Source organism: Streptomyces sp. NPDC001401 (assembly GCF_042895385.1).
Taxonomy (GTDB): Bacteria; Actinomycetota; Actinomycetes; order Streptomycetales; family Streptomycetaceae; genus Streptomyces.
The window spans coordinates 1-44,762 of record NZ_JBIAWI010000038.1 but is presented as its reverse complement, the minus strand read 5'-3'; the positions used below and the strand labels follow the sequence as shown (position 1 = coordinate 44,762).

The window sequence follows — 44,762 nt, the reverse complement described above, 5'->3', positions numbered from 1 at the left end:
GGCCCTGTTCTCATGCATCCACCCGGCCAAGATCACCCGACCAGGCACCTTGTTCGACCAGAACCGTCCTCATGATCGATAGGAATACGGCTTCTCAGTCCAGGTCTGATCTGGCACGGGAAGAGTTCGGCCTCCGTGCTCCCGACGATGGCGAGGCATGGCGGGGTGCGAGATCAGGCTTGCCCGGGGAGATTACTGGTTGCAGTTGGGCAGTGGGTCGGTCTCGCTGTAAATCGCCGTGTCCTTCATGAAGCCGAGCTGGCCGTTGTCCGCGACCGTCATCTCCCAGCGTGTGGGATGCGGCCCGCCCACCCAGGCCTGGTCGTCCTCCTTGCAGTAGAAGTAGCTCGGGTTGGAATACATGTAGCCGACGATGGTGTTCGGGTCCGGGTAGAGGTGGTTGTTGCCGACCGTGCCGTATACCGGTGCCCCGGAGACGTTGTTGCACCACCAGTAGGTGTTGCTGTACCAACACGAACTGGCGGCTGCCGCCGAGGGTGCGGTCGCCACCGCGATGCCTGCGGTGAGCGCCGTGGCCGCCAGCAGCGTGCCGATCTTCCGGGCTTTCGTGCCCCTGCCTGCCTGATTTTCCGTGCGCATGTGCTCCCCCTGAGTTTCCACCGGATGACTCGGTCCAGACGAGTCTGCAGCCGGCGGCGGACCCCAGCCACTCCTTTCGACCACGCTCGAAAAGGTCAGGTCCAGTGCGGGTACCGCATGACGACGGCATACCGCACACCGCCGCCAACACGTCATCCCGCCGCAGAACACCACGAGTTGAAGACCAGCATCCTCGGGCGGTGCAGGGGGAACTGGTACCCGAGGGCGGCACTCCACCACTGCGGTTACAGGCTGACGCGGCTGTTTCCGCGGGCCCGGACCAGGAAATGCCTACACACGATCTTGCTGCGGTGCGCGGTCGCAGCCCCAACACCATTTGGCCCCGAACTGTGGGCTATTCAAAGCGTGTTGCACTCAGCGGGCGCTGTCCGCGCCGTCCTCTTCGCCAAGGCCGTCGAGCTGCGCTTCCATCCGCTCGGCTTCCTGATCACGTCCTTGTTGTCGGTACAGGTCGCGTGCTTCCCGCCACACCGCAAGGGCCTGGTCGTAGTGGCCCAGGGCGGCGTGGGAATGACCGAGCCGGTCGAGCGTGTCGGCGGCCTCGTAGGGATTGTCGAGGTCCCGGTACAGGCTGAGGGCCTGGCGGTAGTGCTGGATGGCATCGTGGTGGCGGCCGCTGTGGTGGTCGATGTAGCCGAGGCTGTCCAGGGTTTGCGCTTGGCCGTTCACGTCCTGGTGGTGCTCGTAGAGGGTGAGGGCGGCCCGGCAGTGCTCGCGGGCGGTGTCGTGGTCTTCGCCGAGGCGTGCGGCATACCAGCCCACGGCGTTGAGCGCGTTGGCTTCGGCGATCGGTTGATCGAGGCCGCGGTAGAGGTCCAGTGCGCGTCTGGCGTGCTCCAGGGCCCGCCGGCCGTCCGGGTGGATCGATGCGAGCGTGTAGTGCGCCTGGGCCTGAAGGGCGCGGTCGTTTTGTTGCTCGCTCAGGGTGAGAGCCTGGTTCAGGGCTGCGATCGCTTCCTGATCGTGCCCGAGCACGACGTGGGCGCGGCCGAGGAGGCGATGGGTGAGGATCTGGGCGCCGGCATCGGGCAGTTGGCCCGCGGAGTCGACCGCGATTTGCCATACGGCAAGTTGGTCGTGGCGGTGTCCTCGCCGGTAGTGGAAGTTGTACAGCGTCCAGGCCAGCTGCCAGGCGGTGTCGTGCAAAGCGTGGGTGGCGGCCGTGCCCTGGGCGGCGAGCAGATTTTGGTGCTCGGTGTCGAACCAGTCCATCGCCGCCGGGATGTCGGGCAGCGGATGGGGGTGGCAGGCGGGTACCGGCGGGGCGAGCTCGATGGGGTCGCGGTGGGAATCCAGGAGCCGGTCGGCGGTGTACGCGGTGTGGGTGTAGAAATCGAGCACCCGCCGCAGCGCCGCCTCGCGTGTGCCGGCGGCCAGGTCGTGGGCGGTGGCGGCGTAACGGCGGATCAGGTCGTGCATCCGGTAGCGGCCGGCGGCATCCTGACCGAGGAGCGACGCCTGTTCCAGCCTGCGCAGCACGGTCCTGGTCCGGGTTCGGCCGCGGCCGGTGAGGCTGGCGGCGGCAGCCAGGCCGATGTCGGGTCCGGGTGCGATCGCCAGCAGTGCGAACACCTCGGCCTCTTCGTCACTCAACGCTCGGTGGGACAGCGAGAGCACCGCGGGCAGGCTCGCGGCAGGGTCGGCGTCGTCGAGTACGTCGAGTGCGCCGTCGCGCAGTTCGCCGACGAGGTCGGCCAGCAACAGGTGCGGGTGGGTGTGGGCGCGGCCGGCGATGATGCTCAGCGCCAGCGGGAACCCGCCGCACAGGCCGACCAGTTCGTCCACCGCGGCTGGTTCGGCGTCGACGCGTGCGGCGCCGAGCCGGGCTACGAGCAGACTGCGGGCCTCGGCGTCGGTGAGTGTGTCCACCGCCAGGTGGTGGGCGCCGTGGCCGGTGATCAGGCCCGGCAGCCGGTTACGGCTGGTGACCGCCACGATGCAGGTGTCGCCACCCGGCAGCAGAGGGGTGACTTGCGCGGTGTCGGCGGCGTTGTCGAGCACCAGCAGCATCCGCTTGTCCGCCACCAGACTGCGGAACAACGCCGCCTGCGCGTGCGGGGCGTCGGGGATGCGGCCGGGCTCGACGCCCAGCGCGTCGAGGAATCCACGTACCGCCACGGCCGGGTCCATCGGGTCGCTGTCCGGGCTGAAACCCCGTAGGTCGACGAAGAGTTGCCCGTCGGGGAACCGGTCGGCGTTGCGGTGAGCCCAGTGCAACGCAAGCCATGACTTGCCGACCCCGCCGGCGCCGGCGATCGCGGAAATGACCACGGTGCTCGCCGCGCCCGAACCGGACCGCAGTGCGGCGTCCAGCCGGTCCAGTTCGTCGTGGCGGCCCACGAACGGTGCGGGTGGGGCAGGCAGTTGGCGCGGCACCGGGACCGCCGAGTGCTCCGCCGTGCCTGCCGCCGCAGCCAGCAGCTTGTCCAGCTCGCTCGGCTGCAACTCAAGTGCCGCGGCCAGTTGGCGCACCGACGCAAGCTGCGGATTACGGCGTCTGCCGGTCTCCATGCCGCGGATCGTGCTGACCGACACACCCGAACGCTCGGCCAGAGCCTCCTGCGTCAGCCCCGCGCGTAACCGGAACCGCCGGATCGCCGAGGCGAAGTGATCTTCCACAGAACCCTTCCTACCAGGGCGATCGGCCACAGGTGACCCGTTCGGCGTGATATACGTGCGGTCAATATGCTTCGCCGGGCTCTGTGTATGTGTAGATGGTGGTGTACTCCTCCACCGGCACGGCCATGGCCGCGGCGTATTCGGCGCGCTGCTGCCGGTCGGCTTCGGTGATCTGCGGATGGACCGGGTCACTCTCGGGTGCGTGCCACAGCTGGATCAGATGGCGCTCGCCGTGGTCGCCGATGCCGGGTTCGGGATCGTCGGTGTGGCAGTACAGGCGCATCCGCACCCAGTCGTCACCGGCGGCCGGCAGCTGGAGGGCGGCCTCGTCGTCCGGCCACGCATCCAGGATGTCGCCGGGCTCGAGGGTCGCCAGGCACAGGCCCGCGGTCTCGGTGCGCAGGCTGAGCTCCTCCGCAGGCTCCCAGCCGCCGCTGGTTTCCGGTGCCGGCGGGCGGTCGTGGATCTGAATGGTCAGCCGCACGGGGCCGGTGTCGGTGGTGGTCAAAACGATGGCGCCGGCCGGTGTGGCGGGGCCGCAGCGCCAGCCGTAGGGCATCTGGGCCGGGTAGTCGTCGTGCTCGGTGAAGCCGATGAGGTAGCCGTTTTCGCCCACCTCGAGGGTGAACGCGGCTTCGTGGACCAGCATGGATATCTCCTCCTCCGGCAGGGTGCCGCGCTCAGGCGATCACGTAGAACGGGTCATGGTCCATGGCGTGGAACTGGCCCTCTGCAGCACCTTCAGGACGGACGGGAGAGCTGCCGTCCTTCATCTTCAGCACAGGGCGCCACGTGGTCATTGCGGTACCTCCGTCACGCCGGCAGACGCATGGATGTTGGCCGGCGGGACGGCTCCCGGGCAGCCGAAGCAGAAGGGCATCGGATCGGACTCTCTTGCAAGGCAGTCTCCGGTCCGAGCTTCACCGAAAAGGTCTCACTGACTCACGAGGCACACACCATTTTCGCTCACCGGTCACCGACCCCGCCGTTTGCATTCACAACCAGAATGGCCGGTTCGGCCGTGTTTGGCTGTGGGGTTGCTTTGTTTGAATGGGACGGCAATGCACGAAAGAGGGCCGGATGGCCTGACGGGGGAGGCGTTGTGCATTTCGCTTCGGCAAAAGCCTGTCTCTGCGCTGCGACTGTGGTCGCGGCGATGGTGCTGGCAGCGGGCTGCGGGGACTCCGACGTGTCACTGGGGAGCCGGCCCAAGGACGAGGACTCGGGCCGGGATCTCGCCAGGGCGGTGGCGGATCACGCCGACTGCGGCAGCTTCGAGGACTACCGACTGGACGCCAAGGACAACTGGGTGTTCACCTGCCAGAAGTCCGACCGCTTGTTCGGCATCCGCGCGGATGTCAGCCCGTCCAACAGGGCTGACCTGATCAAGAAACTGCGCACCGAAAAGCAGCCGTACAAGGCCGGACACGCCTTTCTCGTCTACGAATTCCAGAAATCTCCGGGGCGCGCGAATCCAGCAGCAGACCTGAAGAATTTTCCGGGCACGCTGTCCCTTCCGGATTCCTGAACCCGCACCGCCTCAAGGCGGACATCGAGATCGACCCCACCATGACTGATCCGCGTGATCGTCATGCCCAATTGTCATGCCCTCGACACGTCGTCGCCACAGATCCTGACCAGCTGAAAGGAACAGCAGTGAGATCACGCATGCGTTTAGGCGTTGCCATCATCTCCGCAGCACTGATGTTCGCCTCCGCCCCACCGGCCCTGGCCACCGGCGCGGGTGGCACCGGTGACACCGACCCGGCGGCCGCCGCCCGCATCGTCCGTCAGATAGAGCGCGTTGCGCCGGACGTGGTGGGCAGCACCCGCATCCCCGTCCAGCGAGCGGCCGGGCGGATCACGGCACACGGAACGTCCGTCTCCATCGGGGTCCCGGTCGACGACGCGGGACAGGTCCAGCTGAGCCGCCGCGGCACCGGACCGGAGCGCCGGCTCTCCGTCGCGCTACCCCTGCGCGGTGCACCACGTCCGGCCACCGTCGCCCGGAACGGCACCGCGACGTACCCGAACACCGCGAAGGCGACCGACCTCGCCGTCGAATCCTTCGACCGCAGCGTCCGCATCACCACGGTTCTGCGCGGCAACAGCGCGCCCTCCGAGTTCGCCTACCCCGTCGACGTGCCGGCCGGTGGCCGGCTGGCACTCACCAAGGGCGGCGGCATCCTCGTCCTCGACGCCCGCGGCTTGCCGCGCGGCGGCTTCAGCGCGCCCTGGGCCAAGGACGCCACGGGACGCAGCGTGCCCACGCACTACGAGGTTCGCGGCGACACGGTCGTCCAGGTCGTCCCGCACGACCGGTCCACCTCCTATCCCGTGGTCGCCGACCCCTGGCTGTGGATCGACCTGATCGACCATGCGGACTGGCAGTGGAGCAGCGACTTCAGCGGCTGGACGCTGATGGTCACACCCACCGGCTGGGCGCGCGCGAACGCGGGTGGCTACCTCGTCGGCGTCGCCGGCTGGGACGAGCTGTACGACAAGTACAAGGACCACGGTCTGGACACGAACCTGGGCAGCATGCGCAACCAGTACATCTGTCACCAGCAGTTCGTCGCGATCTACTCCCCGAACAAGCCCACCTGGAACCTGGACGAGTGGCGCCCCGACGTCGGCTACTGGGAGACGGTCAACCAGAAGTGCAACCCGGGCGGCGGCCCCGGCGAGTGGTGACCGCCTCCTCCGGCGGATGACGTACTGACCGTCCAACCGTCCTGCCCCGCGGCCCGCGGCTGCCGCGGGGCAGTCGTACACCCGCTGAGCAGACTTCAGGCTGCGGGGCGCGGGGCTGTCAGCCGGGCCGAGGGACTGGGAGGAGCGTGCCGAGGCCCGGCTCCGCAGTCCGTGCAGCGGGCCGGCCCTGTGCGGGGGTAATCGGCGGGCCGGTGCGCGGGGCGTCCGGTTTCTGACCTGCGATCTTCTTGTTGAGGTTCGTGGTGCTGTAGACGAGGGTGGCCAGATGGCTGAAGGAGGCGGCGCCCTTGTTGGCGGGGTTGCCCACCGCGGCGCTGTTGCCGACCCAGGCTGCAACCCTGGCCGGGCGGGTAGGGCACGGCCAGGGAAAAGGCGGTTGCTGTGCGGAACAACCTCGTCCGTCCCTCCGTACTATCTGTGCCGTGATACGGCCCGCATATGAGTACCACGCATGTGGGCCACTCCCCCGGCTCGCCGCGGCCGCCGCAGATCCTTTCGGCCGTGACGTCAAGGAAAGGACAGCATCATGTCCGAGAACGCGACCGCCTCCACGGAACTGACCTCGCAGTACGCCGCTCAGGTCACCAGCGACCTCGAGCACAACTTCAAGGAGCAGGAACGCGTCAGCGCAGAAATCGCCGCACTGCAGCAGCAGTTGGCCACCTTGCAGCACGACCACACCGTGCTGGTGAACATGCAGCAGGCACTCGGCATCACCCCACCGTCCGCCGAGCCTGCCGCCGCGCCTGCGCAGGCCACCGTGCCGGCTCCCCGCAAGAAAGCCGCCACACGCACGAGCCCCACCGCGCAGACCAAGAAGACCACCGCTGCACCCGGCCGCGAACGAGCCCGCAAGCCGGCCAAGAAGACCGAGGCCGCAGCCCCGACAGCGGTGCAGCCCTCGCTGGTCGAACTGATCCGTCAACACCTCGCCGAGCAGAGCGAACCCCGCTCCACGGCCGAGATCGCCGCCGCCCTCGAGCAGGCCCACCCCGAGCGCGGCATCAAGAACACCGTCGTACGCACCACCGTGGAAAACCTCGTCGCCAGGGGCCAGGCCCAGCGCACCAGGCAGGGACGCTCCGTTTACTACACGACCCCCGACACAGCCCAGCCCACGCCGCCCTCCCCGACCGAGTCACAACAGCAGGAGGCCCAACTCGAGGAAGCGCAGTAGCCGTTCGGGCTCCTCGCGGCGGCGACGTGTGCAAAGCCCATGGCTGCACAAGGGTGGGTCCATCGCGCCCCTCCTCCGCGAGGAGTTCTGATGCCGTTCGACGGATGCGGTGCCTTGAGCTCGGCAAGGATCGGGGCGGTGGGAGCGCCGTGATGTGGATGGTCAGCCGATGCGATCGGCCTCGTCTTCGCGCCCTTGAACCCTCCGACGGCGGGGCGCACTCGTACTGTTCCAGCAGCCCGGCCACCGACGGCATTCCGCGGCCTCGGCCGGAGCGATGACCAGATCCACTGCTCCAGCGCTGCCGCCGTCCCTGCGCCTGACGAGCCGTGTCCTTCTTCCACAGCTTGACCTCATGCTCGTCACGCTCGACAGCCCGGCGGGCGGGAAACTGCCAGGACCAGCCATGCCGGTGCAGCAACGGCCACACCACCGCCATCGAGCAGTCGATGCCGAACTTCCAGGCGATCAGCGTCTGACCCGGGCCCGGGTCCAACGCTGATCTTCCCAGCCGTGCTCGCCAGGCCCCAGAGCCAACTCCTTTTCCAGCTCGGCGAACTGGCCGTCGGACAGCTTGGGCAACAGCTTCGCAGGCCCGGTGGAGGCGAGGACCTGGCCGCAAGCGCCTGCCCTCGCTGCCGTCCCGATAGCGATCTCGGGATCGTCGGCTTGGCGTCTCCCGCTTCGGCAGGCCCTGCACGTGCCCGGAACTGTGGCTTCCACCACGGCGAATGTGGTCTTGTCCTGATGAGATCACCAGATGCTCGGTTTCCTCCTCCGTCTCCTGCCATTCTGGGTCCGCGAGCCCCTGCTCATCGCGGTCGGGTCCGTTCTCGGCGTACGCATCATGTATCTCGCCGTCCGCGATCACGATCGGGTCGCGGCCGGTCTCGGCGTGGTGTTCCTCGTGTTCACCGCAATACGCGTCTACGCGGTGGTCCGGGCTCTGCGCGCACGCCGGAACCCGAGTCCGGCAGCCTCGGCAGACCGGGCGGCGGTCGATGCTGCCGTCCAGGCCCAGGCCGGAACCGGGCCGCGTCCCGGCCCGGACACTCCGGAGAAGGAGCCCAACGCATGGGGCCAGGCCGTCGCGGCCGTGGCCGTGATCGGGGCACTCGCGGCCGCGTTGTGGGTGGCCCCACGTGTGATGCCGTCCGACGACAGCACCCCGCAGCCCGCCTCGTGTTCGGGCGGGGCACACGAGAAGCTGCCGAAGGCCTACAAGCAGACGCCCCAGCCTGTGACCGGTGAAGAGCTGTGCAAGGCGCTCAACCGGCCAGACCTGGCCAAGCTCCTTGGAACGCCTGGAGAGACCGCGACCACTGCTTCCGGCACCAGCAACACCGCTCCTCTGACTGACGGGAAGGTCGCCCAACCGGAGGCCGAGGTCACGTTCGACACGTACACCGTGAATGTCTCGGCCACTTACAACGAGCTGTCGACCGACCAGTACGTGAAGCTGATGAAGTTCGGGAATGAGAGGGACATCAAGACACTTACGGCTCTCGGTCGGCCCGCGGTCTTCTCCTCGGATCACACCATGAAGTTCGAGATCAATCTCGGAAGCGGCGGATCCGGCGGACCGGTCGAGCAAGGTCCCCTGGCCAGGACACTGTCCGTGGCCCTGGACCGTAATGACCGGGGCGGCTACTACGAAATCACCGTATGGAGCACGTCCGGAGCCCTCCCGGACGACAGCGTTCTCCTCGACATCGCCGAGAAGGTTCTTCCGACCATCCCCGAACGGCCTGTCCGATAAGACGCCGACAACAAAATCGTGCGACTTGCCCGACGAGGGGTACTGGTGCATGCGGACGATGAGCAGGATCTGATTCAGGGGTGACTGGCTCGAGAATGAGCCGTCGTGGGCGATCGGGCTCTGCCAAAGGAGGTGGGTGCAGCTCCAGCTACGGGAGGTCCGTGGATCAAGCCGTGAGTTGGTAGTTGTGCTGGTCGGGGGTGGGGGGAGACGTTCGTGCTTCCGGGCGAGGTGGAAGGTCCAGTACTCGTCGAAGTCGTCGTTGTCGCTCAGGACGCGGAGTTTGAGGACGGCTTCGTGCCGGCCAGGCCCCAGCGGGCGCCGGTGATGTCGGGTGGTCACCGATCAGGTGGCGGCTTGCGCCGTCGATCGCGCCGGTGGCGATCGGCCGGCCCGCCGCCGGGGCGATGTCGTAGCCGAGCCGGTCGAAGTGGCCGGTGAGGTAGCCGTTGCAGGCGTCGACGGCCGCGCGTTTCGTCGGCGCGGCGACCGCAAGACGAACCCGTTCGTGCCCGGCCGGCCCCTACTCCTTCGTTGCCGCATCGCGTATGGACAGATTCGACTACGTCCGGGGGGCTCGGGAACGACGACCGGCAGCGGAGGCGTCACGGAGGTCTTCGAGGGCGACGAGGCGATCATTACCGTCCCCTTCTCCGGACTGCGCCACGTGGCCTTCGCCCCTCCGCTCGCCTACGGCAAGCGCCGAGCCATCACGGAACTGCACTATGACGCCGCGACCAAGGTGCTGCTGGAATTCTCCCAGCGGTGGTGGGAGTTCACCGAGGCGCAGTGGAAGCAGGCGCTGAACTCCATCGAGGACAACCTCTACGACGCATACAAGGCAGGCCGGGTGCACGACGGCAGACACCTTGGCGCGCACAAGTCCGTGAAGGACCTGGGGGTGACCGTCCCGAACGGACTCAAGAAATGCTTCACCGCCTTCCGCCCCATCGGCACCGACCCCGAAGCGGCTCACATCCGTGGCGGCGGCAGCGTGAGCGACAACGCCAACCGCTTCATGTACTTCGCGCACGCGCACCCCATGGAGGGCAGCGACGGAGGCATCATGCCCGCCTCCTACAGCTGGTCCGACGACGCTCTCAAGTGGAAGGCCCTTGCCGACGACGAGCGGTACCTGCGCACGCTCGCCGGAGCGCAGTGTGTCTTTGGGCGCCGGTGCGAGGTCTCTTTCACCAACAAGTGCCAGACCCAGTCGTGGATGCGCGACCACTACCCCTACGGAGAGGCTTCCGTGCTCCTCCCCGGCCAGCACACGGAACTGTTCCCCGACATCCCCACATCCGAGGGGCCGTTGCATTTCGCTGGAGACCACATGTCCATCAAGCCCGCCTGGATCGAAGGCGCAGTCGAATCCGCCGTCCGGACCGCGCTGAAGGTCCACACGAGCTGACAGCCGCAACCAGATGAGCGAGCTGATCGAACAGGCCGGTGGCCACTCTTCCTCCAGCGTCTCCAAGAAGACCACCCTGGTCGTTGCTGGCGACGGCGCCAGATCCAAGCGAACCAAGGCCGAAACCCTCGGCATCCGCCTGTCGCCCCCGGACGAATTCGCCGCCCCGGTCGCCTGCTTCGTCGACGGACCGCTCGGTGTGCCGCAGCTCACCACGACACAGGCGACGGGCCGGGAACACCCCGGAACGGTTGACCGTTCACCTATACGTGGCTGCGGAGGGGACAGTGTCCCCGGGCCTCACCTATAGCCCATGGGGACGATCGTCCGGCTGAAGCCCCATGGAGCCTTCCGCCGAGAGGCGACCGCCCTCCGCGCGCCACCGCTTACGGCCCCGGCTGGTCTCCCCCGTCCAGCCGGGGCTCTCTCGCGTCCACGCCCGGCGCGATCCCGTCAGGGACGCCCGTTGGCGAACTCCCCCTCAACGCCCGCTCGTGTCAGCCGAGGTGGAGGAAGCTCAGGGCGGAACCCGGAGGTGCAGCCGCCCGTGCGGCACATCGTCGACCCCAGTTTCACCTGCGTGACCGCCGCAGAGATCGCACCCGGCGTGCACTTCGGATCCTCCAGCGGCCCCACACGCTCACGGCAGTAATGGCAGGAGCCCGCGGCCGGCTGCTGCTGCACCGTGTAGTGCCTTTGCGGACCAGCCCCCACCGCGTTCGGGCAGCCCCGCACCGGCCGGCGCGAACGTGCCCGACGCTCCCCCACCGGGCTCTGAGCCCCGGACGACTTCGGAGGGCGGCTGCGCCGGAAGGGGGCGGTGGAAGCCCGGACTTGTCGCCATGACACGCCTGCGACGCGTCCGCTCAGCAACGCGGCACGGGGCCAGGCCGGCACGGGGCCGTGCCTTGCCCCGGTGTGTCAGTTCTCGAGGTGCCAGTGCTGGTTCGCACCGCCCGTGCAACTCCACAGCTGAGCTTTCGTCCCGTTCGCGGTCCCCTGGCCGTTGGCGTCCAGGCAGAGTCCCGACTGCGCTGCTGTGATCGTGCCGTCGGGATTGATGTTCCATTGCTGGTCCTGCTGCCCGGTGCAGTCCCAGATCGCCGCCGGGGTGCCGTTGCCCGCGGACTGGCCGACGCCCAGGCACTTGTTGCCGTAGACGACCAGCTGCTTTCCGGTGCTGTAGGTCCACCGTTGGTTGGAGCCGCCGTTGCAGTCCCACAGTTGTGCCTGCGTGCCGTTGGCCGTCGTGGAGTTGTTGATGTCGAGGCAGCGTCCCGACTGCCGGCCGACGATCTCCTGGTTGCCGGAGGGCGGTGGCGGCGGCTGGTTGGAGCCGAACTGTGTGAAGAACTGCCACACCGCTGCCGATGTCCAGGTGCGCCAGCCGTCACCGGTGGAACCGTCGATGGGACCGGGGTCGTGGCCCGCTCCGTCGAACGCGGCCCAGACGACGGGGTATCCGGACCTGCACCCGGAGTAGGTGGTGATGATGTGCGTCAGGCTTCCGTAGGTCGGCTCGGGCGGGTTCTGCGCGGTGCAGCCGTTCGTCCGGACGAAGGTGTCGCGCAGTTCCCGTCCCGACGAGATGGGCAGCACGTTGTCCCTGATGCCGTGCAGACCCATATAGGCGATGGGCTGGTTGCCGCCGTTGCACCCGCTGAGGTTCGCGCCGGAGTAGACCGCGACCGCGCGGAAGACCGTCGCCCGGGAGCAGGCGAGGGCGTAGGACATCGCACCGCCGTAGCTGAAGCCGGCGGAGAACAACTGGGCGGTGTCGACGCACAGACCTGCTTCGATCTGGCTGACCATGGCGTCGACGAAGGCCACGTCCTGGCCGCCGGGGTTGGCCCAGCCGTTGCCGTTGCCCTGGGGGGCGACGAAGATCGTGCCGTTGTTCGCATTGTCCGCCAGGCGCCGTAGGCCGTAGTAGGACCAGTTGTACCCGTCCGTTCCGCCCGAGTCGACGTCGTTGGCCGTGCCGCCCCGCCAGTGGAAACCGAAGATCAGCCGGTAGGGGTGGTTGCTGTCGTAGCCGGCGGGGACCCGCAGGATGTAACTGCGCGTCTGGCCGCCGCTCTGGATCGTGTGGGTGCCACTGGTCAGGGCCGGGGCCTTGCCGCAGCCGGCGGTCGCCCGGAGGGCGGCGGTGGTCGTGGTCGACGCGGGCGTCCCGAGGCCGCTGCCGAACGAGGAGCCCGCAGCCGACAGGACGAGAAGTAACGCAGCCGCGATGGACGTCAAGAGTGGTGTGCGTTTCATGCACTCCTTCTTCCGTGGTGGGGGGGTTGGACAAGGCGCGTCGGTCGCCGGGGCGGCTCACACGCCGGTGATGGTCCATGCGTTGTTGGTGCTGGAGTTCGGCGTCCACAGCACCGCGGTCGAGCCCACCGCGGTGCTGCCGCTGCCGTCGAGCGCGGTGCCGGTGCCACGGTTGACGATCTGGTAGCGGTCGCCGCCGAGGCCGACCAGCGACCACTGCTGGTTGTTGCCGCCGTTCCACGCCTCCTGCCGGGCGGGAGCGCCGTTGGCGGAGTTGCCCCAGCTGTCGGCGGCCATGCCGTTGGCGCGGTTCATGATGCGGTCGTAGCCGTTGCCGAGGTCGATCAGCTGCCACTGCAGGTTGGCGCTGCCGTCGTAGTTCCACTGCTTGAGATTGGAACCGGAGGCGACGTTGCCCCCGCTGTCGAGCACCAGCCCGCTGGTCACGTTGGCGATCTTCACCCAGGTCGTGGAGCCGCCCGGTGCGCCCAGGACGGGAATCTCACCGGAGAAGGTGAACTTGACCGTGTACGCCAGGGCGTTGAACGGCGGGGTGGACGAGGGCATGGCCAGGTGCAGGCCGGCGGCGTCCTGGGTCGGGGCTGGAAGGTCGACGTAGGTGCCGGCGGTGTTGTTCAGCAGTTGGGCGCCGGTCAGGCTGCTGAGGTTGATCCGGTTGGAGTTCAGCGTCGTGATGGTCATGGTGCCGCCCTGCCAGCCCAGCGCGGTGGCGTAGAGCACCTTGTTGTCCTGGCTGCGGGTGAACCGGATGTCCTTCGGAGTGCCGGCCACCGGGCCGCTGAACGAGCCTCCGCCCATCGGGGTGGGGCCCTCGCCGTAACTGGTCCAGGAGCGGGTGCCGTAGACCCCCTCTCCGAAGCGGCCGAGCCAGTCCCCCATGCCGAGCAGGATCGACTGCTGTCCGGCGGGGATGGTGCCGTCGGCCATCGGGGCGATGTTCAGGAGCATGGTGCCGCCCTTGCTGACGCGGTCGATCAGCGAGTGCAGCAGTGCCTGCGTGGAGTAGTAGCCGATGCCCACCGTGTAGCACCAGCTGGAGGAGGAGATGCTGTCGTCGGTCAGCCAGTAGGGGGTGAGCAGTCCTGCCGGGCCGCCGCGCTCGAAGTCGAAGACCTCGCCCTTGTTGTCGAGGCCGTCCTTGTAGGTCGCGGCCACGTCCTTGTTCCAGGAGACCGCCTGGTTGTAGTAGTGCGCGAGGAACTGGAGCCGGTAGGACTCCTGCACCAGTCCCAGGTCGAAGTCCTGCCAGAGCAGATCCGGCTGGTAGGTGTCGATGACCTCGACCAGCTTGTCGTACCAGAGCTTGTTCTCCGCGGCCGAGCCCTGCTGACCGAAGAGGATGCGCAGGGCCGGGTCGGACTGGGACGGCACGTGGTCGTAGTAGCCGTTGAAGTGGTAGGCGTGGTGCAGCGACGCCATGAACTTCAGGCCCTGCCCCCGGATGGCCTGCTCGTGCAGCCCCACGAGGTCGAGTCCGGGGCCGTGCCGGACGGAGTTCCACGGGTTGGCGCGGCTGTTCCACATGGAGAAGCCGTCGTGGTGCTCGGCGACCGGGCCCGCGAAGCGCGCGCCCGCGGCCTTGAACAGCTGCGCCCAGGCGTCCGGGTCCCAGTGGCCGCCCTGCGAGGTGAGCTTGGGGGCGAACTGCACGAAGTTGCCCGCCTTGTCGCGGGCTCCGTCGATGAAGTTGTTGTACGGCCACGCCGCAGGGTCGCCGTAGGTGGCGATGTGGTGCTTGTTCTCGGCCGAGCCGCCGACGTACATGTTGCGCGGGTACCACTCGTTGCCGAACGCGGGGACGCTGAAGACGCCCCAGTGGTAGTAGATGCCGAACTTGGCGTCCTTGAACCAGGCCGGGGCCGGGGGGTGCTGGTCGACGGAGGACCAGCTCGCGGTGTAGCTCGCGGGGGCGTCGGTCGCGGCGGCCTCGGGGGCGAACCGCAGCAGGCCGAAGGCCGTGGCCGCGCCGGTCGCCGCCAGAAGCCGGCGCCGGCTGATCGGGCGGGGGGAGGAAGTCATGCGGGGCCTCTCAGCGTCATTGACGGGGGGATCTTGGCCGTGACCGGATCAGTTGCGCGTCCACTTCTGGTTGCTGCCGCCGCTGCAGGTCCACAGCTCCAGCAGGGTGCCGTTGGCCGTTCCCGCGCCGGTGGCGTCCAGGCACAGGCCGGACTGGGCACCGGTGATCGTTCCGTCGGCGTTGAGCGTCCACTTCTGGTTGCTGCCGCCGTCGCAGGTCCAGATGTCGACCTTGGTGCCGGGGCTGGTGCCACCGCCCGAGGCGTCCAGGCAGGCGCTGCCGTAGACCCGCAGTTCACCGGCCGGAGTGCTCGTCCACTGCTGGTTGCTGCCGCCGTTGCAGTCCCACAGCTCCACCTGGGTGCCGGATGTCTGCGACTGGTTGGGCACGTCCACGCACCGGCCGGAGCCGGCCCCGACGATCGCGGCGGTCGTGCCGCCGCCGGGTCCGCCGCTGCCGGGAGTGAGGGACAGGTTGTCGAACTGTGCCGTCTCGCCCTGGCCGGTCGCGTAGCCGACCTGTCCGCCGGCCCACGTGCGGTCGCTGACCGAACCGACCGTGGAACCGTCGATGACGGCGGTGAGGGTGGTGCCGGAGAAGGTCAGCGCCAGGGTGTGCCAGCGGTCGGTGCCCAGCGCCGTGGTCGTGCCGTGGGCGAGAGTGGAGACGTTCCCGTTGGTGCTGGAGTTCAGGATCGACCAGGCTCCGGTGTCGCTGACCCGCAGGTGGTAGGCGTTGAGTTGGCCGGTGCTGCCGTAGTCCTGCCCGTTCGCGCGGCCCATCAGCTCGACGTATCCCGGCTGTTCCAGCATCACGTCGGACGAGACGGTGTAGTTGCTCCAGCCGACGTCACCGAGCAGGGCGTGCGGGTCGGACAGTGCGTCCCAGGTGATCGGTTTCTGCGGGCTCATCTGGCGCACGCACTTGCCGCTGCGGCCGCCGCCGCAGCCCGCCACCTCGAAGGCGCCCTGCCAGTCCATGAGGTACTTCGCCTCGGTGCCGGTGGCGTATCCGTCGAAGGAGTCGCTGTACGGCATGCTCATCGTGCCCTGGGCGGGGCCGGTGGCGGTGCCCTTGCCCTGGCCGGTCGTGGTGGTCAGGGTGTAGACGCGATGGGGCTGCACGGTCAGGCTGAAGCCGCCGCCGGACGGGGTGATGTCCGTGGCGTGCACGAAGTAGTCGGCCGGGTTGCCGGAGTTGACGTCGGTCGACCAGACATGGACGGCTGCGGTGGACAGCCCTCCGGTCACGTTGAAGTTCAGCGTCTGGGCGCTGCCGGCGTCCATGGTCTCGATGACCGTGGAGTAGTCGGAGTTGTTCGGGGACTTCAGCGAGACGTAGCTGCCGTTGTTCCGGTTGCCTCCGATGTAGCCGCTGGAGGCGTCGAGGTACTTCCAGCCCGGGGCGGTGAACTGGCTGGTGTGCGCCATCACCCAGGTGTTCTTGCCGATCGCGTAGTGGCCGGACCACGGCTGCGAGGCCAGCGCGAGGCCCATGGTGGGATACGGCAGGTTGGGCGTGATCGCTGCGACCACCGGCCAGTTGAGGTACGCGGTCATCCGGCCGTCGATGTATCCGCGGTTGATGCCGCGGGCCACGGCCGGTGCTCCCGCGTTGTAGTCGTCCGAGCCGTTCTCGCTCGCCCACAGCGACTTGCCGGAGGACGTGGCGGCCGACGGCACCGAGCAGTTGGACTGGGAGGAGCGGTAGCCGCAGGGGTAGTGCGTGCCGATGACGTTCACCGCGGCGGCGAACGCCGGGTTGGAGTTGACGTCGCCCGCCACGTTCCAGTCCGAGTCGGCCGCTACGATCTTGACGCTGCCGTAGCCGTTGCTGTTTAGCGCGCTGCGCAGCTGCTCGTACCAGGAGATGTTGTAGCCGCGCTCGTTCCAGCCGCCGAGGTAGTCGATGGTGAGGCCGTGCTGCTTGGCGCAACCCAGCCATGAGACCAGGTAGTTGACCATGTCGGTGGACCAGAAGTTCCCGCCGCCGATCCAGCCGGGGGCGCCCCAGGCGAGGCCGTACAGCTTGATGTTCGGGTTGCGGGCCTTGGCCTGCTCCATCAGCCACCATTCGTAGCCGCGGTCGCAGTTCAGGTCGGAGCGGGTGTGCTGGTGGCTGGGCTCGGCTCCCGAGGTGGAGTTGGTGTCTCCGCCGATCTCGGCCTTGAGGATCTGCAGGGAGGCGCCGTAACCGGGCTTGAAGAGGTAGTCGAGGACCTGGCCGCGTTCGGGCTCGGGGTAGTCGATCAGGAGTCTGCTGTTGCCGCCTCCGCCGCTGATCGCGCCGACGCCGTCGAAGGTCCGTCCGCCGGACGCGCCGTTGACGGTGATGGAGGTGGCGGCGTGGGCCGGAGCGGCGGCCGTGCCGACGAGGCCGCCGGCGGCCAGGACGAGGCCCGTGAGCACGGCCGTCGAAGCGCGCAGGCGCCGTAACAGCCGTCTGAATGCTGACACGGTGAGAGTTCCTTTCCGCAGATCGGTGGGGGTCCGCGTCGGGTGCGGCATCAGCGGACGGCGAAGTCCTGGTTGGTGCCCGGCGCGTTCTTGCACTGCCACTGGTCCAGTTGCTGTCCCGCGGTGCCGCCGGCGCCGTAGACGTCCAGGCACAGACCGCTGTTGCGGTTCTGGAAGGCGTACGTGCCGTCGGGCTGGTGCACGGGCAGCCAGAGGGCGCCCGCCGCCGTGCCGGGGGCCTGCTGGACGATGTCCGGGGTGCCTGCCGCCGTGGAGCTGCCGGCTACCACCACGTCCTGGCCGGAACTCTGGGCGCGCAGTTCGCCGTAGCCGCCCGAGGCCGGCACGAACCGGAACTGCTGGTTGGTCTGCCCGTTGCAGGTCCACTGGTCGATCGCGGCGCCCGCGGCGCCGGAGTTGCCGTACACGTCAAGGCACAACTGGTCGCTTGCGACGACGAGTTGGTGGTAGCCGTCCGGGAAGCCTCCGCCGCCGGACGTTGCCGGGGTGAGATAGACGGCGAAGGCGTCGTGCGACGCCTGGAACGTGAACGGGACGGTGATCGAGCCGCCGGAGGTGCTGACGTTCTGGTCGTACACGGTCTGTGGGGCGGCGAGCGGCGCCTGGTCCGGGATGCGGTGCACGGTGACGTGGACGCTGCCGGCGTTCGTCAGCCAGGGCACGGACGCAAGCCCGTTGAAGGTCACGGACGCGGCGCCGGTGTAGCCGTTGGAGTCGCCGATGACGGCCACCGCGCGTTTGGCGGCGGAGTCCTGGGAGGCGGAGATCGCCGTCGAGCCGACCTGGCCCGAGGTGTCGACGAGGGTGCCGGTCATGTCGGCGTAGTCCCGAAGCGCCCACCAGTTGCCCGTGGGCTGCCAGCTGCCGCCGCTCTGGGTCAGGACTCCCGTCAGGTTGGGGGTGACGCAGCACACCCAGTTGCCGCGCATCGCGTTGGTGTAGCCGGACTGCGCGAACCGCGCCAGGTACCAGGCCGTCACCCCGGCGGTCTGCCGGTCGGCAGGCTGGTATTCGTTGGCGGACAGCGGCCGCGCCCCGATGCCCGCCGAGCTGAGCGCGCTGTTGAGGGACTGCGAGACGGTGACAGGGTCGTCGACGTCGCCCTCGTCATGGTTGGTGATCATGTCCGGCACCGTCCCGGCCGCCTTCACATGCGCGAGCCAGGTCTGCCACTGCCCTGACCTGCCTTGCGGGGTGTAGGCGAACGACGGGCCCACGATCTGCGCCGTGGGCGCGATGCGGCGGATCTCCCGGTAGGCGGTGTCCCACATCTGGAAGTACTGGGCGCTGTTGACACCCCGGGTCCAGAAGTAGGAGATGTCGGGCTCGTTCCAGATGTCGTAGGAGAACTTCAGTCCCGACGATTGGAGCGCTCCCACGGTGGAGTCGATGAAGCTGATCCAGTTCGCGCAGTTGCCGTTGTCGCACGGGTACTGCGTGTTCGACGGCTGGCCGCCGTTCGCGCCGTAGATGTCACTGACGAGCACCTGGTACTGCGCGTGGTACGGCGGCTGGGTCAGCCGTTTCGCCTGCGCGATGATCGAGTCGACGTCGGCCCGACTGGCCGCACCGTACTGGTAGTTGTCCTTGATCCAGCCGCCGGAGAACCAGCCCCCGCCGCGGAACGCGTTGATCCCCAGCGGCTGGATGAACTGGTCCACAGGCTGGCTGCCGTCCTGGGTGAAGCCGTAGAGAAACCCCTCACCCACACCGGTCGACGGGCCGCGCGTCGACGCCAGGTTCACGCTCAGTGCCTCGCCCGCGGCGGCACGGCTCCCGGCCGCCGACAGCAGCTGCAGCACGAACGCCAACACGACGCCGACGGCGAGCAGCACACGGCGGGGCCTCGCTCTCGTCCTCATACGGACCTCCTATGGACCGGCGGTTCAGCGATACAGCGATACAGCGATTCATCGGGTCAGCTCAGCGACCACTTCTGGTTGGATCCGCCGTTGCAGGTCCACAGCTGTACGAGGCTGCCGTTGGCGGTGGCGGCGCCGGTCACGTCCAGGCAGAGGCCGGACTGGGCGCTGGTGACGGTGCCGTTGGCGTTGAGGTTCCACTGCTGGTTGGTCTGGCCGTTGCAGGGCCAGGTGATGACCTTCGTGCCCGGGCTGGTGCCCTTGTCGTAGGCGTCCAGGCACAGTTGGCTGCTGCCGGAGTACACGGTGAGCTGGTGGGACGCGGTCGCGGTCCACGTCTGGTTCACCGCACCGTTGCAGTCCCAGATCTGCGGCTGCGTACCCGCCGTCGTGGATGCGCCCGGCACGTCGAGACACTTGGCCGCACCCACCGCGTGCACGGCACCCGTCGTGCCACCACCGCTTCCCGTTCCGTAGCCGGCGGCGGTGATAGCGGCCTGCACGGCGTTCTCGGTGGCGTCGGAGGGGTAGCCCGCCGTCATCGCGCCTTCGAAGAACTCGCCCACGCCATTGGGACTGTTGTCGCCCCCGGTGCCGAGCAGGACCGAACTGTCGACCTTCATCGGTGAGTAGCCGTTCGGCAGGGGCCCGGAGAAGGTGGTGGTCAGGCCGCCGCTCGTGCCGTTGCCGTATTTGAGGGTGAAGTTGCTGGTGCCGTTGTTCTTCAGCCACGCGCTGACGAACGGATAGTGCACGCCGGGGTTGTTCGGGTCCTTGTTGGAGCCGGTGTTGGTGTGGAACATGCCGTTCTCCAGGTCGGCCTCGACCCACGGGCCGCTGCCCGTGCAGCCGCCGAACCAGCAGGCGGTGCCCCAGTAGATGGCGTTCATGGTGGCGTTGCCGGTGTCGGTGTGGGAGTTCTCGCCGCTGCCGTAGTCGAAGCAGCACCACTGGCTCGTGTAGTTCGACGAGGTCACCATGTAGATGCCCTCGGGCTGGGCGCCGGTGGGCACGCCGCTCGCGTGGTCGAGCCGGTAACCGACACCCGGGGTGACCTTGACACCGAACACCTGGTGACCGGCCGCGGTCACCGGCAGGGCCATGGCGTCCGCCCCGACGTCGGATCCGTTCGGACCCGGGCCCTTCCAGTAGCCGCCCCAGGAGATCGGCATGTCGTTGTGCTTGGCAGTCTGGTCGTAGATCTTCGTGATCGTGCACGACGTGCCCGCGCAGAACGACACCTGGGAGGCGCCGTCGGCGTACCCGCCCGCGGCGAGCACCCCGATGTCGCGGTAGCTGTGGTCGGAGGCCCGCTGGATCTGGTACAGCGGCCCGTTGTACGCCGCGAAGAGCGCCCTGGTGGTGGCGTGCGCCGTGACGCACGGCGTGCCGCCCGCCGCGTAGAGGTCGCACGGGAGCGACGCGTCCGCCGCGGGCACGGGCGCATGGACGACGGCGGGTGTGCCTGTCCGCGCGGAGGTGGCGAACGAGGGTGTCCCGAGCGCGGCCAGGGCCATCGCCAGGGCGATCAGGAGCACGGCCGGGAAACGCCTTCGTCGGCGATCGGTTGCTGATCCGGGCAAGGAGACCTCCTGGGTGGCGGCGCCGCCGTACGGCGGCACCGAAGCTGCCGGTGGCCGTGGGGAGGACGGGGTCAGCCCAGCGTCCACCGCTGGCCGCTGCCGCCGTTGCAGGTCCACAGCTGGGCGAGGGTTCCGTCAGCCGTGGCCCCGCCGGTGACGTCCAGACACAGGCCGGACTGGACGCCGGTGATCGTGCCGTCGGAGTTCAGCGTCCACTGCTGGTTGCGCTGGCCGTTGCACTGCCAGATCTCCACCTTCGTCCCCGGTGTGGTCTGGTTGTTGTAGGCGTCCAGGCACATCTGGCCGCTGCCGGAGTAGACGGTGAGCTGGTTGGAGGTGGAGTGCGTCCAGGTCTGGTTGGTGCCGCCGTTGCAGCTCCAGATCTCCACCTGGGTGCCCGCGGTCGTGGTGGAGTTCGGCACGTCCAGGCACTTGCCCGCGCCGACCGCGTGCAGCGGACCGGTGACGCTGGTGCCGCCGCCACCGCTGGTGCCGCCCGCGACCCGGTACATGACCGTGCCGTGCGCCGGTACCGAGGCGCTGATGGTGCCGGAGGTGGTCGAGGACGCGCCCGACCACAGGTCGGTGAGGGTGTAGGCGGACGCCCCGGTCTTCCCGATCGCCGAAGCGGTGGTGGTGATGGTCGCCGTGGAGCCCGTCTCGTTGAACAGCGCCACCGACACGTCCCCGTTGGCCAGCGGCTTGGCCAGCACGTCCAGGCCGCCCGAGGAGGACACCATGGTCCCCTGCTTGCCGAGGGAGTCCTGGTCGACCGCGATCACTCGGGAGTTGGTCAGGACGGACAGGGTGTCGGCGCCGGCCGAGGGGATGTTGGTGCCCGCGATCAGCGGCGCGGCCATCTCTGCCCACAGACTGAACTCAGTGCGGCTCTCGGTGGCCGTCATCGAGCCGTTGCCCACCTCCAGCATGTCCGGGTCGTTCCAGTGGCCGGGGCCCGCGTAGGAGGCCAGCCCCACGTTGCTGTGGAAGATCGACAGCATGCTGGAGAAGGTCGGGCTGATGTCGCCGGTGGTGCGCCAGCTGTTGCCGACATCCGCGCCCCAGGTCCACACGTTCTCCTGGCCCCAGTTGCACAGGCTGTACAGGATCGGCCGTCCGGTGGCCGCCAGGGCGTCCCGCATCGCGGTGTACCGGGTCCGCGCCGGCGCACCGGTGTTGTTGCAGTTGTCGTACTTCAGGTAGTCCACGCCCCACGCCGCGAACGACTGCGCGTCCGTGGTCTCGTGGCCCAGGCTGCCCGGGTATCCCGCGCAGGTCGCGGTGCCCGCGTCCTCGTAGATCCCCAGCTTCAGCCCGAGCGAGTGCACGTAGTCCGCGGTGCCCTTGATGCCGTCGGGGAACTTGGCCGGGTCCGGCACCAGGTGGCCGCCGGAGTCCCGGCTGTGGGTCATCCAGCAGTCGTCGATGTTGACGTACGCATAGCCGGCCGCCTGCATGCCGTTGGTGTGCATCGCCTGGGCGGTGGACTTGATCAGCGACTCGGAGACGTTGCAGCCGTACGCGTTCCAGTCGTTGAAGCCCATCTGCGGGGTCGGCGCGAGCCCGTTGCCGAGCGCGGCGGCGGGTTGCGCCGTGCCGAGGGAGAGGAGGGGGGCGGTCGCGGTGAGCAGCACGGCCGAGAAGGCGAGTGCGAGGGTTCTGCGCAGGGAACGCAGCGGGGACAGCGACCGAGGACGCTTGGCTCTCGCAGTGGTCGTGGGCATAAGTCATCGACTCCTGGGGCGAGTTGGGGAACTGGGTGCGGGTCAGCGGTAGCCGGCGGCGGTGATGTTGGCCTGCACCGCGTTGTCGGTCGCGTCGGAGGGGTAGCCGGCGACCATGGCTCCCTCGTAGAAGGTGCCGGCGCTCAGGTTGGCGCCGCCGCCGGGCTTGCAGCAGTCGCCGCCGCTGCCGAGCACGATGGCCCCTTGTTTCTTCATGGGGCTGTATCCGCCGGGCAACCCGCCGTCCCACAGGGTGGTCAGGCTGCCGGACTGGGCGTTGCCGCCCTTGAGGGCGAACCTCGTCGTGCCGTTGTTCTTCAGCATCGCGGTGACGAACTTGCTCGAAAACGCGCGCTGGTTGGGGTTCCAGGACTGGCTGCCGCCGGGGTACAGGCCCCATTCGAGGTCGGCCTGCACCCAGGGGCCGCTGCCCGAACAGCCGCCGAACCAGCACTGGGTGCCGAAGTTGATCGCGTCCATCGCCCCGGCGGCATCGGCCTTCCTGGTCGTCTCACTGTTGCCGTAGTCGAAGCAGCAGCCGCTGTTGACGTGGGTGCCGCTGGTCACCATGTACGCCCCTTCGGGTGCGGCACCGGTCGGCACGCCCGTCAGATGACCGTCCCGCCAGTAGCTGTTGCCGGGGTTGATGTACAGCGAGTACGCCTTGCTGCCGCCGGCCGTCAGCGACTCGGACGTCGCCTTCGCGGGACTGCTCTGACTCGACCCCGGGACCTGGGCCGATCCCTGGTACCACAGGTCGTTGCCGTGTCCGGACTGGTCGCGGACGACCGTGATCACGCACGAGGTGCCCGCGCAGAACGTGTCCTGCGCCGCCGCGTCGGCGAAGCCGCCCGCCGCCAGGACGCCGATGTCCCTGGTGGCGTTGTCCGAGGCGCGCCTGACCTGGTAGAGGGGACCGTTGTACGAACCGTAGAGCGCCCGCACCGTGCTGTGCGCGGCGACGCACGGCGTACCGCCCGCGGCATAGATGTCGCACGGGCCCGTCCCACCGGTCGGAGGCGGAGGTGTCGACGTGGTCCACTTCTGGTTGCTCTGTCCGTTGCAGGTCCACAGGATGACCGCGGTGCCGTCGGCCGTTCCCGCCCCACTCACGTCCAGGCAGAATCCGGAGGCGACGCCGGTGACGGAACCGTCGGAGTTCTGCCGCCAGACCTGGGTCGCCCGCCCGTCGCACCCCCGGATGACCACCGGGGCTCCGGGCGCCGTCCGGGTGTCGTAGGCGTCCACGCACCGGGTGCCGTTCATCGTCCTCAGCTCACCCGACGCCGTGAACTCGAACGCCTGGTTGGCCTGGTCGTTGCAGTCCCAGATCTCCAGCCCCGTGCCCGGCGTGTCGACGTTGCCCTTGACGTCCAGGCACCGCCCCGACGGCGAGCTCACCAGGGCTGCCGCGGACGTCGGCGCCGACCATGTCGGCGCGGTCGCCAGCAACATGGCCAGCAGCGCCATCACGGATACGGCGGCCGCAGCCGGTAAGCGCGATGCACGAGCCGTGGGGCTGCGGTGCGGAGCGGATGGAGGCTGCATTCTGTGTCCTCGGATATGCGGGGGAGGAAGGGGACGGAGAGTGCCGTGCACGCACAGGGAACACTCAGACATCCCATGTCGCATAGTGATCCCACAGGGCCATGGGCCTGTCAATAGAAGTTTCCGAGTCTTCCAGAGCGCGATCCATCCCATGTTTTTCCTGGTCAGGCCGCTCTGAGGGCAGCCGAAACCCGCGTCCGGCGACGACCAGGAGTGCCGGACGCAGGCGTTCGTCGGGGGATCAGGTGCGAGCGCTGGGTGCCGATCGCCTCACCTGAGATTCCAGTGCTGGTTGGCGCCGCCGTTGGAGTCCCAGACCTGGACGGGGCTCCCGTTGGCGCCCTGCCCCGCGGGGACCTCCAGCGCCCGGCCGGAGGCCACGTTGATCAGGGTGTACGAACTGTCGCCGTTCTGGGTGGCCCGCCAGTGCTGGTTTGCACCGCCGTTGTTGTCCCAGATCGTCATCCGCGTGCCGTTGCCGGTCTGGCCACCGGGCTCGTCCAGCACCCGCCCACTGGCAATGTTGGTCAGCGTGTACGAGCCGTCGCTGTTCTGGTTCGCCCGCCACTGCTGGTTCGCGGCGCTCCCGTTGGCGTCCCAGACCTGCACCGGCGTGCCGTTCCCGGTCTGCCCGCTCGGCACGTCCAGCACCCGCCCCGCGGAGGCCACGCTCACCTGGTACACCTGGCCCGAGACGATGCCGCCGCCCGGGTTCCCGGTGCCGCCGCCCAGCGCGGTCAGGGTCGCGTCGTAGGCGGGCTTCTTGTTGCCGTTGTTGTCGAACAGCAGCGGGTTCTCCCCGCTGCGCCAGGAGTCGCTGTCCCGGATGCCCCACACGGTGATGCCGGTGCAACGCGCGACGTTCATGCACGCCTTGACGGTATTCGCGTAGGCGCTTGCCGGCGCCTGCGCGATGTCCAGCTCGGTTATCTGTACGTCCACGCCGAGCGCGGCGAAGTTCGACAGCGTGGTCTGGAAGCTCGCGGGCGGACCGCCGGTGCCGAAGTGGGACTGGAAGCCGACGCAGTCGATGGGCACGCCGCGGGACTTGAAGTCGCGCACCATGTTGTAGACGCCCTGGGTCTTGGCGTCGGACCAGTTCTCGATGTTGTAGTCGTTGTAGCAGAGCTTGGCCGCCGGGTCGACGTTCCGGGCCGTGCGGAACGCCTCCTCGATGAAGCCGTTGCCCAGCACGTCGTGGAACACGGAACTGCGCTGCTGGCCGCTGCCTCCGTCGGCGAAGGCCTCGTTGACCACGTCCCAGGCGTAGATCTTGCCTTTGTAGTGGTTCATCTCCGTTGTGATGTGGTTGTTCATCACGCTGCGCAGGGTGTTCGCGTCCCTGATGGAGCTGACCCAGGACGGGAGTTGGGAGTGCCAGACGAGTGTGTGCCCGCGCATCCTCTGACCGTGCGCGGCGGCGTGGCTGACGATCTGGTCGCCGGGCCCGAAGTTGAAGTTGCCGCGGGACGGTTCGATGGTGTCCCACTTCATCTCGTTCTCCGGGGTGATCATGTTGAACTCCCGGTCGAGAATGGTGGAGTACGTCGGGTCGCCGAGGCGGCCCGCGGCCACGGCCGTGCCGAAGTAGCGGCCGCTGTCCGCCGCTGCCGCGCCCAGGGTGCCGGAGGCCGCGTGGGCGGCGGGGTTCGCCGGGCCGGCCAGGGACAGAGCCGTGCCGGCTGCCAGTACGGCGGCCAGGGCCAAGGCCTTGCGCGGACGGGGCTCTGCGTTGAGCCAGAACATGACGGATCGTTCTCCTTGTGTGTGGGGGAGAGACACCGACCACAAGCCGGTGCCGGGGTCGCGAGTCGGGCCGGTCACAAGGCCGAGCTGACCGGCAGTGCGCTCCACTGCTGGTTGGCTCCGCCGTTGCAGTCCCACAGGACCAGTTGCGTACCGTCGGTGGCAGACGCACCGGGGTCGTCGAGACAGCGGCCGGAAACCGGGTTGCGGTAACCGCCGTTGTACGCCTGCCACTGTTGATTGGTGCCGCCGTTGCAGTCCCAGATCTCGATCTTGGTGCCGTTGGCGGTACCGCCGCCCGTGGCGTCGAGGCACTTCCCGAGCGCCCGCAAGGTGCCGTCCGAGCGCGCGGACCACCGCTGCGCGTCGGCGCCGTTGCAGGACCAGATCTGCGCGGCGGTTCCGTTGGCGCTGTTGCCGCCGTTGACGTCCAGGCACTTCCCCGCGACCCCGGAGTACACCGGCCCGCCCACGGAGACCGGCGGCTTGATCCAGCCTGCGGCGTCCGCGGCCTGGACTCCGGCGTTGAAGGCGTCTGCCATCTTGCTGTAGCCGTTGTCGTTGGGGTGGAAGGGGTCGGACAGGTCCGCGGTGGTCAGAGCGCTCATGTCCACCAGGCGTACGTGCTTGCCGGCGGCCTGCTCGGCCTGGACGATGCCGGGCAGCTTGGCGTTGAACGCGGGGCGGGTGGCCTCCTCGGTGCTGCTGGTGGAGACGATCACGGTGCCGACGAGGACCGTCGCGTCAGGGGCGTCGGCCGTGATCTGGTCGATGAGCGCATGGAGCCGTTCGGCGGCGGGCTCAGCCTGAGAGCCGCCGTTCAGATCATTGGTGCCGATCTCGAGGGTGATCACGTTGGGCCGGTACCGGGCCAGCACGGAGTCCGTGATGCCGGCTATCTCGCCGATATGCCAGCCGGAGTGGCCCTCGTTGTCCGGGTCGGACATCGTGCCGTTGCGGCCCGACCCCACGAAGTCCAGGCCATGCCCCTCGTTCGCCAACCGGTTCCACAGGAAGCCCCGGTAGCCGTTCCCGGACGGGCTGCCGACGCCCCAGGTGATGGAGTCGCCCAGCGGCATCAGCCGCAGGGCGGTGGGCGCGGCGGCGGCCGGTGATCCGGTGCCGGTGACGGCCGCCGCGGGCGACGCGGTGCCGGTGCCGATCGCTGCCGTCAGCGCGACGGCCAGGAGTGCCGTGGACTTCTTCATCTGTGTTCCTCACTGGGTGCGGGACAGTGGGTGGGGGTGAACGAGCGGGTGAGTCGGTCAGCGCGGGGTGAAGTCCTGGTTGCTGCCGGCCGTGTTCTTGCAGGGCCATTGGTCGAGCTGTTGGCCGAGGTTGCTGCCGCCGCCGTAGACGTCCAGGCACAGGCCGCTGTTCTGGTTCTGGAAGGAGTACGAGCCGTCGGACTGCCGTACCGGCAGCCACAGGGCGCCGGTCGCCCCGCTCGACGCCTGCTGCACGATGTCCGGCGTCCCGGCGGCGGTGAGGCTGCCCGAAACCCCCACCACCAGGCCCGAGTTCTGCGCCTGCAGCTGCCCGTAGCCTCCGGACACCGGCACGAACTGGAACTGCTGGTTGCTCTGCCCGTTGCAGGTCCACTGGTCGATCGCGGCGCCCGCGCTGCCGGAGTTGCCGTACACGTCCAGGCACAGACTGTCGCTGCCGATCACCAGCTGGTGGTGGCCGGTGGGGAAGCCGCCGCCCGAGGACTGGACGCCCGCCTGCTGGATGACCTGCGCCGCGCCCTGCGGCCAGTTGGTGCCGCTGACCTGGACGTTGCCGGTGAGGACGTTGTTGTGCGGAGGGCCGGTGGCCACGTACGTGTTGCCGCCGTTGTACCAGTTGCCGGAGAAGGTGCTGTCGTCGGTGTGGTTGTTCGCGTTGGCGTTGGTGAGCGCCCAGTTGCCGGCGTCCTGCACCACGTTGTGCGACACCGTCAGATACCGGGAGCCCTCGTCGAGGTACAGCGCGGTGGTGCGGTGGTTGTCGTACATGTAGTTGTCGGAGATCACCGAGCCGGGGTTCGCGGACAGGTTGTAGATGCTGCCGCCGTCGAACATCGCGTTCTTGGTGTCGTAGATCAGGTTGTGGGAGACGGTGTTGTTCTTCAGCGTCGTGGGGGTGCTGTACACGGGCTGGTAGGTGTACGTGCCCCGGTTGACGTAGTCCTGGCTGCCGCCCGGGTCGTTGACGCCCCAGCCCCAGCCGATGTCGATCCCGTCGTAGGGCAGGTGGTCGCACTGGTTGTGGGTGATCGTTGCGTTGGTGACGTAGGTGGACAGGATGGCGGCGGTCTCCTTGTAGTCGGTGCCGACCCCGCTGACCCTGTTGTTGCTGACGGTGATGTTCTGGTTGGTCATCTGCGGGTTGCCGGGGTGGTGCGCGTCCGGCTGGATCCCGCCGACCTGGATGCCGCTGCCGGCGATGTCGGTGAACGTGTTGCCGGTGACGGTGACGCCGCCCGCGCCGAGTCCGGTGCCGGAGGCCGTGGCGACGCCGTCGTTGCCCACGCCCAGGCCGGCCTGTCCCAGTTCGGAGAACGTGTCGCCGGAGAACGTGATGCCGGTGGCGGCGGAGACCTGGACGGCCGCGGGCATCTGCGCCCAGTGGTTGCGGGTGGCCTCGAACTGCGTGCATCCCGATTTGCAGGTGCTCAGCCAGTTGGCGGGCATCGCATAGGCGCCCGTGATGTGCGCGCCGCTCTGCTGGTCCGCGTAGCCGTTGGGTCCGCTGGGTCCGAGCCAGGAGGTTCCCGTGAACCGGATGCCGGTGAAGCCCAGACCGGCCGCCGGTGAGCCGTAGCTGCCGCTGATGCCCAGCAGGCTCTGCAGCCGGGGCAGTTCGACGTCGAGGCTGCTCGGGTTCTGCCCCGGCTGGGCCCGGTAGTACAGGTCGCCGGTGGACGAGTCGAGGTACCACTGCCCGGCCTGCTGCAGGAACGCGTAGTTGTTCTCCAGGTACATCGTCCCGCCGGCGAACGGCGCGTTGATGGTGTCGTAGCCCCAGGAGTTGTTGTTCCACGCGGGCTGCTGCATGGTGACGGTCCTGCCGCTGATCGACTGGACCGGCGCGTAGCGGTCGGTGAAGGAGTTGAGGCTCTCGACTTCCATGTGGTTCTGGTCCGAGAGGCCGGCCAGGTAGTCGAGGGAGGAGTCGGTGATGGTCAGGCCGGTCTGGGTGAAGGCGAAGCCGGAGCGGGGCACCTGGATCGCTGCTCGCGGTGCTTCCTTTCCGTTCACGTACAACTGGCGCGTGTTCACGCCGGGGCCGACGTGCACCGACCAGATGCTCTTCGACTGATCATGCACCTGCCAACCCGTTACCTGCTGGGCGCCGGTCACGACCGGCTGCTGCCCGGACACGGCCTGGTAGGTGATGGTGTGGCCGTTCTGGCCGCCGTCGCCGGAGCCGAAGGCCAGTGGCTTGGTCAGCCGATACGTGCCACCGGCCAGGTGGACGACGACGTTCGAGTCGGCCGAGAGCCGGTGCGCGGGCTGCTGCGCCTGGTCGATGGTGGCGAACGGCTGCTCGGCGGTGCCGTTTCCGCCGGGAGCCGCATCCGGCGCCACGTACAGGTCGGCGGCAGCCGCGGCCTGGCGTTCCACCGGTACCGCGTACGCGACCCCGGCGGTGGCCGGACTGCCGGCCAGTAGGGCGAGCAGAGCTGCGGGGGCGGCCCACAGGCCGCGGAGCGCTCCGGCTCTGAACATGGTCATCCTCCGGTGGTGGCGCGTCTGGTGGCGGGTGGCCCGTGGTCGCCGGTGTGCCGACCACGGGCCGGAGCCGTTCAGGTCAGTTGAGGCTCCATTGCTGGTTGGACCCGCCGTTGCACGGCCAGAGTTCCGCCAGGGCGCCGTTGGCCGTGGAGGCGCCGGTGACGTCGAGGCAGAGCCCGGACTGGATGCCGGTGACGGTGCCGTCGGAATTCACCTGCCACTGCTGGTTGGCGCCGCCGTTGCACGGCCAGGTCACCACCTTGGTGCCGGCGGACGTCTGGTTGTTGTAGGCGTCCAGGCACATCTGGCTGCTGCCGCTGTAGACGGTCAGCTGGTTGGCGGACGTACGGGTCCAGGTCTGGTTGGCGCTGCCGCTGCAGTCCCAGATCTGCAGCTGCGTGCCGGCCGTGGTGGACGAGTTGGGCACGTCCAGACACTTGCCGGCGCCGACCGCGTGCAGCGCGCCGGTGCTCGTCCCGCCGGAGGAGTTGCTGTACCCGGCCGCGGTGATGTTGGCCTGGACGGCGTTCTCGGTGGCGTCCGACGGGTAGCCGGAGGTCATCACGCCTTCGTAGAAGGTGCCTTGGGCGCCCTTGCTGTTGTCGCCGCCGATGCCCAGGATGATGGCTCCCTGCTTGCGCATCGGGTTGTAGCCGGCGACGTTGGGACGCGGACCGTCGTAGAAGGTGGACAGGCCACCGGACTGCGCGTTGCCGCCGCGGATCGCCCAGTGGTTCGCCCCGCCCTTGATGATGGCGGTCGTGTACCGGTGGTTGATGGTCGGATCGCCCGCGTTGTAGTGCTGATTGACCCCGGAGAAGAGGCCGTTCTCCAGGTCGGCCATGATCCATGGACCGTTGCCGCTGCCGTAGCCCCAGACCTTGATGTTGCCGAAGTAGATGGCCTCCATGGTGCCGTTGCCGTCGTCGTTGCTGTCCGTCTCGGCGTTGCCGTAGTCGAAGCAGCAGCCGCCGTTGTAGTGCGTGCCGTCGAAGATCGCGTACATGCCCTCGGGGTTGTCCCCGGTGGCGATGCCGTTGGTGTGGTTGTTGCGGTAGCCCGTGCCGGGCGCCACGAACACGCCGTAGGCCTTGTGGCCGCCCACCGTGGTGGGCGCGGCGGTCGCGTTCGCGAGGTTGTCGGGGCCGCCCGCTGCACCGCCGCCGGGCGCCTGGGTGAGGTTGTTCCCGCGGCCCGACTCGTCGTAGATGATCGTGATCAGGCAGGTCGTCCCCGAGCAGAACGAGTCCTGGGCGGCGGCGTCGGCGTACCCGCCCGCGCTCAGGACGCCGATGTTGCGGGTGGTGTTGTCCGAGGCACGGCGGACCTGGTAGAGCGGCCCGTTGTACGAGGCGTACAGCGCTCGCGTCGTGCTGTGCGCCGCCACGCAGGGCGTCCCGCCTGCCGCATAGATGTCGCATGGTCCGGACGTGGCGGCTCGGGCCGTGCCGGCCGTGGCGGTGGCGCCGGCCAGAGCTCCCGCGACGAGCGCGGCCGCGGCCCCCGCCCGGGCGAACGACTTCCACCGGGAGCGGGCCGGCGAAGGGACGTGCGTGTAAGACGGCGCGTCTTCCGGCCTGCCTCGGTGTCGTACCGTCGCGAGTAACCGCGCGACGCCACCGCGCCCGGACAACGGGTGGCGTCTTGTACGTGTGGTTCCCATCTGATCTCCCTACCGTGCCGGCGCAACCCGGTCGGGTTGTGGGGGTGGCGCTGACAAATGCCGAAGCGCTTGAACGTGCCGTGGTGCAGTGAGATTGCAGAGAGGTTTCGGGTGGAGACGGTGCTCCCGGTTTCGCGGGGCTGTCACGGGTGTGGAGCCCCCTGCTGCGAACCCTGTTGCGGAATCGATTCGACTGCTGATTCCCGCGGTTCGCAAGCTCTCTGCGTGCTCGAAAAGTTGCGGTGTGGCGGCAGAGGGACGACGGCTGACCGCCTGCCGCTCGGGCGATGAGGCGGTCGCGGATGTGCCCGGTGCCGGAGCCCGGATCACTCGGCTGACCCACCATCATGCCGGTGAGCAGGGATACGGTCCCGCAGACGGGTCACGGAGCGCCGGTTCGCAGGACACCGGCCGAAGCGGTCGGACCGCGCCCCGCACGTCGGCGCCGAATTCGCCTCGCGCCATGCCATTGACCCCGGACATCGCCGGTCGCGGCATCCCGTCGAAGCGCTTGCGTCGAACCGATTCGCTCACCGTCGTCCGGTACGTCGTGAGATCTGGAACGTATGCCGTTCCGGAAGCCCGGCGCCGTTCGCGCGGACTCACGGCACTTGGGCCCTGCGTCCTTCATCGGCCCGGGCCCGTCACGGTGCGCAGGCCGACTGCGTGGTGACGCCGGACACGAGGGGCTCGTCCGGCACCTGCGTGACGAGTTCCCCTGGGGCGGCTGCACCACCGTTCGCGCGGCTCACCGCGGCGGACTCAGCACCCTTGCGCCGCGCAGCCCCGGCGAAGTGGCGCCGAAGCCGAGGAGGACGCGATGGGACGAGACCCGGCCGGCCGCCCAGGCGGTCGCCTCTCGCTCCAGCGGCCCCGCGCCGGCGATCACCAACGGCTGGGACGCGAAGATCACCCGGAGCGGTGCCGCCGTCACCGCCACCAACGAGAGCTACAACAACGCCACGCCGGCGGCGGGCGGTTCGGCCGGTTTCGGCTTCAACGGCTCCCTACAGCGACATCACCGCCGTGCCCGCCGCCTTCCGGTTCTCGACGAGATCGCCCCGACGGATCTCGATGAGGACTTGGTTCCCCTGGACGATGTCGGTCCCCGGCGGTCGTTCGTCAGGGAATCGTTTCCTTCCGGCTTTTCCTTCTGTTCCCCCGCCCGTCCGCGCAGGACCGGACGGGGGACAGCATCCGCCCGCCTCCTGGAGCAGGGATCAGATGGCCTCGACTCCCCTGCCTGTCACCGCCAGCAGACTCTTCCGACGGTGTTCTTCGCCGGAGGCGATCGCCAGTACGGCGCGGGCGACCCCGGCGGGGCCGAGGGGCACCGGGTAGTGCTCCTTCAGGTAGGCCTCGGCGGACTGGCCGGTCGCCGCACCGTACGCGGCGGCCGCGGCCTCACCGATCGCCGTACCGACCAGCAACTGGCGTGGGACCAGGGCGAGGAACCGGATGCCGAGTCCACGGGCGTCGGCAGCGGACTGGAGGTAGTCGGCCAGGAACATCTGCATCCGCTTGGCGCCCGCGTAGCCGCCCGACAACGGTGAGCCGCCGAGCCCGGCGCCACTGGAGACGATCACCACGGTCGAGCCCGCCCGCAACGGTCGCGCCAGCGCGGCGCGGCCCACCTCGAAGGCGATCCTGACATCGACGTTCCACGGCGCCGAGAACGACTCCCAGCTCTGCTCCTCGATCGGGGCCATCCGCGGACGCGTACCCGCGGCGACCACGACGAGATCCGGGTCGGCCTCGGCGAGGAGTGCGGTGACCTGGGCGGGATCCGTGGCGTCCCGCTCATGTCCACAGGCCAGGACACGGACTCCTGCGGCGGTGAGGGCATCGACGGTGGCGCGTCCGACGCCGCCGCCGGCACCGATCACGAGGGCATGGCGAACAGACATGTGCTTCTCCGTGGTCGGGATGAGGCCGCGGAGCACGCGCGCGCGTGTCCGGGCCGGGGCTGAATGTCCTCGGCGTGAGTCACTGCTTGTCGTACTCGTCGTGACGGCGCCACCACATACCCGTCTCGTTGCGGCCGAGCGGGGCGCGGTCCAGCCACTGGTACATGCCCCACAGGCCGTCGATGCCACGCTCGTACGCCGAGTAGGTGTGGTACACCACCCCGTCCTCGCGCACGAACGCGCTCATGCCCGGTCCCTCTCGCCGGTAGGTGTCCCAGTCCGTCCCCACGGTCGAGGCGAACTCGGTGAGCTGGACGCCCAGTTCACCGGACGGCAGCCGGAAGTCCCTGTTCTCGCGGTAGTTGTACGTCACGGCTCCGGCACGCCACTCCTGCTCGGTGTGCGCCACTCCGAAGTCGTAGTTGAAGTCGCTGCCGTACGACGACGCCCAGGGGAATTTCCAGCCCATCCGCTTCTTGTACGCTCGCAGCTTCGCAAGCGGCGCCCGCGACACCGCGCAGAGCGTGACATCGTGATGCGCGAGATGGACGACGGAACCGTCGAAGCCGTCCGCGATCGCCGAGCAGGACAGGCACCCCGCCTCGTAGTCCGGCCCGAACATGAAGTGGTAGACGAGGAGTTGCGAGCTTCCGGCGAAGAGGTCCTCCAGAGACGCAGGGCCCTCGTCGGTCTCGAAGGGGTACTCCTTGTCGACACGGACCCACGGCAACTCCTGTCGCCGCCGCGCCAGTTCGTCACTGCGCCGCGTCAGTTCCTTCTCGGCATCGAGCAGGTCCAGCCTGGCCGCGAGCCATTCCTCGTGTGTTCCCGTCTTGTGGTCGGTCACGGTCTGTCTCCTTCTTGCGTTTTCGGTCGCTTCTTGTCGTTGCTTGGATGTGTGGTCCGCGTGCCCCATGACGTGTCACATCGATGGCATGAGGCCGGGAACGGACGACGGCGCTGCCAGGATCAGGAGCCCGAGTCCGACGATCGCCAGTGCAGGCGGCACCTCGAAGGCGGCCTTCGCCGGCAGCAGCCTCTCGGCGAGGACGAGGACGGCCATCAGGGACATCCACGCGAGGTTCATGACGCCCAGCGCCGTCAGCACCAGCATCAGGCCGATGCACGAGCCGACGCAGGAGAGCCCGTACGCGAACCCGGAGCTGACGTCCTCGCGGCAGCGTCGGCGGAAGCGCCGCTTGAGGGGCGTGAACTCATAGACACCCGCAGCGATCACCACGATGCCGGCCGCGAACGGCCCGTGCGGCCGGTACACCGCGTACACGGCGACCCCGACGACGGCCCAGACGGCGAGGTACGACCCGACGAACAGCGGCACTGCGGCCAATCCGCGACCGTCCTGGGTATGGGTGCGCCGGAGGACCGCCGGTGCCGCGCCCGGCAGCATCATCGCCGCCATCATCGGCACCCACAGGGCGGCGAAGGACCCGAACGAGCCGAGGCGCGTCGCCACGCCCATGTCCATCGCACCGTCCATCTGCCGGACCGTGACGGCCCAGGAGACGACGGCGAGCCCGACCGTCGCCGTCAGCGTGGCCGCCGTAGCCGCCGATCCGGGTCCTGTCACGCCGACCTCGACGTCCGCGTCGCCCCGCACCCGAAGTTCAGGACGCGGCATGTTCCGCCCCCGAGAACTCTGCCAGCTCCAGCTCCAGGGCCTTCACCACGCCGCCGCGCCAGCCGTCCGCCAGGGCCTGCGACCGGGGATCGGGAAAGATGTCCTCCTCGTCCTTCTCCACCCCGTCGAAGACGGCTCGTGCGACGGACTCCGCGGACGCCTTCGGCACGTCGATTCCTCGGCTCATGTCGGTGTCCACCGGGCCGGTCAGCACGGCGTGCACACGTACGCCCCGTTCTGACAGCAGGGCGCGCAGCGACTGCGTCAGGGAGAACGCGGCCGCCTTCGAGACCGCGTAGGCGGGAATCAGGGGGAAGGGGGCGAGGCTGTTGACCGACAGGTTGTTGACGATCGCTCCCCGGGAGCGGAGCAACAGGGGCAGGAAGGCCCGGGTCACGTCGTAGGTGCCGTAGAGATTGACTGCCAGGTGTCGTTCGATGACAGAGCGGTCGTCCAGGGCGTCGTAGAGCGCGACGCCGGCGTTGTTGACCAGGACGTCGAGGGTGCCGTGAGAGGCGACCTCCTGCGCCGCCCGTCGCAGCTGGTCGGCGTCGGTCACATCCAGAACCAGCGGGGTGACCCGCCCGTCCGGGTGGGTCAGCGGCACGCGGGTGCCGACGTACACCCGCTCCGCACCCCTCGTCAGGGCCTCCTCGACAAGCGCGCGGCCGATGCCGCGATTGCCCCCGGTGATCAGGACTGCGCTGCCCGCGATGTTCGTCATGGTGACGGTCTCCCTTGTTCCTCGTGGAATGCCGTGTGAAATGCGGTCGCTTGTTGAGACACGGCCGCATCGAGGAAGTCACCGATGACTTTTCGGCTCGGGGGGTGTCCTTATCGGGAGGACGAATGGACGAGGCGAAGCGAGGATGCCGTGGTGATCGAATCGACGCTGGCGCGGGCGCGGGCGGGCGACGGGGAAGCGTTCCGCGAGCTCACCGAGCCCTACCGGCGCGAACTCCAGTTGCACTGCTACCGGATCCTGGGATCCGTGCAGGACGCGGAGGACACGGTTCAGGAGACCCTCCTGGCTGCCTGGCGCGGGCTCGAAGGCTTCCAGGGGCGGGCCTCTGTGCGCGCCTGGCTGTACCGCATCGCGACCAACCGCTGCCTGAACGCGCTGCGCGACACCGCCCGCCGACCGCAGCCGCAGCAGCCGGCCCGTCCCCCGATCGACGTGCCCGAGCCCACGCGCCGCTCCGAGGCGGCCTGGTTCGAGCCCTACCCGGACAGCCTGCTGGAGGACCTGCCGGACACTGCCCCGGGACCGGACGCCCGCTACGAGACCAGGGAGTCGCTGGCCCTGGCGTTCGTGGCCGGGCTCCAGCGCCTGCCGCCGCGGCAGCGCGCGGTCCTGGTGCTGCGCGACGTGCTCGGCTTCCGCGCGGCCGAGGTGGCCGACCTGCTCGACAGCAGCGGCGTCTCGGTGAACAGCGCCCTGCAGCGGGCCCGCGCGGCTCTGGACGGCCAGTTGCCCGCGCGCGACCGCGACCGGGCGCCCCTGCCGCGCTCACCGCGAGAACGCGAGCTCGTCGGGCGGTTCGTGGACGCGATGGAGAACTCCGACATCGACCGGCTGGTCGCCCTGCTGACCGAGGACGCGTGGCTGACCATGCCGCCCGAGCCCCTCGAGTACCAGGGACACGCCTCCATCACCCGGTTCTACGAGGCCCTCCCCTGGTGGGGCGGCAAAGCGGTGCGGCTGGTTCCCACGCGGGCGAACGGCCAGCCCGCGTTCGGCTCATACCTGCACGATCCCGCCGGGCCCGAGGCGCACGCCTACGGTCTCGTGGTGCTCACCCTGGAGGGCGACCGGATCTCCGCCATCACACGCTTCGGGGACAACGGCCTCTTCCCGTTGTTCGGGCTGCCCCGAACGCTCCGCGCCGAGGTGGGTCTGCCTGACGTGCTGACCATGTGACAGGAGCCGTGGGTGACGACCTGTGCCATCGACCGGTGCCGGCCGACGCACGGCCGCCCCGGCGCGCCCGCCGAGCGGGTGTGCCGGGGCGGCCTCGTCAGGCCGGTCAGCCCTGGCTGCAGTAGTCGACCCAGCGGTGCGAGGAGATGTTGTTGTTGACGCTCGCTCCGAACTGCTCCAGACCGGCGCCGTAGGTGAAGCGGTACTCGCCGGTGGTGGTGTCGTTCCAGCGGTCGCCCTGGCTGATGCAGGCGTGGGCGCCGCCGGCGTTGGGGGCCGTGTACAGGTCGACGGCGTCGAACCCGCCCGCGTAGCCGTTGTTCCAGATGTCGGAGGTCAGGTTGCGGCACGTACCCCAGTTGTCGGAGTTGCCCTGCCACTTGCACTCGTGGCCGCGCCCGTTGGGCTGGGTGTAGACGTGCAGGTAGCCGTCAGCGGCGGCCAGTCGGGGCGCCGCGGCGGCGGCCTGGGCGCCCGACTCCAGCGCGCTGGCGCTGGACACCGGGGAGAAGAGCGCGGCGACGGCGGCGGCCGAGGCGGCAAGGGTGAGGACACGCTTGATGGACATGGGATTCCCTCGTTTCGTCAGCGGTGGGGGGTGGTGCGACCACGGCTCGGCGGCCGTGGTGGTCTGTGGTGGACGGGCGCGGATCAGTCGCCGCGGGCGACGATCGCGCGGGCCCGTGGCAGTGCCTCGCGCCTGAGGCGGGAGAGGTCGGCCGTCTCCCGGGAATGGCGGCGCCGCAGTTCGGCCCGGTACTTGGTGTCCAGGGACTTCGCCACGTACGACAGCCCGCTGGAGGTGGCACAGGCGGCCTCGGCCGAAGCCAGCCGCACCTCCTTGGCGTGCGGCCACGGACGGCCCGGCTGCGTGGCGGCGGCGCGGGACTCGGCGGGGCCGGCATAGGTGTAGCCGTGGCCGCGCATGCAGCGCGCCCAGGGCTTGACGGCCGCCTTGTAGCGCTTGTCGCCGGTCACGAGGCCGACGCGCATGCCGGCCAGGGTGTCGGTGACCCGGGTGGCCCGGAACCACGCCTCGAGGTCGCCGTACAGCTTCCTCTCCGCGGTGGCCTGGCAGCCCTGGTCGCTGTGGGTGACCTGCATGCCGTTCGGCAGCCGAGCCGAAAGCCCTTGCGGCTGGGCCCCGTTGAGGTCGCTGACCAGAGCTGCCCGGGTCGCGGCGGATGCAGAGCGGAAGTACTTCTGGTTGGGGTTGCCGCGCACCTCGGTCTCCCGCTTGCGGCGCAGGTCGGTGCCGTAGCCGTGGACCCCGGCCCATGCCGGATCGTCCACGACGTAGGGGAAGCGGACCGAGACGTCGTCGGGTTTGGGCGGCTCGATCCAGTACTTGTGTCCCTGCTTCTCCATGCACTCCTTGATGAGGAGTTGTTCCGCGAGGTGCAGCGTCCTCTCCGGACCGCCCGCGGCACCGTGAGCGGCGGGGCCGGCCTCTGCGGTCGAGTCGGAGTCGGACGTCCCGCTCGCGCAGCCGGTGACCGTCGTCGCCAGCAGGCCGGCGGTCAGCAGGGCCAAGGTCCAGCGGTGCATCGGGCGACTCCCTGGGCGCTGATCGGACGGGCTTGTGCTTTCGTGCCGTTGACGATCCGCGAGGGGCGTTCGTATGAGGTCGGTGCGGAAGAATTTCTTTCGCGGCGTCTGTCATACGAGGGCCCCGGGCCGGCCGTCCCTCAGGCGAGGGACCCGTGTCGCACGAATTCCAGCCAAGTAGCCGTCGTGGCGTCGCCCGGATCCGTCGACACCGGCCCTGAAGCCAGGCCTGCCTCGAGTCCGGTCCCGCCCTTGGGGACCGATCGGATCCGGCCAGGGCGCTCCGGCCTCCGACCTGCGCCGACGCGGCCGTCGATATCGTTGCCACGCTCCGCGGAGCGGGCACGGTACGGCAAGCGGGGGATCATGCTGGAGATACGTCTACTCGGTCCGGTGGAGGTGTGGGCGGGCGGCCGGCGCGCCCCGCTGGGCGGGACCAGACCCCTTGCGGTGCTGTCCGCGCTCGTCGTCCGCCTCGGCGAAGTCGTGTCCACCGAGCGGCTCGTGGACTGCGTGTGGGACGAGGAGGCACCCGCCACCGCCGGCGCCCTCGTCGCCACCCATGTCTCCGCCGTCCGCCGCGCGCTCGCGAAGGTCGGCGAGGCCGAGGTGATCCGGACCCGGCCACCGGGATACGTCGCCGAACTGGCCCCGTCCCAGGTCGACGCCCGCCGCTTCGAGGAACTGCTCGCCGCCGGCCGGGCCGCCGAGGGCCGGGGCCGCCCCCAGGAGGCCGCCGACCTGCTGTCCGAGGCGCTGGGGCTGTGGCGGGGCCGGGAGGCCCTGGAGGGCCTGGGCCAGTCCTTCGCCCGCGTCGAGGCGGCCCGGCTGACCGAACTGCGTCTGGACGCCCAGGAGGAGTCCTTCGATCTGCAGCTGGCGCTCGGACACGAGGACCGCACGATCGCGCCCCTGCTCACGCATGTCGCCGCCCATCCGCTCAGGGAGCGGCCGCGCGGCCAGCTGATGACCGCCCTGTTCCGCACCGGCCGGGTGGCCGACGCCCTGCGCGCATACGAGGAGGCACGCGAGGGTCTCCGCGACGAACTGGGCATAGACCCCGGCCCGCAGTTGCAGGCGCTGCACCAGGCGGTGCTGACCAACGACTCCGGGCTGCTCGGCACGGGCTCCCGGACAACCGCTCGGAAGCCGGCCGTGTTCAAGGAGGCGCCGGACGCCTCGGACCGCGCCGTACCGGGCACCGCGCGGCCACCGCGAACGGGGCCAGCTCCCTCCCATCTCCCGCCCGACATCGCCGACTTCGTGGGCCGCTCGGCACAGATCGACTGGGCCGTGTCGCTGCTGGGCGCAGTCGACGACGCGGGCCGCACCGCTCCGCCGATCGGCGTCATCTCCGGCCGCTCGGGCAGCGGCAAGACCGCCCTCGCCGTGCACGTCGGCCACCGCACCGCCGAACTCTTCCCGGACGGGCGGCTGTTCGTGGACCTGCGTGCCGCCGACACCGCCCCGCTGCAACCCGCCGACGCGCTGGCCCGTTTGCTGCGCGCGATGGGCGCCGAACCGGAGAACCTGCCGACCTCGGTGGAGGAACTGACCGGGCTGTACCGCACGCACATCGGGCACCGCCGCATCCTGCTGATCCTCGACAACGCGGCCGGTGAGGCGCACGTGCGGCCGCTGCTGCCGCCCGGAGGCGGCTCGGCCGTGCTCGTCACCAGCCGTCGCCGACTGGTCGCGCTGGAGGGCGCGGCGCATCTGGACCTGGGCGTGCCCGCCGAGCCGGAGGCGCTGGAACTCCTCGGGCGGGTGGCCGGAATGAGCCGTACCAGGGCCGAGCCGGAGCGGGCCGCGGAGATCGTCGCGCTGTGCGGACGGCTGCCCCTGGCCGTGCGCATCGCCGGAGCGCGGCTGGCGTCCCGCCCGCACTGGGGGCCGGGCCGGCTCGCGGGGCGCCTGCGCGACGAGCGGCGCCGGCTGAACGAACTGCGGGCCGGGGACCTGGAGTTGCGCGCCAGTCTCGAGCTCGGCTACGCAGACCTCGACCCGCAGGGGCGCGCAGCCCTGCGCCGGCTGGCGCTGCTGGACCTGCCCGACTTCGCGGGCTGGATCGCCGCTCCCCTGCTCGACATCGGGGTCGAGGAGGCCGAGGAGGCTGTGGAGCGGCTGGTGGACTGCCACTTCATCGACGTCATCGGCCCCGACGACACCGGCCGCAGCCGCTACCGCATCCACGACCTGGCGCGCGAGCACGCCCGCGAGCGCTGTCTGTCCGAGGAGAGCGCCGAACAGCGTGAGGCGGCGGTGCTGCGTCTGGTGGGCTGCTGGCTGGGGCTCGCCAAGCAGGCCGCCGCCCGGGGTCCCGGCGGCGCGGCCAGGTACTTCCCGGAGCCGGCCACCGTGCGTCCCCTCGATGCGGAGACCGAGGAGGACCTGCTGGCGCGGCCCGCGGCCTGGTTCGCCGCCGAGCAGGCCTGTCTGCTGGCGGCGGCGGAGTACTGCGCCGACCACGGGGCGGCCCGGGCCGCGCGCGATCTCGCCGGGGCCCTGATCGCCAGTTCGGCCGCGCTGTACAACCAGTTCGACGCCTGGTCCCGCTCGCACACGGTGGCCATGGCGGCGGTGCGCCGCAGCGGGGACGTCGAGGGCGAGGCCTGGCTGCTCACAGGGCTCGGTCAACTGGGTTACGAGCAGGACGAGCTCGAGGAGTCGTACACCTTTTTCGAGCGGGCCCTGCGGCGGTTCGAGGAGCACGGGGACGTGCCGCAGGGTGAGGCCGTGGCGCTCGACGGCATGGGTACGGCCCGGCGTGAACAGGCTTGCTACACCGAGGCGTTGAAGCTGCACGAGGCCGCGCTGGAGCGGTACGCGCACACCGGCGACCTCGGGGGCCGGGCCCGGGTGCTGTACGGCATCGGGTATGTGCACCGGGAGCAAGGGCGGGGCGAGCAGTCCCGCGAGGCCCTTTCCCAGGCTCTGGAGCTGTACCGCACCGGGGCCGATCCGCACGGCGAGGGGCTCACCCTGCGGGCGCTGGCGCTGTGTCACCGGGCGGAGGGAACCCTGGCGGAGGCCGAGCGGCTGATGCGGGAGGCGCTACGGATCTTCACCGGCCTGCAGGACACCTTCGGGTTGATGTACACCGAGCAGTCGCTGGCCAAGGTGGAGCTGCGCACGGGCCGTGCGGTCCAGGCCCGCGAGCGGCTCGGCCGCTGTCTGGCGGTGGCCCGCGAGCGGCAGGACCGGTTCGGTGTCGCCTTGGTGCTGCGCACCCTCGGTGAGTGCCATCTCGCAATGGGCGACACCGAGGGGGCCCGGGAGCCGCTGGAGCGGGCGCTGGCGGGCTGGGAGGCGCTGTGCCTTCCCGTCTGGCAGGCACGCACGGCCTGGGACCTGGCTCAGGTGTGGTCGGCGGACGGCCGGGAGGAGAGGGCGCGGGCGGCGCGGGCCGGAGCGCTCACCGTGTTCCGGGAGTTGGACTGCCGGGAGGCATGGGAGCGGGCGTAGCCGCAAGGGTGCTGCAGAAATGCAGGTCAGGAGCTTGCAGAGAACCTGCAGAGGTTTTGCAGCGGGTACCGCGACGCTGTTGGACGTGACAGACATCATCACGCTCTCCGACCCCCGGGTCGCCGCGACGGCCGTGGCCGAATGCGGTGAGCCGCTGGTGGATCTGCGCGACGGCGACCGGCTCAGGCTCGACCACCGGCAGGCCGACGACGACGGCAGCTTCGCCCATCTCCGGCCGGGTGCGCTGGAGCGGCTCGTCCGAGCTCAGGAACTGTTGCCGGCCCGCGTCCGGTTCCTGGTGGTGGAAGGCTACCGGCCGCCGGATCTGCAGCGGCGCTACTTCGAGCAGTACGCGGCGACGCTGCGCCGGGCGCATCCGGACGCGCCTCCCGAGCGGATCCGCGAACTGGCGAGTGCCTACATCTCCCCGCCCGAGGTCGCACCTCATGTCAGCGGCGGAGCAGTCGACCTCACGCTGTGCGACGCGGACGGCCGGGAGCTGCCACTGGGCACGGAGGTCAACGCCACCCCGGAGGAGAGCGAGGGTGCCTGCCGCACCGCGGCGACGGGCATCACGGCCGAGGCCCGCGAGAACCGGGCCCTGCTGGGCCGGGCGCTGTCGGCGGCGGGATTCGTCAACTACCCGACCGAATGGTGGCACTGGTCGTACGGCGACCGGTACTGGGCTCTGCTGACCCGGGCACCGGCAGCCCGGTACGGCCCCGCCGCCCCGCCCCTGTCGACGGACTGACCACCGCGACCGGGGCACAAAGGACGACCACACCACCGAGGGGGAAAGAAGTGGAGATCAGCAACGCCAACTGTCCGCCGCCGACGCGCGTCAACGAGGAGGGCATGAGCCCCGGGGAGTTCGACGCGGCCTTCACCGCGGACATGCCGCGGCTGCGAAGACGGCTGGTGGCCCTGACGGGCAATCCGCACGACGCCGACGATCTGCTCCAGGAGACGTACCTGCGGCTCTCCCGGCGGGCCCGCGCCCGCAGCCTGGCGCAGCAGCAGCATCCGTACGCCTATGCGTGTGCCGTCGCGCTCAACCTGCTGCGCGACTCTTGGGTGCATCCCTCCCGTCGTGAACAGACCACCGACCGGCTGCCCGAGGCCGGCTGGGACGGCGGGCTGGGCTCCTACGAGGCCTCCGTCACCACGCTCTCGCTGCTCGGCATGCTCTCCGAGAAGGAGGCGGCCGCGGTGATCCTTGTGGACCTGGAGGGCCTCAGCCACGACACGGCGGGCGAACGGCTGGGAGCCCACCGCGGCACGGTGCAGCGCAACCGCATGCGCGGGCTGGCGAAGATGCGCGCCGCGCTCGACCACTAGCCGCCGGCGATGCCGCACCCCCACGGGGGTGGGGTGCGGCACACACGTCTCCATCCCCGTCACCGGGACGCCCGGTGACGTCAACGTCGACGACCTAAGGAAAAAGTTCCTTGAAGATCAGCAGCATGCGCCGCCGGACCAGCGGTGCGCTCCTGGGGGCTTCGGTCCTCGCCCTGTCCGCCTTCGTGTCCGCCCCGGCCCACGCCGCCGCAGCCGCCGACTGCGGTGTGCTGGCTCCGGGAGCCTCCGCCACCGCACAGGCCGCCGTGAGCGCGGCCTGTTCCCAGATCGGCGTCTGGTACAGCTGGGGCGGCGGTCACGGCGCGACGCCCGGCGCCACCTACGGCTACTACGACGGCTCCGACCCGGACAGCTTGCACGACAACGAGCGCAAGGGCTTCGACTGCTCGGGGCTGATGCGCTACGCGTACTGGAGGGCAACCGGCAAGGACCTGCTCAACGGCACGGCCAACGACCAGTTCCACAGCTCGCAGGCCTCCGCCCGCTTCACCGCCTCGCAGGGCACGGCCCCGCTGCTGCCGGGCGACCTGATGTTCTGGGGCAGCGGGCACATCCACCATGTCGCCATGTACCTGGGCGGCGGACAGATGGTCGAGGCCTACGAGTCGGGCACGCACATACGGGTCACGTCGGTGCGCACCGGCGGCGACTACGCGGGCGCCATCCGGATCAACGGCTCCGGCACCCCCACTCCCCCACCGGCGAACGGCGGTTCGACCTTCGAGACGTGGGGCACCGGGGTGCGCACGCACTCCACGCCGAGCGTGGGCTCCTCAGTCGTCGACACCTTCGCCGGTCCCACGCAGGTGTCGGTCCAGTGCCAGCAGCACGCGGAGACCGTCACCGCCGAGGGCTACACCAACGACATCTGGTCCAAGCTCGCCGACGGCTCGTGGATGACGAACATCTACATCAAGGGCCCGGCCTCGCTTCCCGGTATCCCGGACTGCGGCGGCAGCAGCGCCCCGCCGCCGAGCGGTGGCAGCAAGGCGTTCCAGACCTGGGGCACCGGGGTGCGCACGCACAGCGACCCGAACGTCAATGCCGCCGTGGTGAGTTACTTCGCGCAGCCGACCACCGTCAACGTGGTGTGCCAGGTCCACGCCCAGCAGGTGACGGCCGAGGGCTACACCAACGACGCCTGGGCGAAGCTGACCGACGGCTCGTGGATGACCGTCATCTACATCAAGGGCCCGGACTGGCTGCCGGGAGTGGCCACCTGCTGATCGGGTACACCGCCTTTTCTCGTCCGAGGCGCCGCTCGGCCGACGTGCGATTCGCCCCGCGGGATGACCTCCGGCGGGGCGAAGTCCAAGACCGTCCTGACCGACGTCGGCCCGGTCGGCGAGTCACCATCCGGATAGCGTGGCTCAGCATGAGCCATACCGAGATCGAGATCACCGCAGAACTGGTCCGGGATCTGCTGCGCGATCAGCACCCCGACTTGGTCGATCACCCTTTGAGGTTCGGCGCGCACGGCTGGGACAACCAGCTGTGGCGGCTCGGCGACGGCCTCGCCGTCCGGCTGCCCTGGGCGACGTTGTCTGCGGACGCGCTGCTGCGCAAAGAGCATGATTGGCTTCCGGCTCTCGCCCCGAGCCTTCCACTGCCGGTCCCCGTCCCGCAGCGTCTCGGCGAGCCCTCCGAGCGGTTTCCGCGGCCTTGGATCGTCACCACTTGGGTGTCGGGAACGCCCGCCGACCGCGCCCCCGTCACGCGCGCTGCGCAAGCGGCCGACGCCTTGGCCGGCTTCTTGACGGCTCTTCACCGGCCCGCCCCCGAGGGAGCACCGGCCGGCCGCGGCCGTGGAGGTCCACTGGCCGACTGTGCCGAGGGGTTCGCCCAGCATCTGGCGTCGGCCACCGAGATGGGGCTGATCCCTGAGCCGGACGCCGTCCGCGCCGTCTAAGAGGCCCTAACAAAGGCGTCGTACGTGTCTGTAGGTGATGAGGCAGGTGGCGAGGCCGAGGAAGGCTTCGTGGATGTCGTCGCGTCG

Annotated in this window: 30 protein-coding genes and 7 pseudogenes; 13 read left to right on the top strand and 24 right to left on the bottom strand. The window is 69.6% G+C overall.

Going from position 1 to position 44,762, the window contains the following annotated elements; all coding sequences use genetic code 11:
• Positions 1–192 precede the first annotated feature (192 nt).
• The 3 genes from ACFY10_RS54220 to ACFY10_RS54210 all read right to left on the bottom strand — a co-directional run bounded on the left by ACFY10_RS54220 (position 193) and on the right by ACFY10_RS54210 (position 3,889).
• A complete protein-coding gene (locus tag ACFY10_RS54220; RefSeq protein WP_390672834.1) occupies positions 193–600 on the bottom strand; it encodes a hypothetical protein in 408 nt (135 codons plus the stop codon).
• Positions 601–975: 375 nt separating this feature from the next.
• A complete protein-coding gene (locus ACFY10_RS54215; protein ID WP_390672833.1) occupies positions 976–3,240 on the bottom strand; it encodes an ATP-binding protein in 2,265 nt (754 codons plus the stop codon).
• Positions 3,241–3,301: 61 nt separating this feature from the next.
• Positions 3,302–3,889: a hypothetical protein gene (locus ACFY10_RS54210; protein WP_390672832.1), complete on the bottom strand. Its 588-nt coding sequence runs from the start codon at positions 3,887–3,889 to the stop codon at positions 3,302–3,304.
• A gap of 495 nt (positions 3,890–4,384) precedes the next feature.
• On the opposite strand from ACFY10_RS54210, the gene ACFY10_RS54205 reads away from it, so the two are divergent.
• Positions 4,385–4,768: a hypothetical protein gene (locus ACFY10_RS54205; protein WP_390672831.1), complete on the top strand. Its 384-nt coding sequence runs from the start codon at positions 4,385–4,387 to the stop codon at positions 4,766–4,768.
• A 140-nt stretch (positions 4,769–4,908) separates the two neighbouring features.
• Complete coding sequence (locus ACFY10_RS54200) at positions 4,909–5,934, top strand: DUF2599 domain-containing protein (protein ID WP_390672830.1); 1,026 nt, start codon at positions 4,909–4,911, stop codon at positions 5,932–5,934.
• Positions 5,935–6,052: 118 nt separating this feature from the next.
• On the opposite strand, the gene ACFY10_RS54195 is transcribed toward ACFY10_RS54200, so the two are convergent.
• Positions 6,053–6,262, bottom strand: a complete 210-nt coding sequence (locus ACFY10_RS54195; RefSeq protein ID WP_390672829.1) for a hypothetical protein — start codon at positions 6,260–6,262, stop codon at positions 6,053–6,055.
• Between the two features lie 219 nt (positions 6,263–6,481).
• On the opposite strand from ACFY10_RS54195, the gene ACFY10_RS54190 reads away from it, so the two are divergent.
• Entirely contained in the window at positions 6,482–7,132 is a 651-nt protein-coding gene (locus tag ACFY10_RS54190) for a hypothetical protein (RefSeq protein ID WP_390672828.1), read from the top strand.
• Between the two features lie 340 nt (positions 7,133–7,472).
• On the opposite strand, the pseudogene ACFY10_RS54185 reads toward ACFY10_RS54190, so the two are convergent.
• A pseudogene (locus tag ACFY10_RS54185) lies at positions 7,473–7,832 on the bottom strand (winged helix-turn-helix domain-containing protein); the annotation flags it as partial.
• Between the two features lie 60 nt (positions 7,833–7,892).
• On the opposite strand from ACFY10_RS54185, the gene ACFY10_RS54180 reads away from it, so the two are divergent.
• On the top strand, positions 7,893–8,891 hold the full coding sequence (locus ACFY10_RS54180; protein WP_390672827.1) for a DUF6215 domain-containing protein: 999 nt from the start codon (positions 7,893–7,895) through the stop codon (positions 8,889–8,891).
• A gap of 166 nt (positions 8,892–9,057) precedes the next feature.
• Here the strand turns inward: ACFY10_RS54180 and ACFY10_RS54175 are convergent.
• Positions 9,058–9,366, bottom strand: a pseudogene (locus tag ACFY10_RS54175) (ISKra4 family transposase); the annotation flags it as partial.
• Between the two features lie 117 nt (positions 9,367–9,483).
• Here ACFY10_RS54175 and ACFY10_RS54170 point away from each other — a divergent pair.
• Together ACFY10_RS54170 and ACFY10_RS54165 are read left to right on the top strand one after the other, a co-directional pair.
• Positions 9,484–10,302, top strand: a pseudogene (locus tag ACFY10_RS54170) (flavin monoamine oxidase family protein); the annotation flags it as partial.
• Between the two features lies 1 nt (position 10,303).
• A pseudogene (locus ACFY10_RS54165) lies at positions 10,304–10,489 on the top strand (BRCT domain-containing protein); the annotation flags it as partial.
• A 734-nt stretch (positions 10,490–11,223) separates the two neighbouring features.
• Here ACFY10_RS54165 and ACFY10_RS54160 read toward each other — a convergent pair.
• From ACFY10_RS54160 to ACFY10_RS54105, 12 genes and pseudogenes are all read right to left on the bottom strand, one after another.
• Positions 11,224–12,564, bottom strand: a complete 1,341-nt coding sequence (locus ACFY10_RS54160; protein WP_390672826.1) for a ricin-type beta-trefoil lectin domain protein — start codon at positions 12,562–12,564, stop codon at positions 11,224–11,226.
• Positions 12,565–12,621: 57 nt separating this feature from the next.
• Positions 12,622–14,604 (bottom strand): alpha-L-fucosidase, encoded by a 1,983-nt coding sequence (locus ACFY10_RS54155; RefSeq protein WP_390672825.1) that lies wholly within the window; start codon positions 14,602–14,604, stop codon positions 12,622–12,624.
• A 48-nt stretch (positions 14,605–14,652) separates the two neighbouring features.
• Positions 14,653–17,061, bottom strand: coding sequence for a ricin-type beta-trefoil lectin domain protein (locus ACFY10_RS54150; RefSeq protein WP_390672824.1), 2,409 nt, complete (start codon positions 17,059–17,061; stop codon positions 14,653–14,655).
• 50 nt (positions 17,062–17,111) lie between these two features.
• Positions 17,112–18,944 carry an RICIN domain-containing protein gene (locus ACFY10_RS54145; protein ID WP_390672823.1) on the bottom strand — a complete coding sequence of 611 codons (1,833 nt, stop codon included), beginning with the start codon at positions 18,942–18,944 and terminating at the stop codon, positions 17,112–17,114.
• Between the two features lie 56 nt (positions 18,945–19,000).
• Positions 19,001–20,461, bottom strand: coding sequence for an arabinofuranosidase catalytic domain-containing protein (locus ACFY10_RS54140; protein WP_390672837.1), 1,461 nt, complete (start codon positions 20,459–20,461; stop codon positions 19,001–19,003).
• A gap of 137 nt (positions 20,462–20,598) precedes the next feature.
• Positions 20,599–22,251: a glycoside hydrolase family 27 protein gene (locus ACFY10_RS54135; protein ID WP_390672822.1), complete on the bottom strand. Its 1,653-nt coding sequence runs from the start codon at positions 22,249–22,251 to the stop codon at positions 20,599–20,601.
• A 42-nt stretch (positions 22,252–22,293) separates the two neighbouring features.
• On the bottom strand, positions 22,294–23,721 hold the full coding sequence (locus ACFY10_RS54130; RefSeq protein ID WP_390672821.1) for an arabinofuranosidase catalytic domain-containing protein: 1,428 nt from the start codon (positions 23,719–23,721) through the stop codon (positions 22,294–22,296).
• Between the two features lie 351 nt (positions 23,722–24,072).
• Positions 24,073–25,545: pseudogene (locus ACFY10_RS54125) on the bottom strand (endo-1,4-beta-xylanase); the annotation flags it as partial.
• Between the two features lie 74 nt (positions 25,546–25,619).
• Positions 25,620–26,753 (bottom strand): ricin-type beta-trefoil lectin domain protein, encoded by a 1,134-nt coding sequence (locus ACFY10_RS54120; RefSeq protein WP_390672820.1) that lies wholly within the window; start codon positions 26,751–26,753, stop codon positions 25,620–25,622.
• A 57-nt stretch (positions 26,754–26,810) separates the two neighbouring features.
• A complete protein-coding gene (locus ACFY10_RS54115) occupies positions 26,811–29,264 on the bottom strand; it encodes an RICIN domain-containing protein (RefSeq protein WP_390672819.1) in 2,454 nt (817 codons plus the stop codon).
• Positions 29,265–29,340: 76 nt separating this feature from the next.
• The gene (locus ACFY10_RS54110) at positions 29,341–30,927 is read right to left on the bottom strand and encodes an arabinofuranosidase catalytic domain-containing protein (protein WP_390672818.1); all 1,587 of its coding nucleotides are present in this window, start codon (positions 30,925–30,927) and stop codon (positions 29,341–29,343) included.
• 748 nt (positions 30,928–31,675) lie between these two features.
• On the bottom strand, positions 31,676–31,861 hold the full coding sequence (locus ACFY10_RS54105; RefSeq protein WP_390672817.1) for a hypothetical protein: 186 nt from the start codon (positions 31,859–31,861) through the stop codon (positions 31,676–31,678).
• Between ACFY10_RS54105 and ACFY10_RS54100 the strand changes: the two are divergent.
• A pseudogene (locus ACFY10_RS54100) lies at positions 31,836–31,889 on the top strand (hypothetical protein); the annotation flags it as partial. The gene ACFY10_RS54105 and the pseudogene ACFY10_RS54100 overlap by 26 nt on opposite strands.
• Before the next feature lie 258 nt (positions 31,890–32,147).
• Here ACFY10_RS54100 and ACFY10_RS54095 read toward each other — a convergent pair.
• The 4 genes from ACFY10_RS54095 to ACFY10_RS54080 all read right to left on the bottom strand — a co-directional run bounded on the left by ACFY10_RS54095 (position 32,148) and on the right by ACFY10_RS54080 (position 35,197).
• Positions 32,148–32,834: an SDR family oxidoreductase gene (locus ACFY10_RS54095; RefSeq protein ID WP_390672816.1), complete on the bottom strand. Its 687-nt coding sequence runs from the start codon at positions 32,832–32,834 to the stop codon at positions 32,148–32,150.
• Between the two features lie 79 nt (positions 32,835–32,913).
• The gene (locus ACFY10_RS54090; RefSeq protein ID WP_390672815.1) at positions 32,914–33,681 is read right to left on the bottom strand and encodes a DUF899 domain-containing protein; all 768 of its coding nucleotides are present in this window, start codon (positions 33,679–33,681) and stop codon (positions 32,914–32,916) included.
• 75 nt (positions 33,682–33,756) lie between these two features.
• A complete protein-coding gene (locus tag ACFY10_RS54085; protein ID WP_390672814.1) occupies positions 33,757–34,473 on the bottom strand; it encodes a DUF2182 domain-containing protein in 717 nt (238 codons plus the stop codon).
• Complete coding sequence (locus ACFY10_RS54080; RefSeq protein ID WP_390672813.1) at positions 34,460–35,197, bottom strand: SDR family NAD(P)-dependent oxidoreductase; 738 nt, start codon at positions 35,195–35,197, stop codon at positions 34,460–34,462. Before ACFY10_RS54080 ends, ACFY10_RS54085 begins: the two co-directional genes overlap by 14 nt.
• A 153-nt stretch (positions 35,198–35,350) precedes the next feature.
• Between ACFY10_RS54080 and ACFY10_RS54075 the strand changes: the two genes are divergently transcribed.
• Positions 35,351–36,394: a sigma-70 family RNA polymerase sigma factor gene (locus ACFY10_RS54075; protein WP_390672812.1), complete on the top strand. Its 1,044-nt coding sequence runs from the start codon at positions 35,351–35,353 to the stop codon at positions 36,392–36,394.
• A 106-nt stretch (positions 36,395–36,500) separates the two neighbouring features.
• Here ACFY10_RS54075 and ACFY10_RS54070 read toward each other — a convergent pair whose 3' ends face one another.
• Positions 36,501–36,962, bottom strand: a complete 462-nt coding sequence (locus tag ACFY10_RS54070) for a peptidase inhibitor family I36 protein (RefSeq protein WP_390672811.1) — start codon at positions 36,960–36,962, stop codon at positions 36,501–36,503.
• A gap of 83 nt (positions 36,963–37,045) precedes the next feature.
• Positions 37,046–37,942: a hypothetical protein gene (locus tag ACFY10_RS54065; RefSeq protein WP_390672810.1), complete on the bottom strand. Its 897-nt coding sequence runs from the start codon at positions 37,940–37,942 to the stop codon at positions 37,046–37,048.
• A gap of 366 nt (positions 37,943–38,308) precedes the next feature.
• On the opposite strand from ACFY10_RS54065, the gene ACFY10_RS54060 reads away from it, so the two are divergent.
• The 5 genes and pseudogenes from ACFY10_RS54060 to ACFY10_RS54040 form a co-directional block, all read left to right on the top strand.
• The gene (locus tag ACFY10_RS54060) at positions 38,309–41,407 is read left to right on the top strand and encodes a BTAD domain-containing putative transcriptional regulator (protein ID WP_390672809.1); all 3,099 of its coding nucleotides are present in this window, start codon (positions 38,309–38,311) and stop codon (positions 41,405–41,407) included.
• An 85-nt stretch (positions 41,408–41,492) separates the two neighbouring features.
• Entirely contained in the window at positions 41,493–42,158 is a 666-nt protein-coding gene (locus ACFY10_RS54055) for a M15 family metallopeptidase (RefSeq protein WP_390672808.1), read from the top strand.
• Between the two features lie 104 nt (positions 42,159–42,262).
• Positions 42,263–42,745, top strand: coding sequence for an RNA polymerase sigma factor (locus tag ACFY10_RS54050; protein ID WP_390672836.1), 483 nt, complete (start codon positions 42,263–42,265; stop codon positions 42,743–42,745).
• A gap of 125 nt (positions 42,746–42,870) precedes the next feature.
• Complete coding sequence (locus ACFY10_RS54045) at positions 42,871–43,992, top strand: C40 family peptidase (RefSeq protein WP_390672835.1); 1,122 nt, start codon at positions 42,871–42,873, stop codon at positions 43,990–43,992.
• Positions 43,993–44,141: 149 nt separating this feature from the next.
• A pseudogene (locus ACFY10_RS54040) lies at positions 44,142–44,672 on the top strand (phosphotransferase); the annotation flags it as partial.
• Between the last annotated feature and the right edge of the window lie 90 nt (positions 44,673–44,762).

Bases quoted from the DNA above. Each gene is read 5' to 3' on its own strand.
- ACFY10_RS54220 (WP_390672834.1), bottom strand. From the start codon at position 600: ATGCGCACGGAAAATCAGGCAGGCAGGGGCACGAAAGCCCGGAAGATC.
- ACFY10_RS54210 (WP_390672832.1), bottom strand. From the start codon at position 3,889: ATGCTGGTCCACGAAGCCGCGTTCACCCTCGAGGTGGGCGAAAACGGC.
- ACFY10_RS54200 (WP_390672830.1), top strand. From the start codon at position 4,909: ATGCGTTTAGGCGTTGCCATCATCTCCGCAGCACTGATGTTCGCCTCC.
- ACFY10_RS54190 (WP_390672828.1), top strand. From the start codon at position 6,482: ATGTCCGAGAACGCGACCGCCTCCACGGAACTGACCTCGCAGTACGCC.
- ACFY10_RS54180 (WP_390672827.1), top strand. From the start codon at position 7,893: ATGCTCGGTTTCCTCCTCCGTCTCCTGCCATTCTGGGTCCGCGAGCCC.
- ACFY10_RS54160 (WP_390672826.1), bottom strand. From the start codon at position 12,564: ATGAAACGCACACCACTCTTGACGTCCATCGCGGCTGCGTTACTTCTC.
- ACFY10_RS54155 (WP_390672825.1), bottom strand. From the start codon at position 14,604: ATGACTTCCTCCCCCCGCCCGATCAGCCGGCGCCGGCTTCTGGCGGCG.
- ACFY10_RS54145 (WP_390672823.1), bottom strand. From the start codon at position 18,944: ATGAGGACGAGAGCGAGGCCCCGCCGTGTGCTGCTCGCCGTCGGCGTC.
- ACFY10_RS54140 (WP_390672837.1), bottom strand. From the start codon at position 20,461: ATGGCCCTGGCCGCGCTCGGGACACCCTCGTTCGCCACCTCCGCGCGG.
- ACFY10_RS54135 (WP_390672822.1), bottom strand. From the start codon at position 22,251: ATGCCCACGACCACTGCGAGAGCCAAGCGTCCTCGGTCGCTGTCCCCG.
- ACFY10_RS54130 (WP_390672821.1), bottom strand. From the start codon at position 23,721: ATGGCGCTGCTGGCCATGTTGCTGGCGACCGCGCCGACATGGTCGGCG.
- ACFY10_RS54120 (WP_390672820.1), bottom strand. From the start codon at position 26,753: ATGAAGAAGTCCACGGCACTCCTGGCCGTCGCGCTGACGGCAGCGATC.
- ACFY10_RS54115 (WP_390672819.1), bottom strand. From the start codon at position 29,264: ATGACCATGTTCAGAGCCGGAGCGCTCCGCGGCCTGTGGGCCGCCCCC.
- ACFY10_RS54110 (WP_390672818.1), bottom strand. From the start codon at position 30,927: ATGGGAACCACACGTACAAGACGCCACCCGTTGTCCGGGCGCGGTGGC.
- ACFY10_RS54095 (WP_390672816.1), bottom strand. From the start codon at position 32,834: ATGTCTGTTCGCCATGCCCTCGTGATCGGTGCCGGCGGCGGCGTCGGA.
- ACFY10_RS54085 (WP_390672814.1), bottom strand. From the start codon at position 34,473: ATGCCGCGTCCTGAACTTCGGGTGCGGGGCGACGCGGACGTCGAGGTC.
- ACFY10_RS54080 (WP_390672813.1), bottom strand. From the start codon at position 35,197: ATGACGAACATCGCGGGCAGCGCAGTCCTGATCACCGGGGGCAATCGC.
- ACFY10_RS54070 (WP_390672811.1), bottom strand. From the start codon at position 36,962: ATGTCCATCAAGCGTGTCCTCACCCTTGCCGCCTCGGCCGCCGCCGTC.
- ACFY10_RS54065 (WP_390672810.1), bottom strand. From the start codon at position 37,942: ATGCACCGCTGGACCTTGGCCCTGCTGACCGCCGGCCTGCTGGCGACG.
- ACFY10_RS54060 (WP_390672809.1), top strand. From the start codon at position 38,309: ATGCTGGAGATACGTCTACTCGGTCCGGTGGAGGTGTGGGCGGGCGGC.
- ACFY10_RS54050 (WP_390672836.1), top strand. From the start codon at position 42,263: ATGAGCCCCGGGGAGTTCGACGCGGCCTTCACCGCGGACATGCCGCGG.
- ACFY10_RS54045 (WP_390672835.1), top strand. From the start codon at position 42,871: ATGCGCCGCCGGACCAGCGGTGCGCTCCTGGGGGCTTCGGTCCTCGCC.